The 57,671-nt window shown below is 39.2% G+C and carries 63 protein-coding genes and 6 pseudogenes (1 of these 69 running past the window's edge); 46 read left to right on the top strand and 23 right to left on the bottom strand.

Going from position 1 to position 57,671, the window contains the following annotated elements; genetic code table 11:
* Positions 1-232, top strand: partial view of a flavodoxin gene (locus tag BM213_RS04330; protein ID WP_004890548.1) — the 3' portion only. The gene continues 209 nt to the left of window position 1, outside the view; the window shows 232 of its 441 coding nt (coding positions 210-441); the start codon falls outside the window, past its left edge; the stop codon is at positions 230-232.
* Between the two features lie 78 nt (positions 233-310).
* Here the strand turns inward: BM213_RS04330 and BM213_RS04325 are convergent, their stop codons facing one another.
* Positions 311-1,618: an ATP-binding protein gene (locus BM213_RS04325; protein ID WP_091701305.1), complete on the bottom strand. Its 1,308-nt coding sequence runs from the start codon at positions 1,616-1,618 to the stop codon at positions 311-313.
* A gap of 194 nt (positions 1,619-1,812) precedes the next feature.
* On the opposite strand from BM213_RS04325, the gene BM213_RS04320 reads away from it, so the two are divergent.
* On the top strand, positions 1,813-2,619 hold the full coding sequence (locus BM213_RS04320; protein WP_091701302.1) for a uroporphyrinogen-III synthase: 807 nt from the start codon (positions 1,813-1,815) through the stop codon (positions 2,617-2,619).
* A gap of 21 nt (positions 2,620-2,640) precedes the next feature.
* On the opposite strand, the gene BM213_RS14890 is transcribed toward BM213_RS04320, so the two are convergent.
* The 3 genes from BM213_RS14890 to BM213_RS04310 form a co-directional block, all read right to left on the bottom strand.
* Positions 2,641-2,778, bottom strand: a complete 138-nt coding sequence (locus BM213_RS14890) for a hypothetical protein (RefSeq protein ID WP_244149187.1) — start codon at positions 2,776-2,778, stop codon at positions 2,641-2,643.
* A 4-nt stretch (positions 2,779-2,782) separates the two neighbouring features.
* A complete protein-coding gene (locus tag BM213_RS04315) occupies positions 2,783-3,274 on the bottom strand; it encodes a methyl-accepting chemotaxis protein (RefSeq protein WP_244149186.1) in 492 nt (163 codons plus the stop codon).
* A 91-nt stretch (positions 3,275-3,365) separates the two neighbouring features.
* Positions 3,366-4,469, bottom strand: coding sequence for an acyltransferase (locus BM213_RS04310; protein WP_091701300.1), 1,104 nt, complete (start codon positions 4,467-4,469; stop codon positions 3,366-3,368).
* Between the two features lie 165 nt (positions 4,470-4,634).
* On the opposite strand from BM213_RS04310, the gene BM213_RS04305 reads away from it, so the two are divergent.
* The 3 genes from BM213_RS04305 to BM213_RS14635 all read left to right on the top strand — a co-directional run bounded on the left by BM213_RS04305 (position 4,635) and on the right by BM213_RS14635 (position 5,871).
* Positions 4,635-5,135 carry a metal-dependent hydrolase gene (locus BM213_RS04305; protein WP_091701297.1) on the top strand — a complete coding sequence of 167 codons (501 nt, stop codon included), beginning with the start codon at positions 4,635-4,637 and terminating at the stop codon, positions 5,133-5,135.
* A gap of 65 nt (positions 5,136-5,200) precedes the next feature.
* Positions 5,201-5,677 (top strand): ribonuclease E activity regulator RraA, encoded by a 477-nt coding sequence (rraA, locus tag BM213_RS04300; protein ID WP_091701294.1) that lies wholly within the window; start codon positions 5,201-5,203, stop codon positions 5,675-5,677.
* 41 nt (positions 5,678-5,718) lie between these two features.
* Complete coding sequence (locus tag BM213_RS14635) at positions 5,719-5,871, top strand: hypothetical protein (protein WP_167357370.1); 153 nt, start codon at positions 5,719-5,721, stop codon at positions 5,869-5,871.
* A 206-nt stretch (positions 5,872-6,077) separates the two neighbouring features.
* On the opposite strand, the gene BM213_RS15290 is transcribed toward BM213_RS14635, so the two are convergent.
* Complete coding sequence (locus BM213_RS15290) at positions 6,078-6,200, bottom strand: hypothetical protein (protein ID WP_425265914.1); 123 nt, start codon at positions 6,198-6,200, stop codon at positions 6,078-6,080.
* A gap of 44 nt (positions 6,201-6,244) precedes the next feature.
* Positions 6,245-6,529 (bottom strand): annotated as a pseudogene (locus BM213_RS15285) (IS3 family transposase); the annotation flags it as partial.
* A gap of 60 nt (positions 6,530-6,589) precedes the next feature.
* Between BM213_RS15285 and pxpB the strand changes: the two are divergent.
* The 6 genes from pxpB (at position 6,590) to BM213_RS15275 (ending at position 10,835) form a co-directional block, all read left to right on the top strand.
* A complete protein-coding gene (pxpB, locus tag BM213_RS04290) occupies positions 6,590-7,312 on the top strand; it encodes a 5-oxoprolinase subunit PxpB (RefSeq protein WP_091701289.1) in 723 nt (240 codons plus the stop codon).
* Positions 7,296-8,306: a 5-oxoprolinase subunit C family protein gene (locus BM213_RS04285; protein WP_091701286.1), complete on the top strand. Its 1,011-nt coding sequence runs from the start codon at positions 7,296-7,298 to the stop codon at positions 8,304-8,306. The genes pxpB and BM213_RS04285 overlap by 17 nt, the downstream gene beginning before the upstream one ends.
* A 1-nt stretch (position 8,307) precedes the next feature.
* Positions 8,308-9,078 carry a 5-oxoprolinase subunit PxpA gene (gene pxpA / locus BM213_RS04280; protein ID WP_091701283.1) on the top strand — a complete coding sequence of 257 codons (771 nt, stop codon included), beginning with the start codon at positions 8,308-8,310 and terminating at the stop codon, positions 9,076-9,078.
* Between the two features lie 29 nt (positions 9,079-9,107).
* Positions 9,108-10,298 carry an NRAMP family divalent metal transporter gene (locus BM213_RS04275; protein ID WP_091701281.1) on the top strand — a complete coding sequence of 397 codons (1,191 nt, stop codon included), beginning with the start codon at positions 9,108-9,110 and terminating at the stop codon, positions 10,296-10,298.
* Positions 10,299-10,445: 147 nt separating this feature from the next.
* A complete protein-coding gene (locus BM213_RS15280; RefSeq protein ID WP_425265910.1) occupies positions 10,446-10,586 on the top strand; it encodes a hypothetical protein in 141 nt (46 codons plus the stop codon).
* A 36-nt stretch (positions 10,587-10,622) separates the two neighbouring features.
* Entirely contained in the window at positions 10,623-10,835 is a 213-nt protein-coding gene (locus BM213_RS15275; protein ID WP_425265913.1) for an IS3 family transposase, read from the top strand.
* A 153-nt stretch (positions 10,836-10,988) separates the two neighbouring features.
* On the opposite strand, the gene BM213_RS15140 is transcribed toward BM213_RS15275, so the two are convergent.
* The gene (locus BM213_RS15140) at positions 10,989-11,123 is read right to left on the bottom strand and encodes a hypothetical protein (protein ID WP_003397258.1); all 135 of its coding nucleotides are present in this window, start codon (positions 11,121-11,123) and stop codon (positions 10,989-10,991) included.
* 64 nt (positions 11,124-11,187) lie between these two features.
* Here BM213_RS15140 and BM213_RS04260 point away from each other — a divergent pair, with 64 nt between their 5' ends.
* Positions 11,188-11,862, top strand: coding sequence for a class I SAM-dependent methyltransferase (locus BM213_RS04260; RefSeq protein WP_208601862.1), 675 nt, complete (start codon positions 11,188-11,190; stop codon positions 11,860-11,862).
* 9 nt (positions 11,863-11,871) lie between these two features.
* Here the strand turns inward: BM213_RS04260 and BM213_RS04255 are convergent, their stop codons facing one another.
* Entirely contained in the window at positions 11,872-13,374 is a 1,503-nt protein-coding gene (locus BM213_RS04255) for an MDR family MFS transporter (RefSeq protein WP_091701272.1), read from the bottom strand.
* Between the two features lie 93 nt (positions 13,375-13,467).
* Positions 13,468-14,376: a homoserine O-acetyltransferase MetA gene (metA, locus tag BM213_RS04250; protein ID WP_091701270.1), complete on the bottom strand. Its 909-nt coding sequence runs from the start codon at positions 14,374-14,376 to the stop codon at positions 13,468-13,470.
* 145 nt (positions 14,377-14,521) lie between these two features.
* On the opposite strand from metA, the gene BM213_RS04245 reads away from it, so the two are divergent.
* The 4 genes from BM213_RS04245 (at position 14,522) to BM213_RS04230 (ending at position 17,336) form a co-directional block, all read left to right on the top strand.
* Positions 14,522-14,956: a BrxA/BrxB family bacilliredoxin gene (locus tag BM213_RS04245; RefSeq protein WP_003397253.1), complete on the top strand. Its 435-nt coding sequence runs from the start codon at positions 14,522-14,524 to the stop codon at positions 14,954-14,956.
* 41 nt (positions 14,957-14,997) lie between these two features.
* Entirely contained in the window at positions 14,998-15,774 is a 777-nt protein-coding gene (locus BM213_RS04240; protein ID WP_091701267.1) for a class I SAM-dependent methyltransferase, read from the top strand.
* A 34-nt stretch (positions 15,775-15,808) separates the two neighbouring features.
* Positions 15,809-15,940: a YuzL family protein gene (locus BM213_RS04235; protein ID WP_091701263.1), complete on the top strand. Its 132-nt coding sequence runs from the start codon at positions 15,809-15,811 to the stop codon at positions 15,938-15,940.
* Positions 15,941-16,115: 175 nt separating this feature from the next.
* Positions 16,116-17,336 carry a dicarboxylate/amino acid:cation symporter gene (locus tag BM213_RS04230; protein WP_091701327.1) on the top strand — a complete coding sequence of 407 codons (1,221 nt, stop codon included), beginning with the start codon at positions 16,116-16,118 and terminating at the stop codon, positions 17,334-17,336.
* 22 nt (positions 17,337-17,358) lie between these two features.
* Here the strand turns inward: BM213_RS04230 and BM213_RS04225 are convergent, their stop codons facing one another.
* Entirely contained in the window at positions 17,359-17,724 is a 366-nt protein-coding gene (locus BM213_RS04225) for a GIY-YIG nuclease family protein (protein ID WP_091701259.1), read from the bottom strand.
* Between the two features lie 89 nt (positions 17,725-17,813).
* On the opposite strand from BM213_RS04225, the gene BM213_RS04220 reads away from it, so the two are divergent.
* From BM213_RS04220 to BM213_RS04175, 10 genes are all read left to right on the top strand, one after another.
* A complete protein-coding gene (locus BM213_RS04220) occupies positions 17,814-18,008 on the top strand; it encodes a twin-arginine translocase TatA/TatE family subunit (protein WP_003397248.1) in 195 nt (64 codons plus the stop codon).
* An 88-nt stretch (positions 18,009-18,096) separates the two neighbouring features.
* On the top strand, positions 18,097-18,816 hold the full coding sequence (tatC, locus tag BM213_RS04215; RefSeq protein ID WP_208601864.1) for a twin-arginine translocase subunit TatC: 720 nt from the start codon (positions 18,097-18,099) through the stop codon (positions 18,814-18,816).
* A 209-nt stretch (positions 18,817-19,025) separates the two neighbouring features.
* Complete coding sequence (thyA, locus tag BM213_RS04210) at positions 19,026-19,820, top strand: thymidylate synthase (protein ID WP_003397232.1); 795 nt, start codon at positions 19,026-19,028, stop codon at positions 19,818-19,820.
* Between the two features lie 13 nt (positions 19,821-19,833).
* Entirely contained in the window at positions 19,834-20,328 is a 495-nt protein-coding gene (locus tag BM213_RS04205; RefSeq protein ID WP_091701251.1) for a dihydrofolate reductase, read from the top strand.
* Positions 20,329-20,451: 123 nt separating this feature from the next.
* Positions 20,452-21,720, top strand: coding sequence for a threonine ammonia-lyase IlvA (gene ilvA, locus BM213_RS04200; RefSeq protein ID WP_091701246.1), 1,269 nt, complete (start codon positions 20,452-20,454; stop codon positions 21,718-21,720).
* Positions 21,721-21,817: 97 nt separating this feature from the next.
* A complete protein-coding gene (locus tag BM213_RS04195; protein ID WP_091701241.1) occupies positions 21,818-22,069 on the top strand; it encodes a DUF2535 family protein in 252 nt (83 codons plus the stop codon).
* Between the two features lie 129 nt (positions 22,070-22,198).
* On the top strand, positions 22,199-23,041 hold the full coding sequence (locus BM213_RS04190; protein WP_091701234.1) for a DegV family protein: 843 nt from the start codon (positions 22,199-22,201) through the stop codon (positions 23,039-23,041).
* 13 nt (positions 23,042-23,054) lie between these two features.
* Positions 23,055-23,618, top strand: a complete 564-nt coding sequence (locus BM213_RS04185; protein WP_091701231.1) for an SCO family protein — start codon at positions 23,055-23,057, stop codon at positions 23,616-23,618.
* A 67-nt stretch (positions 23,619-23,685) separates the two neighbouring features.
* Positions 23,686-24,447 (top strand): SGNH/GDSL hydrolase family protein, encoded by a 762-nt coding sequence (locus tag BM213_RS04180; RefSeq protein WP_091701229.1) that lies wholly within the window; start codon positions 23,686-23,688, stop codon positions 24,445-24,447.
* Complete coding sequence (locus BM213_RS04175) at positions 24,447-25,022, top strand: YpmS family protein (protein ID WP_091701226.1); 576 nt, start codon at positions 24,447-24,449, stop codon at positions 25,020-25,022. The genes BM213_RS04180 and BM213_RS04175 overlap by 1 nt, the downstream gene beginning before the upstream one ends.
* A gap of 27 nt (positions 25,023-25,049) precedes the next feature.
* On the opposite strand, the gene BM213_RS04170 is transcribed toward BM213_RS04175, so the two are convergent.
* Both BM213_RS04170 and plsY read right to left on the bottom strand, forming a co-directional pair.
* A complete protein-coding gene (locus BM213_RS04170) occupies positions 25,050-26,414 on the bottom strand; it encodes an RsmF rRNA methyltransferase first C-terminal domain-containing protein (protein WP_091701224.1) in 1,365 nt (454 codons plus the stop codon).
* A gap of 1 nt (position 26,415) precedes the next feature.
* Positions 26,416-26,997 carry a glycerol-3-phosphate 1-O-acyltransferase PlsY gene (plsY, locus tag BM213_RS04165; protein WP_091701221.1) on the bottom strand — a complete coding sequence of 194 codons (582 nt, stop codon included), beginning with the start codon at positions 26,995-26,997 and terminating at the stop codon, positions 26,416-26,418.
* Between the two features lie 141 nt (positions 26,998-27,138).
* On the opposite strand from plsY, the gene BM213_RS04160 reads away from it, so the two are divergent.
* The 7 genes from BM213_RS04160 (at position 27,139) to treR (ending at position 36,504) form a co-directional block, all read left to right on the top strand.
* Positions 27,139-27,543, top strand: a complete 405-nt coding sequence (locus BM213_RS04160; RefSeq protein WP_091701218.1) for a CoA-binding protein — start codon at positions 27,139-27,141, stop codon at positions 27,541-27,543.
* Positions 27,544-27,696: 153 nt separating this feature from the next.
* Complete coding sequence (gene parE, locus BM213_RS04155) at positions 27,697-29,670, top strand: DNA topoisomerase IV subunit B (RefSeq protein ID WP_091701216.1); 1,974 nt, start codon at positions 27,697-27,699, stop codon at positions 29,668-29,670.
* A gap of 4 nt (positions 29,671-29,674) precedes the next feature.
* On the top strand, positions 29,675-32,071 hold the full coding sequence (gene parC, locus BM213_RS04150; RefSeq protein ID WP_091701214.1) for a DNA topoisomerase IV subunit A: 2,397 nt from the start codon (positions 29,675-29,677) through the stop codon (positions 32,069-32,071).
* 69 nt (positions 32,072-32,140) lie between these two features.
* Positions 32,141-32,527: a PilZ domain-containing protein gene (locus tag BM213_RS04145; protein ID WP_091701211.1), complete on the top strand. Its 387-nt coding sequence runs from the start codon at positions 32,141-32,143 to the stop codon at positions 32,525-32,527.
* Positions 32,528-32,684: 157 nt separating this feature from the next.
* Positions 32,685-34,088 (top strand): PTS system trehalose-specific EIIBC component, encoded by a 1,404-nt coding sequence (treP, locus tag BM213_RS04140; protein ID WP_091701209.1) that lies wholly within the window; start codon positions 32,685-32,687, stop codon positions 34,086-34,088.
* Position 34,089: 1 nt separating this feature from the next.
* A complete protein-coding gene (gene treC, locus BM213_RS04135; protein ID WP_091701207.1) occupies positions 34,090-35,754 on the top strand; it encodes an alpha,alpha-phosphotrehalase in 1,665 nt (554 codons plus the stop codon).
* Positions 35,755-35,781: 27 nt separating this feature from the next.
* Positions 35,782-36,504, top strand: coding sequence for a trehalose operon repressor (treR, locus tag BM213_RS04130; RefSeq protein WP_091701204.1), 723 nt, complete (start codon positions 35,782-35,784; stop codon positions 36,502-36,504).
* Positions 36,505-36,529: 25 nt separating this feature from the next.
* On the opposite strand, the pseudogene rpmG reads toward treR, so the two are convergent.
* From rpmG to speE, 3 genes and pseudogenes are all read right to left on the bottom strand, one after another.
* A pseudogene (rpmG, locus tag BM213_RS04125) lies at positions 36,530-36,610 on the bottom strand (50S ribosomal protein L33); the annotation flags it as partial.
* A pseudogene (locus tag BM213_RS04120) lies at positions 36,607-36,817 on the bottom strand (IS982 family transposase); the annotation flags it as partial. The pseudogenes rpmG and BM213_RS04120, both read right to left, overlap by 4 nt.
* Positions 36,818-36,864: 47 nt before the next feature.
* On the bottom strand, positions 36,865-37,713 hold the full coding sequence (speE, locus tag BM213_RS04115; RefSeq protein WP_091701199.1) for a polyamine aminopropyltransferase: 849 nt from the start codon (positions 37,711-37,713) through the stop codon (positions 36,865-36,867).
* A gap of 243 nt (positions 37,714-37,956) precedes the next feature.
* Here speE and BM213_RS04110 point away from each other — a divergent pair, with 243 nt between their 5' ends.
* From BM213_RS04110 to BM213_RS14625, 10 genes are all read left to right on the top strand, one after another.
* Positions 37,957-38,778 (top strand): formate/nitrite transporter family protein, encoded by an 822-nt coding sequence (locus BM213_RS04110; RefSeq protein ID WP_091701196.1) that lies wholly within the window; start codon positions 37,957-37,959, stop codon positions 38,776-38,778.
* An 85-nt stretch (positions 38,779-38,863) separates the two neighbouring features.
* Positions 38,864-39,763, top strand: coding sequence for a formyltetrahydrofolate deformylase (gene purU / locus BM213_RS04105; protein WP_091701194.1), 900 nt, complete (start codon positions 38,864-38,866; stop codon positions 39,761-39,763).
* A gap of 161 nt (positions 39,764-39,924) precedes the next feature.
* On the top strand, positions 39,925-40,299 hold the full coding sequence (locus tag BM213_RS04100) for a replication termination protein (protein WP_003397201.1): 375 nt from the start codon (positions 39,925-39,927) through the stop codon (positions 40,297-40,299).
* A gap of 63 nt (positions 40,300-40,362) precedes the next feature.
* The gene (locus tag BM213_RS04095; RefSeq protein ID WP_091701191.1) at positions 40,363-40,626 is read left to right on the top strand and encodes a metal-sensitive transcriptional regulator; all 264 of its coding nucleotides are present in this window, start codon (positions 40,363-40,365) and stop codon (positions 40,624-40,626) included.
* Positions 40,627-40,670: 44 nt separating this feature from the next.
* Positions 40,671-41,642, top strand: coding sequence for an AAA family ATPase (locus BM213_RS04090; RefSeq protein WP_425265909.1), 972 nt, complete (start codon positions 40,671-40,673; stop codon positions 41,640-41,642).
* Between the two features lie 10 nt (positions 41,643-41,652).
* Complete coding sequence (locus tag BM213_RS04085) at positions 41,653-43,557, top strand: vWA domain-containing protein (protein ID WP_091701186.1); 1,905 nt, start codon at positions 41,653-41,655, stop codon at positions 43,555-43,557.
* Positions 43,558-44,102: 545 nt separating this feature from the next.
* Entirely contained in the window at positions 44,103-44,996 is an 894-nt protein-coding gene (locus BM213_RS04075; RefSeq protein ID WP_091701180.1) for a hypothetical protein, read from the top strand.
* Positions 44,997-45,172: 176 nt separating this feature from the next.
* A complete protein-coding gene (gene mobV, locus BM213_RS04070; RefSeq protein WP_244149185.1) occupies positions 45,173-46,759 on the top strand; it encodes a MobV family relaxase in 1,587 nt (528 codons plus the stop codon).
* A gap of 320 nt (positions 46,760-47,079) precedes the next feature.
* Positions 47,080-48,075, top strand: coding sequence for a protein rep (locus BM213_RS04065; protein ID WP_425265912.1), 996 nt, complete (start codon positions 47,080-47,082; stop codon positions 48,073-48,075).
* 4 nt (positions 48,076-48,079) lie between these two features.
* Entirely contained in the window at positions 48,080-48,232 is a 153-nt protein-coding gene (locus tag BM213_RS14625) for a hypothetical protein (protein ID WP_167357368.1), read from the top strand.
* Positions 48,233-48,262: 30 nt separating this feature from the next.
* On the opposite strand, the gene BM213_RS04060 is transcribed toward BM213_RS14625, so the two are convergent.
* Positions 48,263-48,748, bottom strand: a complete 486-nt coding sequence (locus BM213_RS04060) for a DUF3967 domain-containing protein (protein WP_425265911.1) — start codon at positions 48,746-48,748, stop codon at positions 48,263-48,265.
* A gap of 121 nt (positions 48,749-48,869) precedes the next feature.
* On the opposite strand from BM213_RS04060, the gene BM213_RS04055 reads away from it, so the two are divergent.
* Positions 48,870-49,064: a hypothetical protein gene (locus BM213_RS04055; protein ID WP_003397195.1), complete on the top strand. Its 195-nt coding sequence runs from the start codon at positions 48,870-48,872 to the stop codon at positions 49,062-49,064.
* A gap of 245 nt (positions 49,065-49,309) precedes the next feature.
* On the opposite strand, the gene BM213_RS04050 is transcribed toward BM213_RS04055, so the two are convergent.
* The 4 genes and pseudogenes from BM213_RS04050 to csaA form a co-directional block, all read right to left on the bottom strand.
* Positions 49,310-49,792, bottom strand: a complete 483-nt coding sequence (locus tag BM213_RS04050) for a hypothetical protein (protein WP_032101746.1) — start codon at positions 49,790-49,792, stop codon at positions 49,310-49,312.
* A gap of 66 nt (positions 49,793-49,858) precedes the next feature.
* On the bottom strand, positions 49,859-51,049 hold the full coding sequence (locus BM213_RS04045; RefSeq protein WP_091701178.1) for a DNA polymerase IV: 1,191 nt from the start codon (positions 51,047-51,049) through the stop codon (positions 49,859-49,861).
* 13 nt (positions 51,050-51,062) lie between these two features.
* Positions 51,063-52,232 carry a chromate efflux transporter gene (gene chrA / locus BM213_RS04040; RefSeq protein WP_077428383.1) on the bottom strand — a complete coding sequence of 390 codons (1,170 nt, stop codon included), beginning with the start codon at positions 52,230-52,232 and terminating at the stop codon, positions 51,063-51,065.
* A 149-nt stretch (positions 52,233-52,381) separates the two neighbouring features.
* A pseudogene (gene csaA, locus BM213_RS04035) lies at positions 52,382-52,710 on the bottom strand (chaperone CsaA).
* Positions 52,711-52,839: 129 nt separating this feature from the next.
* Here csaA and BM213_RS04030 point away from each other — a divergent pair.
* Positions 52,840-54,924: a DNA topoisomerase III gene (locus BM213_RS04030; protein WP_091701175.1), complete on the top strand. Its 2,085-nt coding sequence runs from the start codon at positions 52,840-52,842 to the stop codon at positions 54,922-54,924.
* 23 nt (positions 54,925-54,947) lie between these two features.
* Here the strand turns inward: BM213_RS04030 and BM213_RS04025 are convergent.
* The 3 genes and pseudogenes from BM213_RS04025 to BM213_RS04015 form a co-directional block, all read right to left on the bottom strand.
* A pseudogene (locus BM213_RS04025) lies at positions 54,948-55,772 on the bottom strand (FAD-dependent oxidoreductase); the annotation flags it as partial.
* Between the two features lie 541 nt (positions 55,773-56,313).
* Complete coding sequence (locus BM213_RS04020) at positions 56,314-56,697, bottom strand: hypothetical protein (protein ID WP_032101750.1); 384 nt, start codon at positions 56,695-56,697, stop codon at positions 56,314-56,316.
* 99 nt (positions 56,698-56,796) lie between these two features.
* A complete protein-coding gene (locus BM213_RS04015) occupies positions 56,797-57,414 on the bottom strand; it encodes a phosphodiester glycosidase family protein (RefSeq protein ID WP_208601860.1) in 618 nt (205 codons plus the stop codon).
* Positions 57,415-57,507: 93 nt separating this feature from the next.
* Here BM213_RS04015 and BM213_RS14435 point away from each other — a divergent pair.
* A pseudogene (locus tag BM213_RS14435) lies at positions 57,508-57,671 on the top strand (IS701 family transposase); the annotation flags it as partial.

Here is a 57,671-nt window from a genome sequence, read left to right as displayed (position 1 = left end):
TTTTTACGATGAACTAGATGACGTTGATTTAACAGGTAAAAAAGCTGCTGTTTTCGGTTCGTGCGATTCGAGTTATGAGAAGTATGGTGCAGCTGTCGACATTTTAATTGAAAAATTACAGGAGCGCGGCGCAGAAGTCGTCCTCGAGGGACTGAAAGTAGAATTGACGCCGACAAAAGAAGAAAAGCAACTATGTATTGCGTTCGGTCGTAATTTTGCCAAACAGTTGTAAAAGGTCGTGTACGAAACGACCTTTTATTTAATTAAACTATGTTCTAAATAATCAAATTAAAATTAAAAAAAGAACAAGTTAACAACTAACTTGTTCAAGAGAGCGTTTGGATGATTTTTCGACATCTGATTTATAATATGAAGGAAAGTACATATATACGTCTGTTCCTTGACCGACTTCACTATGAATAAACAAATCGCCTTTCATTGTTTCAACAATGCGGTAAACAACCATCATTCCAAGGCCTGTCCCTTTCGTTCCTTTTGTTGTGAAGTAAGGTTCACCTAGACGTTCAATTTGTTCTTTTGTCATTCCAACTCCGGTATCACTAATATGAATCAACACATAATCTTTATCAATCGATACGTTAATGCGCAACGTTCCTCCGTTTGGCATGGCTTCAATGGCATTTTTCATTACGTTCAGTAAACATTGTTGAAATTTTTGACGCTCTCCTTTTACGGCAAATGGCAAAAGGAAAGCTTGAATTTCGATACTACTCATGTTTGCAAGAGGACGTAAAATATCAATGACTCGCTCAATTTCGGTTTTGACATTTAACCTTTCGACGTGTTCTGGCGCAGGTTTAGCAAATGTCAAATAATCTGTAATGATTGCTTCCGCGCGATCAATTTCCTCAATGGCAATTTGAATATATTGTCTATCCTTATAGTTTACTCGTTCACTTTGTAACAACAATTGCATAAATCCTCTAGATACGGTTAACGGGTTTCGTACTTCATGTGAAATGGAAGCAGCTAAATGTCCAACAACTTCTATTTTCTCAGCGCGAATGATGCGACGTCGAAGATCGCTATGTTTTTGAATCGCCTCGGTAATATAAGAACCTAAAAATGCTGTAAGTGGTTGAGCTGAAAAATATGTCGAAAGCATATGGATAAGCTGTTGCTCATCATTCATCCATATATGAGATAATGCGATCGTTAAAACAGCTGTTCCAACTGATAGAGCAGTGATGGTGGTAATTCGTTGTTTGGAAGATAAATGTGTTTGAAACTTTTTATAAAAAAATAAACAGACGATGATTTGAATGGTCGTAATGATTATTGTGACAATAATACCTTCCGTTCCGCCAATCATCATCCGATAAATTATAGTGATCATTGCAAGAAAAAGGGTAGAGAACGCCCCACCGTACAAGCCACCAATCCAAATCGCCACTTGCCGTAAATCAAAAACGAACCCATTTGTTGTTTGAATAGGAAACATCATACAAAAGACAATACATATGCCGATTGAAAACGTTTTTAAAATGGCCTTTGAGCGATCGGATATGCGACGTTCTTCAAGCCAAATAGGAGCAATTAGCAACGCCAATATAATAAAAAATAGGTTGAGCAATACTTCTTCAATTAGTAGGGGCATATAAGCCCGCTCCTTTCGACATTTATTTCAGAATAATAAGAATATTTATGTCGGATGATTTCTTTTACATTGTAAGCTAATGTAGTTACGTTGTGAACACAAAACAGTTCGATGTTTTATGTCAAGATTCAACAAATTTTGCACTACTTTTCACTTTTATATGGTATGATGGGAAGAAAAAGGGGGGACGACGTATGGAAAAGGCATTAGCAAACAAAAAGATTGTGCTATGTGCTTCACGAAAAATTGAAGAAATGAGCGCGCTTATTGTCAAACAAGGGGGGATTCCGATTTTGCGACCCGCCCAAGGAACGACATTTTTGAATGAAGAGTTAGAGCAACATCTTCATCACATCGTTCACGAACAAAATGATTGGTTTATTTTTACAACAGGGATTGGTGTAGAGGCATTGATCAAAAAGGCGAAGGAATATGGGATTGAACAATTACTGCTTCAGTCCATTCGTGGTGCACATGTAGCGGTGCGTGGTTATAAAACGATGAATGTATTACGTACATATGGAATTACCCCTCGCATATGTGCAGACGACGGAACAACAAAAGGTTTGATCCGCGCATTACAAGAAGTCGACTGGAAAAGTAAAAAAGTTGTTGTCCAGCTTTATGGAGATTCCATTCCATCATTACAACAATTTTTAGTGAAGCGAGGGGCTTTATATAAGGAAATATGGCCATATCGACATACTCCGCCTACATTCGATGTAATGAAGCAGCTTACTGATGATATTATTTCCCGTGCTGTGCAAGCGGTTTGTTTCACATCAGCGATTCAAGTTCGCTTTTTCTTCTCGTTTGTTCGTGAGCACGGATATGTCGAACAGATCAAGCAGGCTTTTGCTGAAGATATCGTAGCTGTTGCTGTTGGAAAAGTAACGAAAGAGGCGTTACAAGAGGAAGGAATTAATCGTGTGATCGCACCGACTCATGAAAGAATGGGAGCGATGGTCATCGAGTTAGTAAAGTACTATAGCATGATGTAGACGTGCACAAATATGGCACGTCTACATACGAAATGACTCAACTGTTGTGCGGAGTTGCTCGTCGAGTTCGGCAAGCGTTTGGGCACTAGAAGTGATTTGTTCGTTCATAGCTAATTGTTCTTCAACTGTTATTGTGCTTTCATTGCTTCTTTGCATCACTTGCTCAGAAAGTTGCTTCAGTTGACTCTTTGTTTGAGTTAGCTCGTTGGAAATGGCTGTTATTTGCCCGATAGCTGCCGAATGTGGTTTGCACTTTAGAAAACACTTGTTCCACAGACTCGTCAATTGCGCAAAATGAGCGTTCTGCAGTATCGTAATATGTCTCGCCATCAACGAGTTTTCTTGTACTATGTTCCATGGATTGTGATACTTTTCTTGTTTCCACTTTTATTCTATCTAGCATTGTTTCGATTTCTTTTGCCGCTTCTTTTGACTGCTCGGATAGTTTGCGGACTTCATCAGCGACCACAGCGAATCCTTTTCTGTGATCACCGGCCCGCGCGGCTTCAATAGTAGCATTTAAGGCAAGCAAATTAGTTTGTTCCATGATGGCAGTGATCGTATTTTTAATTTCCTCAATTTTCTCTAAGTCATTGCAACATTTTTTTGCTGTTTGTAAAAAGAGTTCACCAGTTTTTTTGTAGTTCAGTGACAACATGTGCGCGTTCTTGTTTATGAGCTGTGCGTAAAATATGTTTGAAATAAGAAGTGGTTTGTGTGAACAAAATAAAAAAGCATCCCAAATATTAACTTGGGACACTCTTTTTAGATTTCGATAGCGATAGGATAGAAATAGTCCGATGTTCGCGCGCTTGACCGATAAACAGCAGGCTAAGTGGTGTAGCATGTATAATATAGCAAACGCCAATGGAAACGATTGTTGTGATTGTAAATAATATAACAGCTTGCAACATCGAATACATCGTTGTCGGAATGATCGGTGCAAACACGTATAAGAAAAACATATGTGCAATATATGCCCCATACGTATATCGACTAATGAAACGTAACGCCGTATACAATCGAGATTTTGTTTGCACAATGGTAATCGATAAAGCGTATAGCAAGAAAATTTCTGATGTCACATACAACACCATCGAAGGCTTTAAATACGTAATCATCGTTAAATCGATAGAAAAGATGCCTTGTGATGTAAATAGCTCATAGCTAACAAAGATAAAAAGTGATAAAAACAAAAATGTGTTAAGTGGAATAACTCGAATGACGAATTTCCGCCATGTTGGGAGCGTGTACGCAACCATGCCGCCTAGGCCAAAATAAAAGAAATAAGCTAAAAACGTACGATCGATATAATGTATATATGACGTGCTTTGAACAATTGGAAAAATGAATGTAATAAAACCAATGTAAATCATGGCACTAATGATAATAAATAATTTCCAATACTTCTTTTGATCAATCCAATAAAAAAATGGAATGATGATGACAATAAGCAAATGAAATTGCATGATCATGATGACATACCATAAATGAGAGGCTGCCTCCCCAAGCAACAGTTGTTTCATCACATCGGTCACGTGTAGATGACTAGAAAACAATATAACATAAATAAACGACCACGTCACATATGGAACAACAAGTTCTTTCCATTTGTGTAATACGTATTGACGATAGTCGATGACAGTATGTTGAACAATATGAAATCCTACTAAAAACACGAACACAGGAGCAGAAAATTTGACGAAATGAAACAGCATGCCAATCATAATCGCTTCCTCTGGATGAGGGGAACGATAATTCATTACGTATAGTAACGCGCTTTGAAAAACAACAGCTAAAAATGCTAAACTTTTCATAACGGTTAATTCTGCGGGTGTACTCTTTTTCATTTTCCTCACCAGCTTTATTTGTCAGTTTGTTCATACATTAGTATAATGCTAATAGTTTCACAAAGTTGGCTGGAGCGGTGAACATTTATTGAAAAAATCGTCTCGAATTCATGAATATTAATAACGAATATTATATAAAACGTTTACAAAAGGAAGGGAAAAACGATGCGTTATCATACTCATATTGTTTCATCATTAGCGGTTGGAACCGGGATTGCTGCGTACACTCCTGTTTCATTTACAATCGCCTATGCGGCTGGGCTGACGCTCGGGAGTTTGCTTCCAGATATTGATGAGCCTAACTCATACATCGGTCGTCGCTCGTTTGGGGTTGCCAAGCAGGTGAATAAGGCGTTTGGTCATCGTGGGTTTACCCATTCATTATTAGCATGGGGGGCTATCACTGTCGTTTTATTATTGCAACATTTTTCTCCTTTTACGCTCGGGTTATGTCTTGGATATGCGTTTCATGTTTTAGCTGACTATTGTTCAAGTCAAGGTGTTCCGTTACTATGGCCATTTTCTAAAAAAAGATATCGGTTTGTGATAACGTATCGTACGTCTAGCTTTTTGGAAACACTCCTTTTTTATTGCTTTCTTGTTTTGTTCATTTATTTTTTAACAAATGGTGCGATTGAAGATAGTAGCTCGATCTTCTTATTTTAATTTATTGATTTTTTAGAATAGATTGACTATTATTGTGATGAGATTGACAAAAGTGGGGGATGAGGATGAAAACGGCAGATTTGTGTGATCAATATGGAGAAAGTGTCCGTGTTTGCTCTCTTTCGTTCCGAAGTTACGGTGGAAAAGCAACGTTTTATGGACGAATTGCAACCGTCGATGTATGTGATGATAACGTTCTTGTTCGGGAAGCGCTAGAAACGGCACCGGCAGGAAGCGTCGTCGTTGTGGATGGCAAAGGTTCAAACAAGTGCGCTCTTGTTGGAGATCGGCTTGCACAAATTGCGTGTGACCGTCAATTGGCTGGCATTATTGTACATGGGTGCATTCGTGATTCAAAAGAAATAGGAAATATGCCAATTGGCGTACTTGCGCTTGGGACATGCCCACGCAAAAGTAAAAAAGAAGGAAAAGGGATGCGAGATACAATTGTACATTTTGGCGATATTGAGTGGAAGCCGGGTGCATACGTATATGTTGATGAAGATGGAGTGGTTGTTTCAGATGATTCATTACATGAATAGCCATTTTTCGGTTATCCTATCGTCTAAAGGGGGAATAGACGATGGATAAAAAGCGAACGATGATAGAAGACGAGGTAGCATTTGTTGAACAAGAGATCAATCGATATTTCTACGAGCATCAACCTGAAGAAGTTGTCCCGTTTTATGTCGGCAACAATACACCTGCCATTCGCGTCAGTAAACAAGAAGAGTGAGTCGGGCTAATCGCCCGACTTCAGCTTGTCGACAAAGTCGACAAGCGGTTTTATGGTATTATGTCAAAAAATAGACACGTAAAATCGAGAAAAATTTTAAAACCCTACTACCGCACTTCGTTTGGTGGCCTCTTGATAAAGAGGACGGTTGGTAAACCCTTCTCCTTATCAAGAGGATTAAGAAACCGCTATATCGCGGCTTTTTTTCATTCAGAGAAGGATTGTTTTTTGCCTTGCTGATACATCTTCTCATATGCCACCGGAGATATGTACTCATTAGCGGAATAAATTTGCTCGGCATTATAAAGACACTCAATATATTCAAAAATCCGATGTTCGATCTCTTCCCTTGTTGCAAAGGTCTCGTGAAAAATAAGTTGGGATACATAGGCGAATGATGCTTCGAGTTTGTAGTTGCCTTATATTTTTTCTTTGTTTTTGAACGAATATCACCATCTTTCATGATTCTGGCGACCGTTTTTTGAGATACCTTAACCCCTTGTTTCTGAAGGATTTTTGTGATTTTTGGACTGCCATACGTTTCTCTTGACTCGATATGAATATTTTTGATTTGCTTTTTCAATGCTTCCTGTCTTTTCTTTTGTTGACTTTCTGGTCGTTTGGCCCATGCATAGTATCCACTTCTTGAAACGCCTAAAAATGTTAATATAAAAAGTAAGATTTTGCTTATTTTCGAAAATGGTTAGGAGTTGTAAAAATGGATTATCTTTTCCATTCATTGGGTGATAACGCAGTAATAATTGAACTGGGCGAAGATATTAATTTAGAGACTCATCAAAAGGTAAACATGGTTACAACCTTGTTTGATGAACAGCCATTCGAGTGGATGATCGAATATGTTCCTGCATTTACAACAGTAACTGTGTTTTATGATCCGTTAAAGATTTCGGATTTTAGCTCTTATACACTCCCGTATGATTACGTTTGTGGGCAATTGAAATCCTTATTGGAATCACTTAAGATCGGTGAATTTTCATCTGAAAGGATCGTGGAGATTCCAGTTTGTTACGAGGGAGAGCTAGGTCCTGATTTGGAATATGTTGCGGAATATAATGGTCTCACGCCTGAAGAAGTCATTCATATCCATTCCAGCGGTGATTATTTAGTGTATATGATCGGATTTGCCCCTGGATTTCCATACATAGGAGGCATGTCGGAGAAAATTGCCACACCGCGAAGAGAATCTCCGCGATTAAAAATTCCTGCCGGTTCTGTTGGCATTGCTGGTAAACAGACCGGTATTTATCCGATCGAAACGCCAGGGGGATGGCAGCTTATTGGGCGAACACCGATAAAGCTGTTTCGTCCTGATGACAAATCACCTAGCTTATTAAAGGCGGGGGATAAAATCCGATTTAAACCTATCACTATAGAAGAATACAAACAATGGAAGGAGAACGTCAGTGGTAAAAATCATTAAGCCGGGCCTCCTTACGACCATTCAAGATTTAGGAAGATACGGTTTTCAAAAATTTGGAGTGATTGTAAGCGGGGTAATGGATTCACTGTCACATAGAATTGCAAATCTATTAGTTGGTAACGAAGAAAATGCCCCTACTTTAGAAATAACAATGGTAGGTCCTGTTATTGAATTTGAAAGAGATACACTAATATCTATTTGCGGGGGAGATTTATCACCTTCTATTGATGGAAAATTTGTTCCGTTATGGCGGCCGGTTTTTGTAAAGAAAGGTAGTCAGCTTCGTTTTGGACAATGTAAAGCAGGCTGCCGAAGCTATCTAGCTGTTGCGGGAGGATTCGATGTTCCGCGTGTGATGGGGAGTGCTTCCACCTACCTTAGAGCGGGCATCGGCGGATTTAAAGGCCGTCCATTAAAGACCGGTGACGAGTTAAAATTATCTCCCCCTAATAATCGATCGGTCCAAATGATTCATGATTTTTCTACAAAAATAGGAGATCAAAAGTTTGTAGCGACGAAATGGTCGGTATCTACTGAATTTATTCCCATTTCTAATAAAATCCCTTCCATTCGGGTAATAAAGGGGAGACAATACCAACTATTTTCAAAAGAAAGTCAAAAAAGTTTTTTTCGTGAACCATTTGAAATTACAACCCAATCCGACCGGATGGGATATCGTTTGAAAGGTTCTGTTTTGTCTTTAACATCCACGGAAGAAATGATTTCGGAAGCTGTAAATTTTGGTACTATTCAAGTTCCGCCTGATGGAAATCCGATTGTACTTTTAGCTGACCGGCAAACGACAGGCGGTTATCCGAAAATCGGACAAGTTGCCACCGTGGATTTACCATACATCGCCCAATTAAAACCGGGTGACAAAATAAAGTTTGTTGAAGTTTCTCATGAAGAAGCACAAAGACTTTATTTAGAAAGGGAAAGAGAGATCCAACAACTGAAACGAGCATTATCAATAAAATGGAAAGGAGAAATGTAACATGCATGTTGTCGATTTGAACTGTGATATGGGAGAGAGCTTTGGCGCTTATAAAATGGGGAGAGACGAAGAAATTTTAGATTATGTTACATCAGCCAATATCGCTTGTGGTTTCCATGCGGGCGATCCTTCAACGATGAGGAAAACAGTCCGTTTAGCCCTTGAAAAAAACGTCGGAATTGGCGCTCATCCCGGATTTCAAGATTTATTGGGATTTGGTAGAAGAAACATTGATATTACTCCCCAGGAAGCTTACGACATTGTTGTGTATCAAATTGGCGCCTTATATGCATTTGTAAAATCTGAAGGTGGAAAGCTTCAGCATGTAAAGCCGCATGGAGCATTATATAATATTGCCGCTAAAAACGTTGCGATTGCTCAAGCCATTGCAGAAGCGGTTTATAGAGTAGATCCAGAATTAATCTTGTTAGGACTAGCGGGTGGAGAGCTTGTCAAAGCGGGAAAAAAAATCGGCCTTAAAACCGCTAGTGAAGTGTTCTCTGACCGCACTTACCAAGAGGATGGGACCTTAACATCAAGGCGGGAAGCGAATGCCCTCATCAAAGACCATGACGTAGCTTGCCGGCAAGTTATTCGTATGGTAAAAGAAGGGGAAGTTACATCTCTTCAAGGGAAAGATGTATCGATTCAAGCTGATACGATCTGCATACACGGAGATGGGGAACATGCACTAGACTTTGCAAAATACATACGTAAAGCGTTGAAGGAAGCCAATATTACAGTTACAAAACTTGGTGATTTTATAAAATAAAGATTCATAGGTTCTTAGGGGGATAGAAAATGCAACAAAAAAAGAATATAAGTGTACTTTTAGGTGCGGCGTTTTTGATGGCTACTTCAGCCGTCGGTCCTGGATTTTTGACACAAACGACGCACTTCACACAAGCGCTTGCAGCAAGCTTCGGATTTGTTATTTTAATGTCCATAATTATTGATATTGGAGCACAAATGAACATTTGGCGCATTATGGCGGTCGCAGAAAAAAGAGCTCAAGATATTGCTAACGAAGTATTGCCGGGATTGGGATATTTTCTTGCTGCACTTATTGTCGCCGGTGGTCTAGCTTTTAACATTGGAAACATTGCCGGTGCTGGATTAGGAACCAACGTATTATTCGGGATTTCTCCGGAAATGGGGGCATTATTAAGCGGAATCGTCGCGATCGCTATTTTTATCGTACGGGAAGCTGGAAAAATTATGGATCGCTTCGCTCAATTAATGGGTTTTGTCATGATTGCTCTAACGTTATATGTGATGTTTACGGCTAAGCCACCTATCGGAGAAGCAGTGGTAAAAACCTTTGTTCCAGATACGATCGATATTCTTGCTATTGTTACACTTGTTGGCGGAACGGTTGGAGGATATATTACGTTTGCGGGCGGGCACCGCTTATTGGATGCTGGAATAAAAGGAAAGGAAGCACTTCCTGAGGTGACCCGTAGTTCGATTTCAGGAATCGGTATTGCGTCTATTATGCGAATTTTCTTATTTTTGGCAGCTTTAGGTATTGTCGCGCAAGGGTTAACCCTTGATCCTTCTAACCCTCCGGCATCCGTATTTAAATTAGCTGCAGGCAATATTGGTTACAAAATATTCGGAGTGGTTATGTGGGCAGCAGCCATTACTTCCGTTGTAGGTGCCGCGTATACATCGGTTTCATTTATTCGTACCTTTCATCCAATTTTAGAAAAGTACCACAAGTGGATTATTATCGGATTCATTGCCATTTCAACGTTAGTTTTCGTTTTAGTCGGAAGACCAGTGAAAATCTTAATTTTAGTAGGCTCATTAAACGGTCTGATCTTACCAATTTCTCTAGGCGTGATGTTAGTGGCGGCATACAGAACAAAAATTGTCGGAGATTACAAACATCCATTATGGATGACCATTTTTGGCGTTATTATAGTTATCGCTATGGCTTATATGGGTGTTTACTCTTTAATTAATGGTATACCAAAACTATTTGAATAATTTTCTATGGGAAAAATACGAAAAAACTACGATGTCAAGTTTAAAAAGAAAGTTGTGGAAAGGCATGGGCTACAAAACAGTAGCTAGAAAATTAGGAATTGCTCATGCCATGGTACGTCGATGGGGAAACACTATGAACAGGAAGGCATGCAAGGTCTAGAAGAAAAACGAGGAAAGGCCAAAGGACCAGGCAAAGGAAGACCGAGAACTCGTCCAGAAGATCATGAAATGAAAATCAAACGCCTTGAGGCGGAAGTAGAGATGCTAAAAAAGCTCTTAAAGATGTGAAAGGGGGAATGGAAGCAACTACTCAAAAGATACAATATAAAGGCCAGTATGTCCAGGAAAGGAAACTGTTTAGACAATGCCTGCATGGAAAACTTCTTCAGTCATTTCAAGGAAGAGTGTTTCCATCTGTACTCTTTCCGTACAGCCGAAGAGGTAAAGGATGCCGTACACAAATATATCCGTTTTTATAACCACCAACGGTTTCAAAAAAACCTGAGTCCTTATGAATATAGAACTCAGGCTGCTTAAATGTGCTTTTTTATTCCTGTCTACTTGACAGGGGGTCACTTCACGAAGCACCGCCCCTTCTTTTCTTTTGCACGACTTCCCATCCTACCCACTCTTTTGAAAACATAGTCTATTTCGTCAACAGTCTGTAGTCGGGCTAATCGCCCGACTTTTTTAATGGTCGGTTTTATCGTTTTGACTTTTGTTTTGCTTCCGTCCTTTGCTATTGTCTCCGGTATGTCCGTGCAACTTCCCATGTTGTGTTGGGGCATTTTGATTTTCGCTTCCTTGATTCACTTTTTTTGTCATGTTTCTCTCTCCTTTCTGCTACAATAAACGTAACATGTTTATTTTTTCAAAAAGAGGTGGAGTTATGCGTACGTGGCATAAAGAGGCGGAGAAACAGTGGGATGAGCGCGCGGAGTGGTGGCATCAAAGTAGTGAGGACATGTGGGAGCAGGGAAGTCGAAAAACGATTATTCCTTTTGTTAAAACATACATGCCTAAAGAAGGATATGTTGCAGATATTGGTTGCGGTGACGGATATGGATCATACAAGTTGTGTAAAGAAGGGTACCGAGTGATCGGCTTAGATTTATCAAGCGAAATGATTGAATTAGCAAAAAAGAAAAGACATCATGAACATCTCCATTTTCAACAAGCAGATATTATGAATTTGCCTTTTCCAGATGAAACGTTTACAGGTGCGATGATTATTAACTGCTTTGAATGGACGGAACGTCCGCTTGCTGCGCTTGAGGAAGTGCGGCGTGTATTAAAAGCAAATGCATATGTTTGTGTAGGTATCCTTGGACCGACAGCTGCCCCGCGAGTAAATAGCTATCGCCGCTTATATGATGAGGCGGTGATCTGCAATACGATGATGCCATGGGAGTTTGAACGGCTAGCTACTGAAAATGGTTTTACAGTTGTTGATGGAGAAGGGGTGTATAAGCGCGAAATTGATAATTCTATTATCCGACATTTACCGACAGAGTTAAAACAGGCCGTTTCTTTTATGTGGTTATTTATGTTGCAAAAAAGGTAGGGAGACGCATCATTGCCCCCTACCTTTTTGTTGAACTTCTAATTTTTCGTTTCCCATGAAGAAAATAGCTATTGCACTAAGAGCGATCGGAATTAATGCAATAGAAAATGAAAATGTAATTGACGAAGCCATCGCATCGACAATTTTTTGCAGCACGTTCGGTGGTATTTGAGCCCGTGCTCCTGTTTCAAACAGCGCATGTGGATCTAGCGAAAATGTTGTCGTATTCGCACCGAATGATTCGCGTAATTCAGCAGCTAGCTTATTTGATTGAATCGTTCCGAAAATGGTTATACCAATTGTCATGCCGAGCGAACGAAAAAATGAATTTGTTGAATTCGCTGTCCCACGGAAACGGGGCTCTAAATTATGCATGGACGCCGATGGCAAAAGTGAAAAAGAAAATCCAACCCCAAATCCAGCTAGTGCTATATAAATGGTTAACCAAAGCTTTGACGTTTCTGGAGTCATAAAGCTAAGAAAAAGCATTCCACAAAAATAGGCGATAATTGAAACGAACATAATGTTTCGATATGATGTCTTCGTTTGGGAAATTCCAGCTGTTGAACTTCCTGCAACGGAACCGAGCATCATTGGCATTAAAATAAGCCCTGCGTTTTTGGCCGTTCCACCATATACCGCTTGTACGAATATAGGAATAAAGACAGTTAAAATAACGAATGTCGCCCCGTATAAAAAAGCTAATAGTTGTGCGATCGCAAATGTCCGCCGTTTAAATAAAACGAATGAGATAATCGGCTCTTTTGCTTTTGTCTCTATGTACAAAAAAGCGATAAAGAAAACGGTACTCACCGTAAACAAACAAATGATTGGAATAGAACTCCACTCGTAATGCTTTCCGCCTAGCTCTAATGCAAACATTAAACTAACGACGGCAATGACGAGTGTCAAAGCTCCGTACCAGTCAATGATTTGTTTAGCATGTTGTGTCGACTCTTTATAGTAGCGAGCGATCAAAATAATGGATACGAGACCGATCGGTACGTTGACATAAAATATCCAATGCCAACTTAAGTAGTCAGTAATATACGCACCGAGTAATGGGCCTAATACGCTCGATATACCAAATACCGCTCCGAGAAGTCCGGTCATTTTTCCACGTTTTTCTGGCGGAAACACATCAAATACGATCGTAAAGGCAATCGGCATTAATGCCCCGCCACCAACTCCTTGAATTGCACGAAAAATGCTGAGCTGGACGATGTTTTGAGCTAAACCACACAAAGCGGAGCCGATGAGAAAAACAATGAGTCCAAAAAGAAAAAATCGTTTTCTTCCATACATATCGGATAATTTTCCGAAAATAGGCATACCAGCCATAACCGTAACCATGTAAGCAGACGTGACCCATACAAATTGATCGACGCCCCCTAAGTCAGCGACGATTGTACCAATTGCTGTCGCCACAATCGTATTATCCATCGCCGCCATAAAGATAGCTAATAGCAACCCTAATACAATGAGAGAAATGTGTCGATCTTCAACAACCACCTTTCTTTCCTCCTTTCGTTTATGTATACAAAACATTATATTCTTTTTTTACATACTTACAAATAAAAAAGCCCTCGCCATAAAGCGAAAGGCTTACTCCCACACATACGGTGTCTCTTGATACACATAATAGTTGAGCCAGTTGACAAACAGTAAGTTAGCATGAGAACGCCATGTGTTATACGGTTGCTTATTCGGATCGTTATGTGGAAAATAATATTTTGGAATTTGTATATCCAACCCTTTAGCCACATCACGTTCATATTCTTCTTTTAGCGTTGTAGCATCATACTCTGGGTGCCCTGTTAAAAACACTTGTTTTCCGTCATTTGAAACGACAAGACAAACGCCTGCTTCTTCAGATGAAGATAGAATCGTCAACTCTGAGACAGCCTCGATATGTTCACGTTTAACGTCTGTATGGCGTGAATGCGGGATTTTGTGAATATCGTCAAATCCACGAGTTAACTTGACGTGCTTTTGTTCTAGTATATGGTCGAATACACCGAAACATTTTTGTGGTAAGTTATGCTTAGGGATTCCGTAATGATAGTACATACCTGCTTGTGCACCCCAACAAATATGTAACGTTGATGTAACGTTCGTCTTTGTCCATTCCATGATTTTAGTCAGCTCATCCCAATAATCAACTTGTTCAAATGGCAAGTGTTCTACAGGTGCCCCAGTAATGATCATACCATCATATTTTTTACGTTGAACATGTTGAAATGTCGTATAAAATTGATCAAGATGGTGTTTCGATGTTGTTTTTGCTTCATGCGTCTCTGGGCGTAAGAAAGTTACATGAACTTGCAACGGTGAGTTTCCGAGTAACCGCAACAGTTGTGTTTCCGCCTTTTCCTTTTGTGGCATTAAGTTTAGAATGATAATATTTAACGGCCGAATGTCTTGAGAATAGGCACGCTCCTCATCCATAACAAAAATATTTTCTTGTTCTAGTATTTCTTTTGCAGGAAGATCGCGTGGAATATTAATTGGCATGTCGTCAACCTCCATTTCACATCATATAAATACAATCATTATAAAAATTTTTAGAAAATTATTCAATGTTTTTTTATTTTATTGATTTTTCTATCGACATTGTTGTATTCTTGTAAAAGCAAGAATGATTTGGAGGGATATACGTATGTTTATGTCATATGAAGAATATATGCGTCAAGTAGTGCAACCGATGCGTGATGAATTAGTCAATGGTGGATTTACAGAGTTACGTACGAGTGAAGAAGTTGAACAATTTATGGAACAAGTGGAAGGAACGACGTTTGTTGTCATTAATTCCGTTTGTGGTTGTGCAGCGGGGCTTGCGCGCCCAGCAGCCATTCAGGCTGTACAAATGAGCGAAAAGAAACCAACTCATCTCGTGACCGTATTTGCAGGGCAAGATCGAGAAGCGACGGCTAAAATGCGGGAGTATTTTGTAGGCATTGAACCTTCTTCACCATCGATGGCATTGTTAAAGGGAAAAGAAGTCGTCCATTTTATTCCACGCCACGATATTGAAGCGAATTCAATTGAAAATATTATGCAAAATATTATGCAAGCGTTTGAAAAACATTGTTAAGGGTGTCCGATTGACATCCTTTTTTCTTTTGAGGTGAACGCATGATTGTGACGACAGCTGGCAGAACAAATGAACAGATGATTGAAAAAGCGAGGCAAATTGCGTTGGAATTACAAATTTCATATATACCACGTCGAAAACGATCCATTGCTTCGATTCAACAACAAATACACGAACCGATTCTTGTCGTTGGAAAAGAAAGGCTAGAAATTCATTTCCCACATGGACAAGAACCGTTATTTTTTCATCCAAACTCCGCTTCTTTTCGCGCAAAGCGTATTTTAAAAGGTGAAAGTGAACCATTTTTACAGGCGACGAAATTACAACGAGGGATGACGTTTTTAGACTGCACGCTCGGTTTAGCATCGGATAGTATGATTGCAAGCTTAGTGGTTGGAGAGGAAGGGAAAGTCGTAGGAATTGAAGGGAGTACATATATCGCTTACTTAACAAAACAAGGGTTACGTCATTGGAAAAGTGATATTTGTGAATTAAACGAGGCAATGCGACGCATTCACGTGCTCCATGATGACTTTAGCTCCTTTTTAGAGCAATGTGAGGATAAGTCATATGATGTCGTTTATTTAGATCCGATGTTTGAAGTGAGCATTGAGGAAGCTGATGGAGTAAAAGGATTAAAGCAAGCTGCGCTATATACAAACTTAACAGAACAACATATCGAACAAGCAAAACGAGTAGCCCGACAGCGTGTCGTATTAAAAGACCATTGGCAAAGCTCACGATTTGAACAGTTTGGTTTCTTTGTTTATCGAAGAAAAACGGCAAAATTTCATTTTGGGACGATTGAACTTTTATGAACGAGGCAGAATAAGACGGTAGGAGGTGAAAGAAGTGAGTAAACGAAAAAAAGATGCCTCAAAGACAGGATTAAGTTCACCAGAAGTAAAAGGACAAGGAACAACTGAGCAGGAAACAGGAAATATTGAGATGGATTCGAGTCGTAAACGAACAAAGCGGGTATAAAGCTACCACATCATTGTGGTAGCATTTTTTTGTAAAAAATAAATTATATTACTTTTCTGATAAATATAATTATTTTTCTTTACAATTTTAAAAGAAACATTTACAATTGAAGCGGCTCTTTTTTGTGAAAATACGTTTTAAAGTAAAAAAACAAAAAATTGACGGAGGTGTTCATATGTCGATGACGAAGAAGATTTTACTAGGAATGTTTGCCGGAATGATTGTTGGACTCGTTTTCAACTTAGCTCTTCCAATAGAATGGTTTGACATTGCAAAAACATATGTACTTCATCCGCTTGGAACGATATTTATTAACTTAATTAAACTTCTTGTCGTTCCGATCGTACTCGTTTCATTAATTTTAGGCGCGGCTGGTGTTGGTGATCCGAAAAAACTTGGCCGCATCGGTTTGAAAACAATCTCATTCTTTTTAATTACTACTTCTCTTGCACTTATTATTGCTTTAACATTAGGGGCTGTCATTCGCCCCGGAGAAGGGAATTTTAATTTAGAAGGGGCATCGTTTGAAAAGAAAGAAGCCCCACCTGTTGTAGATACATTGTTAAATATTGTTCCGACTAACCCATTCCAAGCGATGGTGGAAGGGAATATGTTGCAAGTTATTGTTTTTGCGATGCTTGTTGGCATGGCCATCGCTCGCCTTGGTGATCGAGTGAAACAAGTACGAGTTATTGTAGAGCAAGTCAACGATATTTTCATGTACTTAGTAGAGTGGGTCATGAAGCTTGCTCCGTATGGGGCTTTTGCATTAATTACTATCGCGATCGGTGGACAAGGATTAGATGCGATTACAGCGATGGGGAAATATATGTTTGTTGTGTTATTAGCGTTATTCATTCATCTCTTTGCGGTGTATAGTACAGCAGTATGGTTGCTTGGAAAAATGAACCCGATCGCGTTTATTAAAGGATTTTCTCCGGCAATGGTTGTTGCATTTAGTACATCAAGCAGTAATGCTACATTGCCAGTATCAATGGAAACAGCGCAAAAAAACTTAAATGTTCCAAAAAGCATTAGCGGTTTTGTGCAACCGCTCGGGGCGACAATTAACATGGATGGAACAGTCATTATGCAAGGTGTGGCAACGATGTTTATCGCGCAAGTATATGGTGTTGATTTGACATTCGGTGATTTATTGACAGTTGTTTTAACAGCAACGCTTGCAAGCATTGGCACAGCAGGAGTGCCGGGTGTTGGATTAATTATGCTTTCTATGGTGTTAACATCAGTTGGTCTACCTGTTGAAGGAATTGCGCTTATTTTAGGGGTTGATCGACTACTTGATATGACGAGAACGGTTGTAAATATTACTGGAGATGCTGCATGTGCAGTCATTGTTGCAAAATCAGAAGAAAAATATGAGAAAGCGAACTAAACGAGGGAGATCCCCCCTCGTTTTATTGTTTATAATAAATGAGATGGGAAGGACAGCGGCAGTCAGATGAACCAAATTTTTTCACGATCCATTGTCCATCATATTGTTGAAAAAGCTGTTGGGCACGTGCGCATTCACTCAGTTCAGAGGAATATGTTTGGATGTGTGTAATCTCACCATACGGTCGAATGTAATCGATGTGCCATCGCTTTCTTTTTTCTACCTGTATGTGACGTTGAATACGCGATTGCATATTTCGTTTAGCGCTCCCTACATAAATATAGTTTCCCTTTGGAAATAAAAACGTACCTAGTTTCCCGATCTCAACGATGGCGTTGTTATCGATTGTAAAGAAAATCGCATAAACGGTATGCTGCTTGTTGAACATTTTTTCCACCTCTCGAAATTTGTCATTGAAAAATGAAAATGTTAGCACTACAATAAAAGAAGCGTATGTATAAAAAAGGAGATGACGTTATGCTTTCGAACATAGGTTTACCTGGTTTAATTTTAATTCTTGTCATCGCTCTTGTCATTTTTGGACCGAAAAAATTGCCTGAGATCGGACGGGCTTTTGGTGAAACATTACGTGAATTTAAAAAATCTACAAAGGGATTGCGTGACGAAGTATTAGAGGAGCTCGACGAAAAGAAAGAAACGCGTAAATCATAAAGCGGCAACGATGTGTTGCCGTTTTTAACATGGAAAAAGGTTGGTGTTTACGCTCGTGGAAGAAAAGCAACGATATGAAGATAAAGAGATGACGTTAGTTGAACATTTAGAAGAACTGCGCAAGAGAATTTTTATTGTTGTTGGAGCACTTATTTTATTTTTTATTGTAGGATTTATTTTTGTTCAAGATTTATATCGCTGGCTTATTGCTGATTTAGATGTAAAGTTAACCATTTTAAGTCCTACCGATGTTTTATGGGTATATGTCATGTTGGCTGGCGTATTCGCGATTACAATGACGATTCCAGTACTTGTATGGCAAATATGGGTGTTTGTTAAACCTGCCCTTACTCCGAGAGAGCGGAAAGTTACATTATCGTATATTCCTGCCACGTTTCTGTTATTTGTGCTCGGGTTATGTTTTGGCTACTTTGTCGTATTTCCAATGGTGTTTCACTTTTTAATGAGTCTCGGGGAAGATTTGTTTGCGACTATGTTTACGACAGAAAAGTACTTTCGCTTTATGTTTAACATGACGCTTCCTTTTGCAGTACTGTTCGAATTACCAATTATTATTATGTTTTTAACAAGCATTGGTTTAATCAATCCATATGCGTTACAAAAGATGAGAAAATATGCATATTTTATATTAGTTATTATTGCAGTAACTATTACGCCACCAGATTTTATCTCTGACTTTTTAGTAACTATTCCGTTGTTGTTGTTATATGAGGTGAGTATATCTATCTCAAAATTTGTGTATAAACGAAAAGAAAAACAGATCGAGCAAGAAGCGTCTTCAGAATAGAAGGCGCTTTTTTTTTTTTAGCTATTTATTATAATAAAAACTATTTTCATGTCGCTAATATATTTAAGAACATTTTGTTACATTTATCCTATGGAAATGGTTCTTCACCACGAGTTGTTAGCTGTAGGATTGTCCTACGTTTTTTTCTTTCCTAGTTGTATGCTTTATGTCATAATAAATGACAGTATATAAAAGAAGGTGAGGGTGTTATGAAGCAATATTTACAATTACTTGAAGATATTTTACAAAACGGGGTGTATAAGGACGATCGCACAGGAACGGGGACGATTTCCGTATTCGGACGTCAATTACGATTCGATTTACGTGAAGGTTTTCCTTTGCTTACGACAAAAAAATTACATATTCGTTCGATCATCCACGAATTGCTTTGGTTTTTGAGTGGAGAGACAAATATTCGTTATTTAAAAGAAAATGGTGTAACGATTTGGGACGAATGGGCAGATGAAAACGGGGATTTAGGACCGGTATATGGCGCGCAATGGCGTTCATGGAAAGGGGCCGATGGTCGAACAATTGATCAAATTAGTGAAGTAATTGAACAAATAAAGACAAACCCGAATTCTCGCCGACTTTTAGTAAATGCATGGAATGTGGGGGAGTTGGATTACATGAAATTGCCTCCTTGTCACTATGCTTTTCAGTTTTATGTAGAAAACGGGACGTTATCATGTATGTGGCAACAGCGCTCCGTCGATACGTTTTTAGGTCTTCCGTTCAATATCGCAAGCTATGCATTACTTACACATATGGTTGCCCAACAATGCGATTTGGAGCCAAAAGAGCTTATTTTTACTGGCGGCGATGTCCATTTATATATGAACCATATTGAACAAGCGAAATTGCAACTAACGAGGGAACCGCGCCCGCTTCCAAAGCTGATCATCAAACGAAAACCTTCTTCCATTTTTGAGTATCGTTTTGAAGATTTTGAAATTGTTGATTATGACCCGCATCCGCATATTAAAGCGGACGTGTCTATATAAGGAAGTGAGTCGATTGATTTCTATTATCGTGGCCATGGATCGAAATCGAGTGATCGGTTATAACAATACGTTGCCTTGGCATTTACCAGCTGATTTAGCTTATTTTAAGCAAGTAACGATGGGACATCCGATTGTGATGGGAAGAAAAACATTTGAATCAATTGGTCGCCCCTTGCCAGGAAGAACGAATATCATACTTACACGCGACAAGTCCGTCTTGAACATCTCTTGTTGTCAAGTTATTCATTCGATTGATGACATAAAACAAGTCGAACAACAATACGGTCATGTATTCGTTATAGGGGGGGCACAAGTATTTGAACAAGCGATGCCGATAGCTGATCGATTGTACGTTACACATATTGATGCAACGTTTAATGGGGATACATTTTTTCCAAACATTGATGAACAGCAATGGGAGCTCTGCTCGGTACAGCCTGGCGTACAAGATGAAAAAAATCGCTATCCACATGCATTTTGCATATATGAACGAATAGCTCGCAAATAACAAGCGAGCTTTATTTTTTCGGATAATTTTTAGAAAATTTACTTTTCTTTATTCGAAAATATGATATATTTTAGAATAACATAATTTTGATAACGAAATTACAAACGGAAAGGAAACGAGAAAATGGAACAACAAGTAAAACGAAAACATGGCGTATACGTAGAAGATATTTTAATTGCTTATCAAACATTAAAAGACGTCGTATACCATACTCCTCTACAAAAAAATGAATTGCTTTCAGAGCGTTACGATTGCCACGTGTATTTTAAACGGGAAGATTTACAAGTCGTTCGATCGTTCAAAATTCGAGGAGCCTATTACCGAATGAAAAGTTTATGTGAAGAAGAAAAGAAAAATGGAGTTGTTTGTGCAAGTGCGGGCAATCATGCGCAAGGGGTAGCTTATTCGTGCCGAGTGCTTGGGGTGCATGGGAAAATTTATATGCCTTCTACAACTCCAAGACAAAAAGTATCACAAGTTCAATTTTTTGGAAGGGAGTTTGTTGATATTATTTTAGTTGGTGATACATTTGACGATTCTTACGAGCAAGCGCTTATTTGCGCCAAAAAAGAGCAGCGAACGTTTATCCATCCATTTGATGATGAAGCTGTTATCGCTGGTCAAGGAACGGTTGGAGTTGAAATGTTAAATGATTGTGAAGAAGCTATTGATTATGTGTTCGCGAGCATTGGTGGGGGAGGACTCATCTCTGGTGTAGGCACGTACATAAAAAGCATTTCTCCTGCCACAAAATTGATTGGAATTGAACCTGAAGGGGCACCATCAATGAAGAAATCATTTGAAGCAAACGAAGTGATTACTTTAAGTGAGATTGATCCGTTTGTAGATGGTGCAGCAGTCAAGCGCGTGGGTGAAAAGACATTTACGTTAGCGAAAGAGCTCGTTGACGATATTGTAGTCGTTCCTGAAGGAAAAGTGTGCACAACAATTTTGCAACTTTATAACGAGAATGCGATCGTTGTAGAACCTGCTGGAGCGTTGCCAGTTGCTGCACTTGACTTATATAAAGATCACATTCGTGGCAAAACGGTTGTTTGCATTATTAGTGGAGGAAACAATGATATTGGGCGAATGCAGGAAATTAAAGAACGATCTATGATTTATGAAGGACTTCAACATTATTTTATTGTGAATTTTCCGCAACGTGCTGGCGCTTTGCGTGAATTTCTCGATGAAGTATTAGGACCAACAGACGACATTACACTCTTTGAATATACGAAAAAAAATAATAAAGATAGCGGCCCTGCTCTCGTTGGCATTGAACTAAAGTGCCGTGAAGATTATGCTCTGCTTATTGAGCGAATGAAGAAAAAAGGATTTCCATTTATAGAAGTCAACAAAGACAGCAGTTTATTCCATTTACTCATTTGACAAAAATTTTTTATAAATGAGTGACGAAATGTGACATACTTCGGCATGAAAATCGTGTATAATATAAGTAAATCGGTCAAAAAAGAGGATTGATATTTTGTTATTCAAAAGCCTAGAGTTCAAAAACGTAGATGGGCAAAAAGTAAAAATTATCGAAATTCCGATACTGGAGGACGATAACCCTTATCAATTTATTGTAAAAGTCAGGTTGCAAACATTTATTGCTCAAGTGTATGTGAGTGAGAAGAAGAAAAAGATATATTCGTTCAAAGAGTATTTAAAACGCGTATTGAAGTGGTCGGTATATGAACAAATATTTAAATCTGAAATTTTAAAAAACAACGCATGAGCTGATTTGCCAAAGTGCAGATCCGCTCTTTTTTTGCAAAAAATTTTATGAAATCGACGACATATCATGGGGTTTTATTATATAATTTCACCGTATACAATTTTAGAATGAAATACAGGAAGTGAAAAAATGAGTAAAGTGAAGATTGTAACAGATTCAACGGTAGACTTACCGAAAGAAACGATTGAGGCATGGGGCATTCATGTTGTTCCATTATCTATCTCCATTGACGGAAAAACATACTTAGATGGCATTGACTTAACTCCTCAAAAATTTATTGAAGAAATGAAGCAAGCGAATGAGCTACCGAAAAGCTCACAACCGTCTGCAGGACAGTTTTTAGAAGTGTATGACAAGCTAGGAGAAGCAGGATATGACGTGATTTCGATTCACATGACCGCGGGAATGAGCGGAACAGTGCGTTCTGCGGAAAGTGCAGCAGCCATGACAAACGCCAACGTCACAGTCATCGATTCGCGTTTCATTTCTCTTGCGCTTAGCTTTCAAGTGTTAGAAGCGGCAAAAATGGCTGCTGAAGGAAAAACGGTGGCCGAAATCACTTCGCGTCTTGATGCGATTCGTGCGAATACACATTTGTTTGTCGTTGTCGATACGCTCGAAAACCTCGTGAAAGGTGGACGGATCGGACGAGGAAAAGCAATGATCGGTTCGCTACTAAACATTAAACCAATCGCTTCGTTAGAAGACGGTGTGTATACTCCTGTCACAAAAGTTCGTAGCCAATCTCAAATCGTCAAGTATTTAACAAATCAATTTGTAGAGCATACGAAAGGAAAAACAATTCGAGCAGTAGGGATTGCTCATGCAGACGCACTTGATTTGAGCGAACGATTAAAACAGTCGATCGCAGAAGTAACAGGATGGACGCAAACTGAGATTGTATACACTACCCCGATCATTTCAACGCATACAGGATCAGGGGCGATAGGATTCATGTATTATACGGAGTAGGAGGAAACAAAAGTTGAAACGTTTATGGCTGTTTGTTGTATTACTATCTGTTCTCGTTGCTTGCCAACAATCGATTCCAGATGCAAAAAACTGGCCAATTGAAGACTTTACGTTCACCGATCAAAATGGTCAAACATTCGGTCTAGCTGATTTAAAGGGAAAAGTGTGGATAGCTGATTTCATTTTTACACGATGCGCTGATGTTTGTCCACCGATGACGGCTAATATGGCGAAGCTACAAAAGATGGCGCAAGAAAAAGGGATTGATGTCCATTTTGTTTCATTTAGTGTAGATCCCGAAAACGATACGCCGGAAGCGTTAAAAACATATATCGAAAAGTTTCAAGCGGATGAGAGCAAATGGAGTTTACTTACAGGATACACGCAGGAAGAAATTGAGAGCTTTGCCCAAAAAAACTTTAAAGCGGTTGTAAAGAAACCGAAAGAAGGAGATCAAGTCATTCACGGTACTTACTTTTATCTTGTTGATCAAAACGGAACGATTGTGAAGTATTATAGTGGCTTAAATGACGTACCTTACGAAGAAATTTTAAAACATATTGACATGTTACAATAGAAGATACAGACAAAAATGATGGTCTAGTCATTTTTGTCTTTTCTTTTATGGAGAGGAGATGAAGCATATGAACAAGTTTCTCCTTTTGCTCTTTTGTTTCTGTTTGGCTGGATGCTCTTCTATACAGACAGTGAAAGAAGAAACTTTACAGTTGACAGAGGAAAGTGTCCAACAGCCGCTACCTCGTAATTTGCATATAGTGGCGTTAGGTGATTCATTGACAGAAGGGGTAGGCGATGATCAAGATGGATATGTCACGTTAATAAAGCGATATATGGAAGAACGAGAAGATATAAATGAAGTATTTGTGAACAACTTCGGGAAGCGAGGATTGCGTAGTACACAACTGGCAGATGTAATTATAAATAATGAACCATCTATCCAACAAGCGGATCTTATTTTTATTACGATTGGCGGAAATGATATCATGAAAGTTGCTCGCTCACATTTTTTAACTTTGACATATGATTTATTTGTAAAAGAGCAAGAGGCATTTGCTTCCCGACTTCATGAGCAATTGCAACTTCTTCGCCATATGAATGCAGATGCTTACATTGTGCTTATCGGATTATACAATCCGTTTTCCTCTGCATTTCCGAATATACCGGAAATGGATGACATCATACACATGTGGAATGAAGGGAGTAAACAAGTCGTTTCGCGCTATGATTATGCGTTATTCGTTCCTATCGCAGACTTGTTTGAAGGGCGCGACGACGTATTGCATGACGATCAGTTTCATCCAAACACGCGCGGTTATGAGCGAATGGCGCAACGTATATACACATATTTACAAAAACATGTTGAATGGCTAAAGGAGAATGAATAGTGAAGACTGTAAAAGTAAAATGGAAACACTTGTTTTTTTGCTTGTTAGGAATAAATGGTTTGCTCATCGCTTTGTTATTTTTTTATATGTTTCAGCCATCTTCTTCCCCAAGTATTCCAACCATTGAAGGGGAAGGTCCAACATTTACTGTTCAAACATCGAAACAACATCTTAATGCGTTAGTGAATGCATACATTCAGAAACATGAAAAAAAAGGCCAATTATCTTACGATGTTCAACTGGCTGATCGGCTATATATAAAAAGTGTACTCCCGGTATTTGGGAGGCCTGTAGATTTAACAATGGCATTTGATCCGGTTGTCGATGAGCATGGACATATTGTGCTTGCTCAGCCAATGATGACGTTTGGCCAACTTCGTTTACCTGTACCGTATGTTTTAGCGTATATAGATAAACATGCTTCTTTGCCGAATTGGGTGAAAGTGGATGCCAAACAAGAACGCATTTACATCGTCGTAAGCGACATTCAGATTAAAAAAGGGTTTGTGTTAAAAGCGAAAACGTTCGATTTGAGTAAAGATGATATTACTTTTACAGTTACGATTACAAAATAAAGGATGCCCCTCGTTAAAAGGGGCATCCTACTTGATTCGTAACCCTTTAGGATAAAAGTTTTTTGCAATTCCTTTTACTTCTTTTCCCCAACCGAGCGAGTACCCGTCAATAGTCATCAATACCCATCCACGGTCTTCGTTAGTTTGTAATGTTTCCCCCTTCATATATCGGATACTTTCTTCAAAAGTGAGAGAAACATGAGCTTGTACTTGTTGTGGTGTTAATGCCATAGCTAAAGCATGATTAGGTTCAAATCGGTTTTTTTTCCATTCACCAATATGAAGCCCAGGGCGAACGACTTTTAAACCATCTAATCGCGGGCAAAGATATGGAAGCGCAAATAAGTGTGTGCCAAACATGCACATCGTTCCTTTTATTGTTGTTTGTATCGTATTGTTGGAAAACGTCTCATAATCACGCCACATCGCTTTAGATACGTTAGGAGTAATAAATTTTCCGTTCCATCGTTTTGTTTCTCCGCGTTTGCGCATTTTTGCGACGAAATGTCCTTCTCCTTTTAAATGATGGGGCCATAACCTTGCTGTATGTGCTATTTGTTCATTGTTTGTGCTTGTCCAATCAACGACACCTGATTGGACACCGTGTTCTTTTTGAATCGGAATTAACTCCATATCATCATAAGTCGCTAAAAACCAATCAATCATTTGTTCATTTTCTTCTGGGGAAAATGTGCATGTCGAATAAACGAGTACGCCCCCTTCGTTTAACATGTGATAGGCGCATGATAAAATATGTCGTTGCGCTTGGGTACATTTTTGAACATGATCTAAGCTCCAAAATGAGATCGCTTCTTCATCTTTTCGAAACATTCCTTCTCCGGAACAAGGAGCATCAACTAAAATTTTATCGAAAAAACCTTCAAATGTTTCCGATAGTTTTTCAGGCGTTTCATTTGTCACGACAGTGTTTGTAATTCCGAGCCGTTCGATATTTTCTGATAGAGCTTTCACACGTTTCGGATGAATTTCATTCGCCAATAAAAATCCTTCGTTATTCATCATTGCTGCGATTTGTGTTGTTTTTCCTCCTGGAGCCGCGCATAAATCAAGAACTCGTTCTTCTGGGGATGGGGCAAGCACTTCCGCTACAAACATCGCACTCGGTTCTTGAATATAGTATAATCCAGCCGCATGGTACGGATGTTTCCCTGGCTGCGCATCATGATAATAAAATCCTGTTGAACAAAAAGGAATAGGCTCAAGGTTCCATGGACTGATATGTAAAAATGTCGATGGTGAAATTTTTAACGAATTGACGCGCAATCCATTTACTTTTTCTTCGTTGTATGTCGCAAAAAAACGCTCCGCTTCATCGTGAAGCAAAGCATTCATTTTTGTTACAAATTGTTTTGGTAAATGACATGTTGTCACGTTACAACCACTTCACTTTCGGTTCAGTTTTGTTTAAAATCCGTTTCACATTTGCTCGATGACGATAAAATACGAACAATGTTAATAATGTGACGACGATGCGCAAAGGCACATCATCTGTCCAAACAAATGCATATACGGTCGCATATACCCCTGTTAACATCGATGAAAGCGAGACGTATTTTGATACATATAGAACGAGGAAAAAGACGGCTAACATCGTCATGAAAAGCATGGGTGAGTAGAACAATAAGACCCCACCAGATGTAGCGACCGCTTTCCCACCACGAAATTGAGCAAATACGGGGTATGTATGACCAAATACAGCAAACATCCCTGTAATAAGGGGATGAATATCTACAGAAAACAGTACGGGTAAGCTTGCCGCTAACGCCCCTTTTAAAATGTCGGCAATTGTAACAATCAGTCCAGCTTTTACTCCGAGCACGCGAAATGTATTTGTCCCACCTAAATTTCCGCTCCCGTGCTCACGTATATCAATTCCATATCCAATTTTTCCGACAAGCAAGGCGAACGGAATCGATCCAAGTAAATAACCGATAATTATAAGCAAAATGGACATCGTATGCACCCTTTACTCCATAAATATTTCCTCTTCAAATCGAGGTTCTGCTTTTATTGTAACACGCTTTTTTGAAAAATGAAGGCAGGATTATTTTTTTACATGAAGAAATACTAGTTTATCATAAGGGAGGTTGAGCACATGAATCCAAGTCGTGAACAGATTAAACAAATATTAGATAAGGCAAAGCGAATTGCTGTAGTAGGATTATCGAATCGTCCAGAACGTACATCTTACATGGTTGCAAAAGCGATGAGAGAGGCAGGGTATGAAATCATCCCAGTCAATCCGCTCATTAAAGAATGGGAAGGTATCCCAGCTGTCGCTACGTTAACTGATATTGAAGGACATGTACATATTGTGAATGTATTTCGTCGGTCTGAACATTTGCGTGAAATTGCTGAGCAGTTTATACAAATTCATGCGGACGTGTTTTGGGGGCAATTAGGTGTATATGATGAAGAAGTGTATCGTTACTTGACAGAAAAAGGGTATACGGTTGTGATGGATCGCTGCATCAAAGTAGAACATGCGCTCACACGTTAAAAACGACCATTCTTTTTGTAATGGTCGTTCTTTTTCTTCATCATCTTCAGCTTGGAATGAGCGGGATGGGTTGGCATTGGACGTTTTACGAATGTATGTTAAAATAGAAAAAGTCGAAAAAACAGAAACAAATGTTCTTATTGTGAAAGGGGAATAAGTGTGACGGATAAGCAGCTTCTTACATATAACGAAGACACGATTCAAGTATTAGAAGGATTAGAAGCCGTTCGTAAGCGACCAGGCATGTATATCGGAAGCACAGATAGTCGCGGTTTACATCACCTTGTATATGAAATTGTCGATAATGCAGTTGACGAGGCGCTTGCCGGATATGGTAGACGCATTATTGTCACGATACATAATGATCAAAGTGTTAGCGTGCAAGATGAAGGACGTGGTATGCCTACCGGGATGCACAAGCTAGGAAAGCCTACTCCGGAAGTCATTTTAACTGTGCTACATGCAGGTGGGAAATTCGGACAAGGGGGATATAAAACAAGCGGTGGCTTACATGGTGTTGGCGCGTCCGTCGTTAACGCTCTGTCCGAGTGGTTGGAGGTAACGATTCAACGCGATGGCTTCGTGTATTACCAACGATTTGAGCACGGTGGAAAGCCGGTGACTACACTTGAGAAAATTGGCGTAACAAAACAGACAGGGACGAAAATTCAGTTTAAACCGGATCCAACGATTTTTAGTACGACGACGTTTCATTATGAAACGATTAGCGAGCGTTTACGTGAATCCGCATTTTTATTAAAAGGATTAAAAATCGAATTGTACGATGAGCGGACGGGTTCACACGATACGTTTTATTACGACAACGGAATCGAAGCATTTGTCCAATATTTAAATGAAGAAAAAGATGTATTGCATCCTGTCGTGTTTTTTAGCGGTGAGCAAAGTGGTATTGAAGTAGAGTTTGCCTTTCAATTTCATGACGGGTATGCGGAGCAAATGCTTTCGTTTGTTAATCATGTGCGTACGAAAGATGGTGGGACGCATGAAATCGGAGCTAAAGTGGCGATGACTCGCGTTTTTAATGAATACGCACGGAAGGTAGGTTTATTGAAGGAACGAGATAAAAATTTAGAGGGTACAGACATTCGTGAAGGGATATCTGCTATCATATCGGTTCGTATTCCAGAAGCCCTTTTGCAGTTTGAAGGACAAACGAAAGGGAAACTAGGAACGCCTGAAGCCCGTTCGGCAGTTGAATCCGTTGTTAGCGAGAAATTGACGTACTTTTTAAATGAAAATCCGGATATTGCGACGATGTTAATTAAAAAAGCAATTCGTGCATTTCAAGCGCGTGAAGCAGCGAGAAAGGCGCGGGAAGAGGCGCGATCTGGAAAAAAGAGAAAAGGAAAAGAACATGTATTAAGCGGAAAACTCACACCTGCCCAAACACGAAACCCACAAAAAAATGAATTGTATTTAGTTGAGGGAGATTCAGCTGGTGGATCTGCTAAGCAAGGGCGCGATCGCCGTTTTCAAGCTGTATTGCCTCTCCGTGGAAAAGTCATTAACACAGAAAAAGCGAAATTAACTGATATTTTTAAGAACGAAGAAATCAATACAATCATCCATGCGATTGGTGGTGGTGTCGGAGCAGATTTTTCGATTGATGATATTCATTACGACAAAGTGATCATCATGACCGACGCGGATACAGATGGAGCGCATATTCAAGTACTGTTGTTGACATTTTTTTATCGCTATATGCGACCGCTCATTGAAGCTGGTAAAGTGTTTATTGCACTCCCACCGCTTTATAAAGTAAGTAAAAAGGTTGGTAAAAAGGAAATTGTTGAATATGCATGGACAGATGAACAATTACAGCTTATTTTAAAGAAAATTGGAAAAGGCTACACTATTCAACGATATAAAGGGCTTGGCGAAATGAATGCCGATCAACTATGGGAGACGACGATGAATCCTGATACGCGTACACTTATTCGTGTACGTATTGATGACGCAGCACGTGCTGAACGCCGTGTAACGACGTTAATGGGGGATAAAGTAGAGCCGAGAAGAAAATGGATTGAATCGAATGTGCAATTTGGATTAGAGGAAGAGGTAAATATTTTAGAAAATGATCATGTGATGACAGCTGAGGGGGAATAAGAACATGGAACGCATATTAGATTTGCCGTTTGAAGATGTGTTAGGCGACCGATTTGGTCGTTATAGCAAATATATTATTCAAGAACGTGCGCTTCCCGACGCACGCGATGGATTAAAACCAGTACAACGCCGCATTTTATATGCGATGTATGTAGACGGAAACACATCTGATAAGCCGTTTCGTAAATCCGCGAAAACAGTTGGAAACGTCATTGGCAACTTTCACCCGCATGGTGATTCTTCTGTATATGAAGCAATGGTGCGCATGAGCCAAGAATGGAAAGTAAGAAACGTATTAATTGAAATGCATGGAAATAACGGGAGCATTGATGGTGATCCACCTGCAGCGATGCGTTATACAGAAGCGAGATTATCGCCAATTGCATCCGAATTGCTGCGCGACATTGATAAAGAAACAGTAGAGTTTGTACCGAACTTTGATGATACGAGTAAGGAGCCTGTCGTGTTGCCAGCGATGTTTCCGAATTTGCTTGTGAACGGTTCAACAGGTATTTCAGCAGGTTATGCTACAGAAATTCCCCCGCATCATTTAGGAGAAGTAATTGATGCGGTGATGATGCGGATTGATTATCCGAATTGTTCTGTGGATGATTTAATGAACGTATTGAAAGGTCCGGATTTTCCAACAGGGGGAATCATTCAAGGAAAAGAAGGAATTAAAGCTGCTTATGAAACGGGAAAGGGAAAAATCATTATTCGTGGCAAAGCAGCAATCGAACAAGGAAAAGGTGGTAAACAAGCGATCGTTATTACAGAAATTCCTTATGAAGTGAACAAGGCGAATTTAGTTAAAAAAATTGACGAATTGCGTCTTGAAAAAAAGTTGGATGGAATCATTGACGTGCGTGACGAGACGGACCGAACAGGGTTACGTATCGTCATTGAGGTGAAAAAAGATGGGAATGCACAAGGAATTTTAAATTATTTATATAAAAATACAGATTTGCAAACTACGTACAACTTTAATATGGTTGCTATTTATGACCGTCGTCCTAAACTATTAAACTTAACGCAACTGTTAGATGCATACATCGAACATCAAAAAGAAGTTGTTACGAACCGTTCCCGTTATGAATTGAGGAAAGCGAAAGAACGCGCTCATATTGTCGAGGGGCTAATAAAAGCTGTATCGATTTTAGATGATGTGATCGCAACGATTCGCGCTTCCCAAGATAAAAAGGATGCAAAAATGAACTTAATCAATCGTTATGGGTTTACAGAACCACAGGCAGAAGCGATTGTTACATTGCAGCTATATCGTCTAACAAATACAGATATTGATGATTTACGCGAAGAAGCAAGTGCGTTACATCGTAAAATCGAGGAATTAACAGCTATTTTAGATAGTGAAAAAAAACTTCTCTCTGTTATTAAAGCCGACTTAAGAAAAATGAAAAAAATGTACGCGGATGAGCGAAGAACGACAATTGAGGAGGAAATAAAAGAAATTAAAATCGAAATGAACGTAGTTGTTCCAGAAGAAGATGTGATCGTCACTGTCACAAAAGATGGATATATTAAACGGACAAGTTTCAGATCTTATAGCGCTTCAAATGGGCAAGATGTGGGGATGAAAGAGGGCGACAGGTTGCTCGGAATGTTTGAGATGAACACTACGCATACGTTACTATTGTTCACAAATAAAGGAAATTACTTATATTGTCCTGTCTACGAACTCCCGGATATTCGTTGGAAAGATCTCGGACAGCATATTTCTCATACCATTCCACTCGATCGTGATGAACAGATCGTTAGCGTCATTCCAATTGAAGATTTTTTAAACGGATATTTATTATTTATTACAAAACAAGGATTTGTGAAAAAAACAAGCCTCGTTCACTATAAGGCACAGCGTTATTCTAAACCGCTCGTAGCTGTGCGACTCAAAGAGGATGACGAAGTTGTGCGCGTGTATCGAACGGATGGATGTGGACATATATTCCTCGTCACACATTATGGGTATGGATTGCTATTCCAAGAAGAAGAAGTCGGAGAAGTTGGTGTTCGGGCAGCAGGAGTTAAAGGAATTCATCTAAAAGAAGGCGATTACGTCGTGTTTGGTCAACAGGCAACAGATGAAAATCTTGTTCTTGTGACAAAACGAGGGGCAATAAAAAAAATAGCGCGAACGGAAATCGAGCGATCCGCACGCGCAAAACGTGGGCAGCTGCTCGTTAAAGAAGTGAAGACGAATCCACATCGATTAGTAAGTTGTCATTTCCTCTCACACGGACATGTTGTTTTAAAAACGGAGAAAGGAATCATAGAAGAAGTCAATGTCGGTGAACTCCGGTTAAGCGATCGGTATAGTAATGTGACGTACGTGCTCGATTGTGATGAAGTTGGTCATGTTACAGATACATGGGCGAAATGGTCATAATTCCCTTGAATTCATTTGTCATTTCAACTATATTGAAGAAGGTACAGTTTTTCATATGGGGGATACATGATGAGATTTAAACGTCAAGAACCTTTTCGATATCAATTTGGTCAACCGCTTCCTTGTACGTTTCGTATTACACGTATTGGGGAACGACAAGTAGAAACGGATAAAGGAGCGGCTGAAATTCACGATATTAGCCCACGTGGCATTCGAATGGAGACGAGCTTAAATTTACCGATCGACTCCGCAAAAGGTGAAATTGAGGTGGAGTTGCAGTTTACGATCGTTGATCAACCGATGAACGTGCGTGGTGTCGTAATCTGGAAGAAAACGTATGTGAATGAATTTCAGTACGGTCTTTCGTTGGAGATTTCTAAGCAAGAAGAAATGCTGTTAATTGGCGAAATTAAAAGGCATGCAGCGATGTATGCAAGAAGAAAAGAAAGCAAATGATAGAGGAAAGATGTCCGCATGGGCATCTTTTTTCTATGAAATTTTTTTGAAAGTGGTTGACTTACTTGTATATACAAGTTACAATATAGATAAATAAACTTGTATATACAAGTTTATAAAAATCAATGTAAACGCTTCAAGTAAGGAGGAAGAAATGATGCGACAATCTGTTGAAAAAATTGTTCAAGCAGTCGGTGGAAAAGAAAACATTATTGCTGCCACACATTGTGTCACTCGTCTTCGTTTTGCGCTAAAAGATGAAGGGAAAGTAGATAAAGAGGCATTAGAAAACATTGATATCGTGAAAGGCTCGTTTTCTGTAAATGGACAGTTCCAAGTTGTCATCGGCCAAGGATTAGTGGAAAAAGTGTACAATGAAATGATTGAAATGACCGGCATTGGTCGAGCGACGAAACAAGAGATTAAAGATGCTGCGGAAAAAAAGTTGAACCCGTTACAACGTGCCATTAAAACGTTAGCAGACATTTTCATTCCGATTTTACCCGCCATCGTGACAGCAGGTTTACTAATGGGGATTAACAACATTTTAACAGGGTCAGGAATTTTTTATGAAGGAAAATCGCTTGTCGACGTGCATGAGCAATGGCGTGACTTCGCTGATATGATTAACTTAATTGCTAACACAGCGTTCGTCTTCTTACCGGGATTAATCGGTTGGTCAGCTGTAAAAAAATTTGGTGGAAGTGAATTGCTTGGAATTGTACTCGGACTAATGCTTGTTCATCCAGCTTTATTAAATGCTTGGGCGTATGCTTCAGCTGTCCAAGAAGGGACTGTGCCGTATTGGAATTTATTCGGTTTTGATATTCAAAAAATCGGCTATCAAGGTCAAGTGTTGCCTATTTTAATTTCATCATATGTATTGGCGAAGTTGGAAATATTTTTGAAAAAACGTATTCCAGAATCATTCCAATTGTTGCTTGTTGCTCCAATCGCGCTACTCGTGACAGGATTTATTTCTTTTATCGCAATTGGTCCTGTGACTTTTGGAATCGCAAGTGCTTTGACGGATGGTCTTGTCGCTTTGTTTGATCGTTTTGCGGCATTAGGTGGGCTCGTATATGGAGGACTATATGCAGTTCTCGTTGTTACAGGAATGCATCATACGTTCTTAGCAGTAGACTTGCAGCTCATCGGTAGCACGGGGGGAACATTTTTATGGCCGATGCTTGCACTATCGAACATTGCACAAGGTTCAGCAGCACTCGCTATGATGTTCGCGACAAAAGATGAAAAACTAAAAGGACTATCGTTTACATCTTCTGTATCTGCTTATTTAGGTATTACAGAGCCAGCGATGTTTGGTGTCAACTTGCGATATCGTTATCCATTTATTTCTGCTCTCATCGGTTCTGCCATTGCGGGAATTTTTATTACGATGAATAAAGTTCAAGCTTCTTCGATTGGTGTCGGGGGACTTCCTGGATTTTTATCCATTTTCCCTGACAAATGGGCACCATTTTTCATTGGTATGGCGATCGTTCTTATCGTTCCATTTACATTGACATACATCTTGGCAAAAACGAAAGGCGGTAAGTGATATGCATCCATGGTGGAAGACAGCAGTTGTATATCAAATTTATCCGAAAAGTTTTAAAGATACGAATGGCGACGGAATTGGCGATTTAAAAGGGGTAATTGAAAAGTTAGATTATTTGCAGACACTCGGGGTCGATGCCATTTGGCTCACTCCGATTTACGAATCTCCACAGCGTGACAACGGATATGACATAAGCGACTATTATCGGATTTATGCACCATACGGAACGATGGAAGATTTTGAACAACTTATTGAAGAAGCACATAAACGAAATATAAAAGTTGTTATGGACATTGTCGTTAATCATACGTCAACCGATCACGAATGGTTTCAACAATCGCGCTCATCTAAAAACAATCCGTACCGTCATTTTTATATTTGGCGAGATGAGCCAAACAATTGGCAATCAAAATTCGGTGGATCTGCTTGGGAGTATGATGAACAAACAGGGCAATATTATTTGCATTTGTTCGATGTTACACAAGCAGATTTAAACTGGGAAAACGAAGAAGTACGTCAACGTGTATATGACATGATGCATTTTTGGCTAAAAAAAGGAGTAGATGGCTTTCGTTTGGATGTGATTAATTTAATTTCAAAAGATCAACGTTTTTTAGATGATGATGGGGCTATGCCGCCTGGTGACGGAAGAAAATACTATACAGATGGTCCGCGTATTCATGAATTTTTACAAGAAATGAATCGAGAAGTATTTTCGAAGTACGATATGATGACGGTAGGAGAAATGTCGTCGACAACAATTGATCATTGTATTTTATATACAAATCCTGACCGTCATGAACTAAATATGACATTTAACTTTCATCATTTAAAAGTTGACTATCCAAATGGGGAGAAGTGGGCGGTTGCTGATTTCGACTTTTTACAACTAAAGAAGATTTTATCAGAGTGGCAAGTAGAAATGCATAAAGGTGGAGGATGGAACGCATTATTTTGGTGCAATCATGACCAACCGCGCATCGTTTCCCGTTACGGTGACGACGAACGATACCATAAAGAATCCGCAAAAATGTTGGCAACAACGATTCATATGATGCAAGGGACGCCTTATATTTATCAAGGTGAGGAAATCGGAATGACTGATCCGAAGTTTGAACGGATCGATGATTACCGAGATGTCGAATCGTTAAACATGTACCGGATATTAAAAGAACAAGGAAAAAGTGAACAAGATATATTGCATATTTTGCAACGGAAATCTCGTGACAATTCTCGAACGCCGATGCAATGGAGCGACGAGAAGCACGCAGGCTTTACAACAGGAACACCGTGGATTTCCGTGGCGCGCAACTATCAACAAATTAATGTTCAAAGGGCGTTACAAGATCCGACATCGGTTTTTTATCATTATCAAAAGCTTATTCAATTACGTAAACAGTACGACATTATTACAACAGGCGATTATGAGCTCATTTTAGAAGACCATCCTTCGATTTTTGCATATATTCGCAACGGAAAAAACGAAAAACTTGTTGTGATTAATAATTTTTACGGACGAGAAACGCTGTTTGAATGGCCAAAACATATCGATATAAACGAATATACAAGTCAAGTTTTATTGTCAAACTATGAAGACTCACCAAGCGACTTCAAAAAAATCACGTTACGTCCGTATGAATCCATTGTTTATTACTTGAAAAAATAATGGTAAAATAGTTTTCGGTGATAAACAATGAGTGAAAATAAATATTTATCTATTTACAATGACTTGTTATCAAAAATTGAAAAAGGAATATTTAAACCAGGGACGAAAATTCCTTCTGAAAATCAGCTCGTTGAACAATACGAAACGTCGCGGGAAACGATTCGAAAAGCGCTTAATTTACTTTCGGAACATGGGTATATTCAGAAAATTAAAGGAAAAGGTTCCATTGTATTGGACGTAAGAAAATTTGACTTCCCGATTTCTGGACTTATTAGCTTCAAGGAGTTAGCACAAAAGCTTGGAAAGTCATCACGAACAATTGTCGAGCAGCTTGAGATCGTTAAACCTGATGAAGCGTTAAAAAAACATCTTCACGTTACAGCAAGGGAAGACATTTGGAAAGTGGTGCGCGTGCGGGAGATTGAAGGTGAGCGTATTATTTTAGATAAAGACTTTTTTAATAAAAAGGTTGTTCCGTTTTTATCTAAAGATATATGCGAGCGTTCTATTTATGAATATCTTGAAAAAGAACTACAATTAAAAATTAGCTTTGCAAAAAAAGAATTTTTCGTTGAAGAGTGTACGGAAGAGGATCGTATGTACTTACATTTAAAACAATATACGCACGTTGTTGTTGTGCGAAATTACGTTTATTTAGACGATGCAAGTTTGTTTCAATATACGGAATCGCGCCATCGTCTTGACAAATTTCGTTTTGTTGATTTTGCAAGACGAATCCACTTACATTAAATAATCCGTGGCACATTGCCACGGATTATTTCGTTTCGCGATGTAACGTATGGCGTTTTAGGTGTGGGCAATATTTTTTTAGCTCAAGTCGTTCAGAATTGTTGCGGCATGGCACAACTCGATTGGCATGCTATCTACGACCGCATAGGCATGGTGTTGCCCACGTTTCGCTCGTTCATGACGAATCCATTTGATTGCAAAGCGCAGCGCTCGGCAACGGCGATTGTATCGAGAACGTTGTGAACAAGTTTCCAGTAACAAAGCGATGCCATGCACGTTCGGAAGAGAAGCCAAGTAACTTTCCTAACACCACGGGTAAAACAATATCTTTGTCAACAATCGTAGTCGGAGTCACTCCGACTACGATTGCAGATGTTCTTTCATAAATTGTGGGAGGCGGAAACATTGGTTTAATACATCACTATTTACGTATTTCGTTTGTTTTTCAAAGGTGTTAAGTCGCTCAAATGAAATCGGTTGTTTCGCTCCAAGAGTGAAACTCCATAGTCCACCTGGATATGTTGGGACAGTAGCAGTGTATACGTGTACGTGTGGGAATAGACGACGAATGTTTGTATATGTTTGTTTCAATACGTCCATATGAAAAATTGGAGATTGACTTTGACAAACCATTATTCCGTCTTCTTTTAAGGCTTCGTATACACTCTTGTAGAAGTTGTATTCAAATAATACTTGAGCCGGGCCGATCGGATCAGACGAATCAATAATAATGACATCGTACGTGTTTACACAATCTTTAACAAACTGTACTCCATCTTTATATACGTACTGCACGCGTGGATCGGAAAGGTTTCCGGATACTTCTGGTAAATGCTCTTTACATGCTCGAACGACTAATTCATCAATTTCAACAAGATGTATTTCTTCTACGTCCTCATGTTTCGCCACTTCACAGGCCGCGCCACAATCGCCCCCGCCAATAATTAAAACTTTCTTTGGCGATGGATGAAGAGAAAGAGGAACATGTGAAATCATCTCATTATAAATGTGACCATCAATGGAAGTTGTTTGCACAACACCATCAAGCACGAGCATTCTTCCGAAGTCGTACGAGTCCAAAATCATCACATGTTGAAATGGCGATTGTTCGGAGTAAATGACTTCTTTAATGCGATAACTAATTTTTAAATTTTCACGCTCATCTTCTGTTAACCATAATTGACCGTTTTCTTCTTTGATGTAGTTCATAGCTTCCTCCTCTAACCACGTATTTTGCACCCTTTTTATATTAATATATTCCTTCCTCTATTTGCAAAGGATGAGAACAACATATACAAAAATTGCAATGGTCATAAAAAAAACAAACGCTTTCAAAAAAGAAAGTGTTGACATTTATTTTAACATTTACACAAATACATTGAAAAACATGCGTGATCGGAGTAGGATAAATTGTGAAAAACATCACAAAACAGAAAGAGAAGTGGAGAGACAATGGAAGCTTTACAAGTATGTAAGGAGCTAGCATTAAAGAAGAGAACGATTTTACAAAATTCACCCGTCCAATATATGATTCGTGCTGCTCTCGCAAGTGTGTACATTGGTTTTGCTCTTGTTCTTTGTTTGCGTGTCGGCCAATTTTTTTATGAGACACATTCGCCCGCAACGTATATAGTAAGCGGAATTTTTTTCGGCATAGCACTTGTGCTCATTATGTACGGTGGAGCAGAGCTATTTACAGGAAATACGATGTATTTTACTATTAGTACGCTTCAAAGAGAAACAACCGTTGGAGATACAGTTCGTAACTGGGTGGCGTGTTATAGCGGTAATTTACTTGGAGCTATTTTCTTCGCTTTTTTAATCGCACAGTCAGGTATTTTTCATGATATCCCGATGGATCATTTGTTATTTGCCATGGCGTTGAAAAAGATGCATGCGACAACAATACAATTATTTGTAAAGGGAATTTTGTGTAACTGGCTTGTTTGTTTGGCCATCTTCATTCCGATGCAAATGAAAGAAGACGTAGCAAAAATGTTTGCTATGATTTTAATTGTTTTCGTCTTTTTTGCGTCAGGATATGAGCACTCTATTGCGAATTTTGTTATTTTTTCACTCGCCTTAGCTGTACCACATCCGTCCGGCATTGATGTGGCGGGTGTTGTTCATAACATTGTCCCTGTGACAATTGGGAATATTGTCGGCGGTTCTTTATTCATGGGAGCTTTATATACGTATCTTTCTTCGCCAGTAAAGCTCCCAGCACCTAAATGGAAAGGATCATTTGGATTGCGGAGAACATTGAATAAGTAAGAAAATAGTCGAGACATGTTCTCGACTATTTGTTATAATGAATGCTATTATTTATCATTTCTTTCGTTCAAAGGGGAGGTTTGTTATGTATTTTCAGCAGAAACATGTTCGTGATTTTGTAGATAAGTATAAGCACCGTGCCCGTTTACTTATATCATGTCCCGACCAACCAGGAATTGTTGCAGCAGTTACAACGTTTTTACATGAACAAGGGGCTAACATAGTGGAGTCGAACCAATATTCAACAGATCCTGAAGGCGGCATGTTTTTTTTACGAATTGAGTTTGATGCGCCAAACATACGTGACAGACAAGAAGAGATAGAGAAGAAATTCGCAACGATTGCACAACGTTTTGCAATGGACTGGAAATTCAGCCTACATACGCATATAAAAAAGGTAGCTATATTTGTTTCAAAAGAAGAACATTGTTTATTAGAATTGCTATGGGAGTGGCAAGCAGGTGAACTACTTGCGGATTTCACCCTTGTCATTAGTAACCATGAACAAATGAGAGAGACGGTTGAATCATTTGGTATTCCATACTATTATGTTCCTGTGACAAAAGAAACAAAACAAGAGGCAGAAGCGAAACAAATTGAGTTGTTAAAACAATATGATGTTGATGTCATTGTGCTCGCTCGTTATATGCAAATTTTATCACCGCGTTTCGTTTCCATGTTCCCGGCACGAATTATTAATATTCACCATTCATTTTTACCGGCATTTATTGGGGCGCGCCCGTATGAACAAGCTTATCGCCGTGGAGTGAAACTCATTGGTGCGACTTCTCATTATGTAACAGATGATTTAGACGAAGGGCCTATTATTGAACAAGATGTTGAACGGGTCGATCATAAGCATCATATAGAAGACTTAAAAAGGGTAGGGCGTATTATCGAGAAAACGGTACTAGTTCGTGCGTTAAAGTGGCACTTAGAAGATCGTGTTATCATTCACGAAAATAAGACGATTGTCTTTAAATAAAGAAGAGGGGAAGCCTTCTTCTTTTTTTTATAAAAATATTTGACATAATAAACTATGTTCTAAATAAAAATTGAATAAAAATAAAAATGTTCAATTATAATAAAAATAGGGAAGGATTTTTTCTTTATGTAAAGAATGTGTCATATGTGGGAGGAGAGAAAATGAGCGAAAAAAGAAAACCGAGTGGATTTTTGTTAAAACAACGGGCGTTTTTAAAACTATATTTGATTACTTTAACAGAACAAGAGCGATTGTATGGGCTTAAATTATTGGATGTGCTTCGTGAGGAATTTCAACCGTTTGGATATCGTCCAAATCATTCCGAGGTGTATAAAGCACTACACGACTTAATAGAAGATGGAATTTTAGAGCAAGTGAAAAAGAAAAAGGAAGGAATGAAATATCAGGAAGTTGTTTACTATCGCTTTACTGAAGAAGGTTATAAAAAGGCCCAGTTATATAAACGACAACTAAAAACAGAACTAGATCGTTGTGAAGCATTGATTCGGAAAGCCATTAAAGATAATTTTAGTTGACAAAGGAAGTATGTTTCATTTAATATACTTACAAGGGTATAGAAAAAAGGAGATGGAATAACCATGATTTACGATAACCAAGTGAAAAATCGTTTAAAACGAATTGAAGGACAAGTTCGTGGAGTCCTTAAAATGATGGATGAGCAAAAAGACTGCAAAGAAGTTGTCGCGCAGTTATCTGCGATCCGTAGTGCTGTAGACCGTGCAATTGCTGTCGTAGTAAGCGCAAATTTAGAACGTTGCATTCGCAAAGACATTGAAACCGGTTCGTTAGAAAGTGAAAAGCTTATTCAAGAAGCGGTCGAGCTACTCGTTAAAAGTCGATAATGCCGAGTGGCTCTTTTTTTAATATATGTTTACATAATATAATTATGATTAACAATCTCTTTATTTGTACAAATCCGTTTATTTTTTGTACAATACGTACGTATGACAACAAAGAAAGGATTGACAAGATGATTTGCACACAATTTCCTTCATTCCCAAAAGCAATTGAGACAATTGTAGAAGAGAGAAGAGAGATGTTCAAACATGAAGGAAGTGGACAGAGCGCAGATGTTGAGTATACGCCAGCTCATATGTCCATTTTATATGATGCGATTATTGCTTTAGCGCTAGGAAAAAACATATTGTTAAAAGGACCAACTGGTTCTGGAAAAACAAAGCTAGCTGAAACGTTGTCAGCTTTTTTTGGTCAACCGATGCATAGTATTAACTGTTCGGTTGATTTAGACGCTGAGGCTATGCTCGGATTTAAAACGATTCAACAAGCAAATGGACAAGCGACGATTGAATTTATCCCGGGTCCTGTCATTCAAGCGATGACGAAAGGTCATTTATTGTACATTGACGAAATTAATATGGCTAAGCCGGAAACGTTACCGATTTTAAACGGGGTGCTTGATTATCGAAAAACGATTACAAACCCATTTACCGCTGAAGTTGTGAAAGCTAAACCGACATTTGGTGTCATTGCATCTATCAACGAGGGATACGTCGGAACCGTCCCGCTTAACGAAGCGTTAAAAAATCGTTTTGTCGTTATTGATGTTCCATATGTTCAAGGAGAAACGTTGAAGCGTGTCTTACAGCAACAAACGAAGTTAACAGACGAAGACTTAATAGACCGGTTCGTTACATTGTCGGCTGATTTAATTGTCCAAGTAAAACAAGGGTATGTGTCCGAAGAAGCAGCATCTATTCGCGCATTAATTGATGCTTGTGATTTAGCTGTGTACATTCCGCCATTGCGGGCGATCGAACGAGCGATCGTCGAAAAATTAGAAGACGATCGTGAAAAAGCTGCAGTACGCAATGTAGCTGAAACGCTGTTTGACGAATGAGGGTGTCTAAATGAACCGTTTTATTATGTTTAACGATAAAAAAGTGGATTCTTCTTTATTTATAGAACTATCGGATTTAGCGAAAACTTTAGCAAACGATGAACAAATTGAGTTAGAATTTGGTTATCAGTCGTATCTTGATCGACAGCATAAGAAGGTTATTGTAAGTCATTTTTGGGACAACCGGCCGAAAGAACAGCACGTGTATGGATTGAAAAGCGATGTTTTTTTACGAACAATCGGAAATTTTCATCATACAAATGACGATGATATTATTTTTTTTCTTAAAGAAATAAAGACGTACTCCATCCCTAATTTTGCCAAACAACTGTTTGTGCTTCTTGAAGATATTCGACTGGAAGATATATGTCGGCGTGTGCGTAGTGGAACAAAAAAGGCATTTATAGTTCGAAAGGACGTGTATCGCCACTATTTTCAAACGCAATGGAATGTCAATAGCGTGAAAAGCATCCATACAGATGCGTTGTTCAACTATTTATATTTATTATTAACGGCAGAACATCCAGGGCAAGACGCCGTGCTTCCCGAGCATTTGCGATTGACGCTTCCGTTTATTGATCGTGAAGTACGTTATGTATATGATGCGAAATCGACTGCCGATATTGTTCGTATTGTGCTTACTATTGTTGATGTGTTGAATGAATTGTTAGATGCCGATATGTTAAACACATATTTTCATCTTCCAGAGTACATTTACGTTGATCGACGAGAGAATAGGGAAGACATTCGGCGAAAAGATCCGTTAAAAAATGATGACGTACTTGATGTAAAATCCGACGACGAAGAGATTTTTGAAGAGGTGATGCATACGTGGCATCGCGAAACAAGCGATATGACAAACAGTTTCTTGCAGTTTGACCTAGAACAAGGTTCGCAGACAGATTTGCTTGGAGAAGGAGTTCGTCAAGGGGAAGCGGGGGATCAAGCACTCGGCATTGTACAAGGTTCATCACAAAAGACGACGCATAGCGATTATACACATTTAGAACAACAAACGGATCGTCAGGAGCTCAGTGGGCGTTCAGAGTATGAGTATGGAAAAGAAAATCGCTATGCTAAACCGATATTTATTTATCCTTCTTCACCGACAGTTGAACAAATGAGACAGTACGAGCGCGATCGTGAAGCAATTGGACCATATCAAAAAAAATTGACACGGACGATTGAGAAAGTGCTCGAACATAAAAAAATTCATCCACGCACGGATTTGCACGCAGGACGTTTAAACAAAAAGCTATTACGTTTTTTTATGGATGAACATCCACGTTTATTTTACAAAAAACACGAGATTTCTCCAGTACTAGATGCTGTTTTCGTACTACTTGTTGACTGTTCAGCGTCAATGTATGACAAAATGGAAGAGACAAAGAAAGGAATTGTTTTGTTCCATGAATCGCTTAAAACGCTCCGTGTTCCACACAAAATCGTTGGTTTCTGGGAAGATACGAATGAGGCCACACAGCTCTATCAGCCGAATTATTTTCAAACGGTTATTGATTTTAATGTTTCTTTAAAAAAGGGACGTGGGGCGGAAATTATGCAATTAGAGCCGAAGGAAGATAATCGTGACGGCTTGGCCATTCGTTTAATGACGCAAGAGTTGAAAAAAAGAGTTGAAAAACAAAAGTTTTTACTTGTTTTTTCTGATGGGGAACCAGCTGCTTTCGGATATGATCAAAATGGAATTGTTGATACACACGAAGCAGTTATGGAGGCAAAAAGATTAGGAATCGAAGTAGTAAATGTGTTTTTAGCGAATGGTATGATTACCGAAAGTCAACAAAAAACGATTGAAAACATATACGGACATTATAGTGTTCTTGTCCCAAACGTCGAATATTTGCCGACGTTCTTAGCTCCATTACTGAGAAAATTATTACTGTACAAATTATAAAGCACCCGTGAAGACTCGGGTGCTTTATAATTTATGTTAATCACAAAAAATGTTAACAATAAATTTTTTTATAAAAAGATTTAGTTTAAACCCTTACGTAACCGCTTTCTTACTAGCGGTGCTTTTTGATGGTGTTACACGAATTGTCAGTTTCTCTGAAGTCTGGGAGCTCTCTCAGGATTGTTTTATTTACAAAAATCATGAAAAAAGTTTACAATGTTGTAACAGGTTCGATATTCATTATAATACAGGTTTACATTATAATAATGAGTGAAATGGATATAAGGAATTATGGAAGGAGGGATATCTTGAAATATATAAGTCTTTTTTTATTGTTATTTTTTATTGTCGCATTCATTGTCTATATCGTTTCTTTGATTGCACCTAATTTATTAATGATTATGGTTTATGCAGCTATAGTGTTACTTATATTTATTATCATCTATCTGATCAGGGTATATTTCTTTAAAAAATAAAGGGATTATCAGGAAAGCCTTGAATATAGTGCTTGAAGGGACAAATATTTTGAAGTGGAGGTTTTATCTTTGTTTAAGAAAATGTTTGTATTAGTACCGTTGCTTTTGTTGTTTGGGTTATTTAATTCAGCTTCTTTGTCTTTTGCGGAAGAAGTAGACAAAGAGGACAATGTTGTAAAGGCCAAAAATTATATTGAAAATAACGTAACTGAATTGAATGATATTCTATCATCATTGGAAAAGAGACAAGGTGATTTGGATTTGCAAGAAATTCAGGCTGTTATTGATAATTATTATTCAAAAAACCCTGTGCCTAAAGAGTTAGTAGATGATAAGACTTTAACAATTGATGATGTTTTTCCAGTAGAAAAGAATGAGAATTCTGTTCAACAAGAAGAAGCTGTTTTGGATTTTGAAGAATTGATTACTGAAGCTAAAGAAGATTTGGCTGAAGGAGATTCCATTTATGAGTTTTCCAATGAAAATGGGGTAGTAACAGTATACGTTTCAAAAACTGGTGAAGTTATGCTTTTAGATCGTATTGCTGTTCCTACTTTAAATCTAGAAAAAAATAATCAAGTGATGGCTGCAGCTGCTTGGAAAACAACAAGAACTGAAAGAACCACGGGAATTGCTTATAATGCCTTTGGATTTAAAATGTTTACAATTTGGGCGGAAGGAAATTTTGAATACAATGGAACTAGTGCAAGACATGCCAATGCTGATGGGAATGTACAAAGACATTTTTGGGGTTCTACTTTAGTAATGGAAAATAGAGCTATTGGAAAAAAACGAACTGTAACAGTAGGAAGCTATAAATATCCGGAAGTATATACACGTGTTTATTTTGAAGCTTCGTTTGGTATAAGATGGGCAGGCGTTACAATGACATCAGCTACAGTTGAGGCATATGTTGGTGGATCTCAAACTGGAAGCGTGTACGGTGGAACTAAAAAACTATAAAAAAAAGAGTAGCACTTGCTACTCTTTTTTGTTCTCTCCATATCCCAATTTTCAGGGTATGGAATTTATGCATGGCGGTTGTCAATGTCTTGGAGCGGTAGCGGAGCGAGGGCGGTTTTCCCGAGTGAGCATAAGGAGCGGAAAGGCGTTGACAACCTCACTGCACCCGAACCCTCTTGGCACTGAAACAAACCCACGTTTGTTTCTGCCTACCGGCGAGGGAGCCCCCTCAAAAAAGTGAGGGGGTTGGGGGAGTTTTTTTGAAGGGGTCAAGGGGGAATTTCTCCCTTGTGGGTTTGGGCAAAGCCCAAGGTCTTTTCTTTTCGGGTCGCTCAAGCGAGCAGTCGGCGCAAGCCGAAAAGCTCTCGGCAGAGACCGCACCAAAAGTATTTTGGTATAGCGGGTTATACCAGATTTGTTCTGGCTCGCTCGCCATGTTATCCTTTAAGCAAGAAATGAGGTGCTGCCACGTGGCTCACGTGAAAAAATTTACGAGAGAAAATATGAAAGGCTTATCCATACATTTAGATCGAAAAACAGAAAATCACAGCAATAAAGAAATTGATATTGAGCGTTCACATTTGAATTATGATTTGTGTGAAAAAGAAGGGGATACACTTTCGAGATTGCAAAACCGACTGGACGAAGTGTATTGCATGAAACGAAAAGATGTAAAAGCATGTTGTGAATGGGTTGTTACATTGCCAAAGGAGCTAGAAGAAAAAAGTCCTGAAGAACAACGGCAATTTTTTGAGAAAACGTATGCATTTTTAGCTGCACGTTATGGTAAAGAAAATGTCGTGTCAGCGAATGTCCATGTAGACGAAACGACTCCGCATATACACTTTGATTTTGTGCCAGTCGTTTGGGACGAAAAAAAACAACGTGAGAAAGTTTCAGCGAAAGAAGTTTTGACACGTAATGAATTAAAAAGTTTTCATCAAGACTTAGATAATTTTTTAAAAAAGGAAATTCCCGAAATTTATCAAGAAGGCATTTTAAATGGCCAAACGATTGGCATTGAAGATATTAAAGATTTTAAAAAATATGCAGATGACATAAAGCAACAAAAAAATGACATGACGGTGGAGCTTGAAGAAGTGGAACAAGCATTGCGTACGGCTAAAATAAATATCAGGGAATTAGAAAATAAAAAAGAGCTGCTGAAGCTGAATGTTTCTTCTAAAAAGGACGAGATGAGAAAATTAAGCGAAATTGTCCCGGATGAATTAAAAATTAAAGCAAAGAAAGAAAAGAAAACGGTAGTTGAAGATAAACTCGTAACGTTTGGTAAACCGAAAACGATAGAAAAAGAAACAGGGAATTTAGTTATTACTCGTGAGGAATATCAAAAAATGCGTCAGATTGTGAATGCTGCAAGCACAATAAAAAAAGATTATGACCGATTGCAACGTACAGATTTGGTTCAAGAAAATAAAGCTTTGCGCCAGCAAGTTAATCGAGTAAATCATGAAAAGAATGAGTTACAACGAGATAATGACCATTTTCGTACTCAATTGCGGACTGCAAGTTTTGAAATCAGTAATCTTGAAGGGCGTATACTCGATTTAAAGGACGAGATAGCCAATATCTATCAGAGTACCAAGGCGTTCCTAAAAGAGCATACAGGAAGCGTACAAGCGTTTAAAAGCACGTTAAAGGAGTTTGTAAGCAAAGTGAAGGATCGACTTCCTGGGGGCGAATTTGAGAAGGCTCACAGGCGAGAAATGAATAAAGAGCGCAATCGAGGATTGGAGCGATAAAAAAAGACACCTGAGAAGGTGTCTTTGCTTTTGGTTTTAGGTTTTGAACTTTGGGGTTGAGCGTAGCGAAAACCCCTTATTTTTCGGAACGAAAAATACGTTCTTTCTTATCTTGATACTTATAGAAATAACGTCATTTTTATTTTAATACTTATAGAAATAACGTCATTTTTATTTTACGTTAGAATTTGTGCCTTGAACCCTTGATAGTACTGGGTTTTTGGTGTGAAAAAAATGTTGGAAATGGTTGAATAAAAAAACCCCGTCTGTTAAAGTTGTAGTTACGACACAAACAACATATCAGAAGGGGAGTTTTGCTATTGCATTTGTACAATGATAATAACATAGACCATAATCAAGAATCAATACTTATCGACAAAACAAAAAAGGGGAATGAACGCCCATGGCGAGAAAAGAAGTTGGCCAATGTCGAGTATTATGAGTTGCTGCACATCTTAGATTTTAAAAAAACGGAGCGAGTGAAAGCTTGTGCGGAAGTTTTAGAATATAAAGTGGACAAGCAAACCTTAGAGAAAAATTTGTTTAAAGTGTGGTTTTGTAAATCACCCCTTTGTCCAATGTGCAACTGGAGGAAAACAATGAAACATGGCATTCAGTCGCAAAAAATTATTGCAGAAGTGATGAAACAAAAACCAAAATGTCGTTGGTTATTTCTCACGCTGTCTGTAAAAAATGTGTATGACGGTGCAGATTTAGACCAGAGCTTAAAAGATATGGCGCAAGGTTTTCGTAGATTAATGCAGTACAAAAAAATTAAGCAAAATCTCATTGGTTTTATGCGGGCAACCGAAGTGACGGTAAATGATACCGATAATTCGTACAATCAGCATATGCACGTTTTATTATGCGTTGAGCCAATGTATTTCAAAAACACTGAAAATTATGTCACACAAAAACAATGGATTGCCTTTTGGAAGAAAGCGATGAAATTAGATTACGATCCAGTGGCGCATATTCAAATTGTGCGACCGAAAAATAAACATAAGTCTGATATTGAATCAGCAGTTGCAGAAACGGTAAAGTATCCTGTCAAAGATACCGATTACCGTACCAGTGACCGAGAGAAAAATTTGCAGCGTGTGGCAGATTTAGAACAAGGTTTATATAAAAAGCGCTTAATTTCCTACGGCGGATTGCTGAAAGAAATTCATAAAGAATTAAATTTGGATAATGTCGAAGATGGCGACTTGGTACACGTTGATGATGAGGAAAAAGAAATTAACGAAAATGCGTATAGCGTTGTCGCATATTGGAATTGGGAACGTGCAAATTATTTCGTAAAAAATCAGGGGTGACAGTATGAAAGCAGTTATTGATTATAAAGAACTTGAAAGCTTTTTAGCGTATCTGGAAGATAAAACAGAGGACGTTTATGAGCGCGAAGTCCACCAAGCGATTGAACGATTTTTGAAAGAACAAGTGACAAGGATTAGCGGTGACATAATCAAATAAAAAAGGGGTGGCGATTGCTACCCTTTTTTACTACTCCCAAAACTTCCACCACTTTTTTTGTTGAGTGGCTGCAATTTGTTTTTTTACTTCTTGTGATTCTCTTAAAGCAATCATCAAGTTTTCGTCTCTTTGGGCTTGTCTTTTTTCTTGTGCTTCAAGTCGTTCTAATATTTGCTGATTAAATTCGTGTTGAGCTTTTATAAACTCTAATAAAATGTTCTCACCTTGTAGCGAAATATCGGGTTGCGATATGGATAAACTTGAACGATATAAAGTTGCTACGTGTTTAACGGATTCATCGAGAGATTTCCCCATTGTTTTCATGTTGCATAGATATTCTAAAAATCTAACATCATCTTTTCTATAATGTCTCCAACCTTTTTCATCTTTGTTAAAAGAATATCCTTCTACTTCAAGCATTTGAGAGTATTTTCTAACGGTGACAGGTTCTATTAAAAGTCGCTTTGCAACATCTTTACTGGAATATGTTTTTGTATCGCTATTCAAATCGATCACCTCGATGAAAATATTCGCTATGATTCTCAAAAATGCCTTCTTGAATGATTATCGAAACTATTATTCAATGTAAATAGGTGGTACAGTTTGTCCAAAATTAATTTCATTTAGGAGGTTCTATATGAAACAGTATATTTTTACTTTTAGCACACATCACCAACAACCAATTGTTTGGGAAGAAGCAATTATTGCTAACGGAATGATGGATGCGTGTGTAAAAGCAAAGAAGCTATGTCGTCAATATGAGCACGAAAAACAAATTCCAATCCGCGTTCAATACAAAGGTGTCCGCTATTATAGCGAAGATATTGCCTAGTTGCTATGAATGAAGTGAGAAAGGACGGATTGTGTGGTGTATAGCATAATTATAAAACGCAGCTGCTTGTATTTTATAACGGATCAACAGCTGCGTTTTATATTTTTTCTGTCTCAAAATAAAAAGTTTACTTATATATTGAGATTAAAATTATTTTACTTCCTATAATTTATGTTATGTAAACTAATAATAAAAACGAAAAACAAGGCAGTCGCTATTTATTACTGCCCTCTTAGGTTTTTTAGTTACACAATCTCGCTTATAACACATCCGGCAAGCTTATTCGCTATTTTACTGTTGCGAAATAACCAGTTTATTAAATGAGGCTCAGTGTTAAAAATTTCAACACTTACCTTCCCCTCAACAAATAGTAGAGCAAAGCGGACGCCAATTTTAATTAAAGAACCGTCAGAACCTTCAACGAAAAGAACGGTTTCGGAATAATGATAATCATCTAGATTACTTCCGAATTTCTTTTCATAATAATCAATGTTTTCACTTCGGTTCGGTCCAGCAATTTCCTTTAGAATTTGGTAGAAATCTTTAATGTTTTCCTTGAAAATTTCTGGATAAAGCGATCCATAAATTTTATTTCCATGGATAGTTAGTTGGAACAAACTTAAATCTAATCGTTTTGTTAAAAGCTGTTCCCATTCAGCTTGAGTTAAAGTCTTTTCTGATTCAGCCACAAATTCACTAATAATCCCTAAGCTATAATATGTACCCACAAATGCCTCCCATTTTTATTATTTTGCAATCGATTGTTTGAAAGTTAGTTTATTACTATAGATGTCTTAATTTTGTTGCTCCCCCTTTTTTTCTACCAAGGCGGCACCTTTTTGAATTGCTGTGCCACCGAATTTTTTTCGGAGTTTCTCTACCGTTTTCCATAACGCTTCGGTTTTTGCTTCTTCTTCATAATGGAACAAATCAAGCTGTTTGACCGCTTCTTTGCGATCAAACACGTCTAATGCGGTAATGCCAAGCAAGCGGATAGGCTCGCCGTTCCAATGTTTTTTCAATAAATACGCCGCATAGCGAAAAATCTCTTCCGCTTCTTGAAATGGGTTGTCCCACGTTTTGCTGCGGGTGATCGTTTGGAAGTCGTGGTAGCGAATCGTCAACTGAACGGTTGCCGACACCACCCGCTTTTGTTTCATTCGTCGGCCGACAGACTCGGCTAATTGACGAAGGATATCCAAAAGAACCCGCTGCTCTGTGACATCGTACGGAAGAGTGATCGAATTGCCAATCGATTTCCGCTTTTCCCCTTCTTCTGGGTTGACAGAGCGATGATCGATCCCGTTTGCCCATTCTTTTAAACGAGAGCCATAAATTCCGAGAGTTTGTTGCAGAGCTATTTCGTTCGCTTTTGCTAAATCGCCAATCGTGGCAATCCCCATTGCATTCAGCTTTTTGGCGGTTTTCTCTCCTACTCCGTGCATCGTTTCTACCGTCAACGGCCATAGTACGTTCGGAACATCCCGTTTGCGTAAAACCGTGATGCCGAGCGGCTTTTTCATTTCACTTGCCATTTTCGCTAAAAATTTGTTCGGTGCAATACCGATACTGACAGGAATTTGAACCGTTTCAAGTAAATCTCGTTGGATATGTTCAGCCAATATAAGTGGATGTACCGATGCCATTTCTGTAACATCTAAATAGCCTTCATCGATAGAGGCTCGCTCAAGTAGCGGAGAAACGCGCTGTAAACGTTCAAACACTTGTTGACTGATTGCGCGGTAAAGCGAAAAGTTCGGTTTTCGCACAATAAGAGACGGGCACTTTTTCTTCGCTTCCCATAGCGGCATTGTCGTATAAATGCCAAGCTGCTTTGCGAGATAATTTGCTGCTAGCACAATCCCCCTTCGTTCTTTCGGATCGCCTGCAACAACAACAGGCTTCCCTTTTAACGACGGGTTATACGCCTCTTCGCAGCTAGCAAAAAACGAATTACAGTCGATATGAAAAATAATGCGTCCCATTTCGATTCCCCTTCTAGATAAACGCGCCAATGATAGCGGAGACGATAACAACAAGCAAAGGCGGACATTTCCAAATCGCTAGTAAACAAAACGCCGCTAATGCAAGGCAAAAATCCGCCGGGGTTTGAATGGCTTTTGTCCATACTGGATGATACAGCGCCGCAAGCAAAATGCCTACCACCGCCGCGTGAATGCCATGGAATGCCGCTTGAAACCGTGCATGCTGACGAATCCATTCCCAAAACGGAAGCGTCCCGATGACTAATAGAAAAGACGGGAGAAAAATCGCAATCGTTGCGACAATTGCCCCTTTCCATCCGAAGCTTACCATCCCTAAATATGTAGCAAACGTAAACAACGGTCCCGGTACTGCCTGCGCCATTCCGTATCCCGTTAAAAATTGTTCGTTTGTTACCCATCCTTTCGTCACTACTTGCGCTTGTAATAAAGGAAGTACTACATGTCCTCCACCAAAAACAAGCGCCCCTGCGCGATAAAAGCTGTCAAAAAGCGCGACAAGCGGAGAACTCGTCAATTGTGCGACAAGCGGAAGCAGCCCAAGCAGTATAAAAAATATAAGCAAAAAGCTCACTTTTTTTCCTGAAGAAATAGAAATCGACGAAACCGCTGTGGGCGAATGGCTCCGATACAAAAGGCTTCCTAACATCCCAGCAACAATAATGATAACAACTTGTCCTCCAGCGTTTGGAAACAAAAAAGACAAAATAGCCGCCGCAACAGCAATCGTCGCACGCGAACGATCGAAAGCAAACGCCCTTGCCATTCCCCATACGGCATGAGCAACCACCGCTACCGCTACGACGAGCAATCCATGCAGCCAATCGATAGCAATCCCTTTGGAAAAATAGGCAAACAATAAAAGAATCAATGCCGACGGAAGCGTAAATCCTATCCATGCCGCAATCGCCCCGAGCATCCCTGCTTGCAAAAATCCAATGCCAATCCCGACTTGACTGCTCGCCGGTCCAGGAAGTAGCTGACATAACGCAACTAAATCAGCATATGTTTTCTCATCCATCCATTGTTTCCTTTTCACATACTCTTCACGAAAATACCCTAAGTGAGCGACAGGCCCACCGAAAGAAACCAATCCTAACCGCGCCGCTGTTTTCCATACTTCCCAAATCGGGTGTTTCTGGACGATGTATTTTTCAGGATTCAAACTAGCCCCCCCCTTCTTAATAAACCTCAACAACTTTTAATAAATCGTTCCGACCACATTCCCTAACTATACAGCCCCCCTGTTTTTTGTACATAAAGATAATTACGAAGGTTGTCTCCTTCTTCTCGATGTTCTTGCTGGTGTAATAATTACCCCACCACCGTTCCGTTTTTCACAGGTGCGTCCGGTTGTAAAAGCATGACATCGTCTTCTTCCGGAATGCCGCCGAGGACCAATACTTCGGAGGACAAGCCGGCGATGCGCCGCGGCGGAAAATTGACGACGGCGACGACTTGCCGCCCGATTAACTGTTCCGGTTCGTAGCGCCGCGTAATTTGTGCGGAGGAGCGTTTCACGCCAAGTTCGCCAAAATCAATTTCTAATTTGATTGCCGGTTTGCGCGCTTCCGGAAACGGTTCTGCTTTTACAACTGTACCGATGCGAATCTCTAGTTTAAAAAATCTTCAATCGTTGCCATATACATCCCCACTTCATCCTATTTTTCCTATTTTATCACACTTCTTAACTCGTTTGAAATATGAAAGGTGCAAAACTCCCCCCTTTCCGCTATACTGAACAAGTAGTCTTGTGGCTAGGAGGAAAACGAATGAAATCACTAGTTCTTGCCGAAAAGCCGAGTGTGGCACGAGAAATTGCCCGCGTACTTGGCTGTCGGGAACAACATAAACATTACTTGGAAGGACCGAACTATATTGTCACATGGGCGCTTGGGCATTTAATTGAATTGAAGATGCCAGAGCATTATAACCCAGCATATAAAACGTGGCGGCTAGAAGATTTGCCGATTATTCCGGAAAAAACGGGACTGAACGTCATTCGACAAACGAGCCATCAGTTTCGCGCTATCGAAACACTAGCAAAACGCCCAGACATTAAAAACTGCATCATCGCCACCGACGCCGGACGGGAAGGCGAACTCGTTGCACGGTGGATTTTGCAAAAAATTCGTTGGAAAAAACCGTTCCTTCGCCTTTGGATTTCGTCCCAAACCGACCAAGCGATTCGCGATGGGTTTCAACATTTAAAACCGGGGAAACAGTTTGATCGGTTATATGAATCGGCGGTGTGCCGGGCAGAAGCGGATTGGTTGATTGGATTAAATGTGACGAGAGCGTTAACGACCAAATACAATGAACCGCTTTCCGCAGGCCGCGTCCAAACACCGACGCTTGCGATGATCATCGAGCGGGAAAAAGAAATTCAGTCGTTTCAACCGGTGCCATATTGGACGATTCATGCCAACGTCGGGTCTGTTCCTGCTGTTTGGGAGCGTAACGGGGAAAAACGAATTTTTTCGAAAGAACTAGCGGAACAGCTATATGAAACACTAAAAAACAAGCAAGCAACGGTTATTTCTGTTGAACGAAAAACAAAAAAAGAGCCGCAGCCGCTCCCTTACGACTTAACGGAACTGCAGCGGGACGCAAACAAACGATTTGGCTTTTCTGCGAAAAAAACGTTAAGCGTGCTACAACGGCTATATGAACAGCATAAACTCGTCACGTATCCGCGCACCGACTCGCGCTACTTAACGACCGATATGGAAAACACGATGCTTGAGCGGCTAGAGGCGATGAAATCTGGATACGGAGACGAAATGGCTTCGCTTTTAAAACATAAAGGGAAAGCGATGGCTCAGCGGGTATTTGATAATAAAAAAGTAACCGATCATCACGCGATTATCCCGACGGAAGAGCGGCTGGATGTCGGCAAGCTTTCTGCCGATGAACGAAAACTATATGATTTAATCGCTCGTCGCTTTTTAGCACTTTTCTATCCAGCGTGCGAATATGAAACCGTTCAAGCTGTTTTTGAAATCGACGGCGAAACGTTTATCGCACGCGAAACGCGAGTAGTGAACGCCGGGTTTCGATGCATTCTAGAAAAGCAAGAAGAGAAAATGACTTTCCCTATTTTTAAGAAAGGCCAAACGGTTTCTGTTAGGCTAGAGAAAAAAGAAACGCTAACAGAACCGCCTCTTCGCTGTTCCGAAGCCGACTTGTTGTCACAAATGGAAAAATACGGACTCGGTACGCCAGCGACGCGGGCTGACATTATTGAACGCCTTATCGAAACGGAAACGGTCGAGCGAAAAAACGGGCGGTTTTATCCGACACCGAAAGGAAAACAATTAATTGAACTCGTGAACGAGGAATTAAAATCGCCACAGTTGACCGCAAAGTGGGAAAAAGAATTAGAAGCAATTGCCCGCGGGAATGGTGATCCGAAAACGTTCCTCCAAAACATCCGCAAGCAAACAGATCGTCTAGTCGCAGAAATAAAACAGAGCGAGCGAACGTACCGCCCCCATAATTTAACTGGCTCGATGTGCCCAGAATGCGGGTCGTTTTTAAAAGAACGGGCAACAAAAGAAGGACGTCTGCTTGTATGCGCGAATATGGCCTGCCGATTCCGAAAACGAAAAGATCCAAAACTTTCGCATCGTCGCTGCCCACAATGCAAAAAACGGATGGAAATTCATGAAGGAAAAGCAGGTATCTACTTTCAATGCCGCCCTTGCAATGTTATTGAAAAAGCAGAAGAACAGAAAAAAGCAAAACTTGGCCAAAAAGAACGGGCACTACTGAGAAAATATAGTGCCGAGAATGATTCGTTTAGTACAAGCTTAGGAGATTTGTTAAAACAAGCGTTAGATAAGAAAAAAAACTAGAGCCGCTTCTGCATGGAAGTGGCTCATCCTGCGCAACAAGATAATTTTTCGACATCTTGGTCGAACGTTAACGCCGCTAGTTTTAATCCTTCTGCCATCGTTAAGTACGGCGCGAGCGTTTCGCGAAGGTCGTCTATCGTTAAGCCGAGTTTGACCGCGAGTGTCGCTGCATAAATGACTTCTCCCGCATGTTCTGCTACAATGTGGACTCCTAGCAATTTCCCTGTTTTTGCATCTGCCACTAGTTTAAAGACACCGATCGTTTCGTGATTGACAATTGCTCTCGGGACAGCTTCTAACGGCAAAACAGATGTTTTTACTTCGTATCCTTTTTCTTTTGCTTGCTGTTCCGTTAGTCCAACCGTTGCGACCGCCGGAGAACTAAATGTAACCGCTGGGATGGTGTCAAGCTGAGCTTTTTTATTTTGGGCACCAACGGCGTTTGCTGCGGCAATCGTTCCTTCGTATGCGGCGACATAAACAAATTGTGGGCCGAGTGTGACATCTCCCGCTGCGTAAATGCGCGGATTTGTCGTTTGTAAATAGTCATTAACAATAATTTCGCCACGCGAACCCGTTTTCACCCCAGCCGCTTCTAAACGTAACGCTGCAGTATTCGGTGTTCTCCCAGTGGCAATCAGCAATTCGTCCGCTTCGATCACCTGTTTTTTTCCATCGACTTCTATATATATTTTTTTGACGTTTCCGTCTTGTTCGACGCGTTCAAAGGACGCTCCTGTGAGGAGGTGGATGCCTTGAGTCGTGAGCGCTTTTGTCATCGCCTCTGAAACTTCTGGCTCATATGTTTTTAATAGTCGTTGGCTCCGTTGCATCAATGTGACTTCAGAACGGGGTCCTACCAACAAAAAGCGCAAAACATACGCTAAGCAAATTTCGACATAAAAAAAGCCGATTGTTCCTACGCTAAGGAATCATCGGCTTTATTACAGACTGAGGCAATATAATCTTTTTCAATAAGAGATCCTACCGACAAAACACAAATATTATACATTAAGGAATTTATTGAGACGAAAAATAGAGTAAAAAGTCACTTTTTGAATACTTGATAACGAGAAGGCATTAAAATTAATTAATCTTATTTGAATAACCTATGCCTTTTAATTCATTAGAACGCCTTAAGGCGTTCTTGTTGCATTCATGGCAACGATCTGTTGTAGAATTCGTGTAGGGAGACTCGATTTTAAGAATAATACGTTGTTCACATGTCCTTAATGTAAAAACCTTATCAAATCAAGGTTTTTTTAGTCCTAAGTATAGATAAATGCCGTTTGTCGGCAGGACCCTAGTTTTTTCCTAAAAAATCTGAACGTTTTTATAAAACAAAAAAGGACAACTCTAATCGGTCATCCTTCTCTGATATATATTTTGTTAAACACTTTTAGAATTCGACTGAAACAAAGATAGAACTGCAAATAGTGGGAAAATTAGATACAAAGACTTTAATTCAAAATTTTTTAATACCCAAATATCAACGCAACCTATTAAAATTAAACCTACAATATTAAATAAAACAAATGATATTAATTTATTATCAATTTTCTTAGTTATATAAATATTAATAGGTACTACAAAAGCAATAGTAAATAAATAGATTGTTAAAAAGATCATTGTAAACATCATTAGATTTTCAAACATCGTAAAGTGAAGTAACTCCGATTTCAAAGTTCCCTCAATGAATTGAACGCTTAACGTAGTAACTAAAGCTACTATTATCGGCAATAAAAGTATCATTACTTTATAACTTTTTTTCATTTAAGCTACCTCGATTAGTTTTTATAAACCAGTCTAGACTGGTTTATAAAAATAATTATAGAAAAAATTATATAAAATCTCAACCTTATACCCTTTCTATTAACCGAAATGGTCACTTCCATAGACACGAATCATATTTCCGATATAACGATTTTCAGTGTCGCAGCCATAATATTTAACAACTCCACCAACTGGAACACGCATTTTACTCGAACAAGAACCATCCAACACAATTGAATTTACAGGGTTAAATCCCATCTGTGTCATATGATTTTTAAGTACAGGAATATTTACATTTCTGTCATGGGTAACAATCATATAAGCTTTCCCTTTCGCATTATCCCACGCTAAAACAGTACGATTCAAAGCAACATAATAAGCTGTAGAACCCCAACTATCTAAATTATAATCATTCCCACCTATTACAGCTTTAACATAACCTGCTGGATAATTACCCAAAGCTTCATTTAAATTTTTTACATATCGATAGTCAGCTCTATATCGCCCATCCTGCCAATAAGAAATAAATGTTTTACGAGAAATCTGATTTGATGAAGTCCCATTGTATTGATATTGTTTTGTATCACCCTTCCAAAAGCTAATAGATTTCAATGATGTTGGAGGACTAGTGTAACTACCTTCAAAGAAACCACCATTAATACCAATATGCGGTACATCAATAAGTCGTTTACTGTAGATGAGCAAATTTACTAACATAAATTTACAACCAAACAAAAAAGAAGACATGAACCCGATTCCTTGGTTAGAATAGATGTGCCAACAAACCATTCACAAGGAGGTTCATGTCTCATGAATAGATTAGCACATCATCAAGGAATTCACAAGTTTTTCACGATGTTGGGGTTGGCCCTTTATTTCTCGAAACCTGTGATGAAGCATCTCGTTCATATCGTGGATGCGATGATTACAAAGGGCTTTTCGGGAACGCTGACCGATCTACATCATGGGAGTTT

Source organism: Anoxybacillus pushchinoensis (genome assembly GCF_900111795.1).
GTDB lineage: Bacteria > Bacillota > Bacilli > Bacillales > Anoxybacillaceae > Anoxybacillus > Anoxybacillus pushchinoensis.
The sequence above is the reverse complement of the archived record's forward strand: the minus strand, read 5'-3'. Positions and strand labels throughout refer to the sequence as shown.

Excerpts from the sequence above, each read along its gene's own strand:
- BM213_RS04325 (WP_091701305.1), bottom strand. The coding sequence starts at position 1,618 with ATGCCCCTACTAATTGAAGAAGTATTGCTCAACCTATTTTTTATTATA.
- BM213_RS04320 (WP_091701302.1), top strand. The coding sequence starts at position 1,813 with ATGGAAAAGGCATTAGCAAACAAAAAGATTGTGCTATGTGCTTCACGA.
- BM213_RS04310 (WP_091701300.1), bottom strand. The coding sequence starts at position 4,469 with ATGAAAAAGAGTACACCCGCAGAATTAACCGTTATGAAAAGTTTAGCA.
- BM213_RS04305 (WP_091701297.1), top strand. The coding sequence starts at position 4,635 with ATGCGTTATCATACTCATATTGTTTCATCATTAGCGGTTGGAACCGGG.
- rraA (WP_091701294.1), top strand. The coding sequence starts at position 5,201 with ATGAAAACGGCAGATTTGTGTGATCAATATGGAGAAAGTGTCCGTGTT.
- BM213_RS14635 (WP_167357370.1), top strand. The coding sequence starts at position 5,719 with ATGGATAAAAAGCGAACGATGATAGAAGACGAGGTAGCATTTGTTGAA.
- pxpB (WP_091701289.1), top strand. The coding sequence starts at position 6,590 with ATGGATTATCTTTTCCATTCATTGGGTGATAACGCAGTAATAATTGAA.
- pxpA (WP_091701283.1), top strand. The coding sequence starts at position 8,308 with ATGCATGTTGTCGATTTGAACTGTGATATGGGAGAGAGCTTTGGCGCT.
- BM213_RS04275 (WP_091701281.1), top strand. The coding sequence starts at position 9,108 with ATGCAACAAAAAAAGAATATAAGTGTACTTTTAGGTGCGGCGTTTTTG.
- BM213_RS15280 (WP_425265910.1), top strand. The coding sequence starts at position 10,446 with ATGCAAGGTCTAGAAGAAAAACGAGGAAAGGCCAAAGGACCAGGCAAA.
- BM213_RS15140 (WP_003397258.1), bottom strand. The coding sequence starts at position 11,123 with ATGACAAAAAAAGTGAATCAAGGAAGCGAAAATCAAAATGCCCCAACA.
- BM213_RS04260 (WP_208601862.1), top strand. The coding sequence starts at position 11,188 with ATGCGTACGTGGCATAAAGAGGCGGAGAAACAGTGGGATGAGCGCGCG.
- metA (WP_091701270.1), bottom strand. The coding sequence starts at position 14,376 with ATGCCAATTAATATTCCACGCGATCTTCCTGCAAAAGAAATACTAGAA.
- BM213_RS04245 (WP_003397253.1), top strand. The coding sequence starts at position 14,522 with ATGTTTATGTCATATGAAGAATATATGCGTCAAGTAGTGCAACCGATG.
- BM213_RS04240 (WP_091701267.1), top strand. The coding sequence starts at position 14,998 with ATGATTGTGACGACAGCTGGCAGAACAAATGAACAGATGATTGAAAAA.
- BM213_RS04230 (WP_091701327.1), top strand. The coding sequence starts at position 16,116 with ATGTCGATGACGAAGAAGATTTTACTAGGAATGTTTGCCGGAATGATT.
- BM213_RS04225 (WP_091701259.1), bottom strand. The coding sequence starts at position 17,724 with ATGTTCAACAAGCAGCATACCGTTTATGCGATTTTCTTTACAATCGAT.
- BM213_RS04220 (WP_003397248.1), top strand. The coding sequence starts at position 17,814 with ATGCTTTCGAACATAGGTTTACCTGGTTTAATTTTAATTCTTGTCATC.
- tatC (WP_208601864.1), top strand. The coding sequence starts at position 18,097 with ATGACGTTAGTTGAACATTTAGAAGAACTGCGCAAGAGAATTTTTATT.
- thyA (WP_003397232.1), top strand. The coding sequence starts at position 19,026 with ATGAAGCAATATTTACAATTACTTGAAGATATTTTACAAAACGGGGTG.
- ilvA (WP_091701246.1), top strand. The coding sequence starts at position 20,452 with ATGGAACAACAAGTAAAACGAAAACATGGCGTATACGTAGAAGATATT.
- BM213_RS04190 (WP_091701234.1), top strand. The coding sequence starts at position 22,199 with ATGAGTAAAGTGAAGATTGTAACAGATTCAACGGTAGACTTACCGAAA.
- BM213_RS04180 (WP_091701229.1), top strand. The coding sequence starts at position 23,686 with ATGAACAAGTTTCTCCTTTTGCTCTTTTGTTTCTGTTTGGCTGGATGC.
- plsY (WP_091701221.1), bottom strand. The coding sequence starts at position 26,997 with ATGTCCATTTTGCTTATAATTATCGGTTATTTACTTGGATCGATTCCG.
- BM213_RS04160 (WP_091701218.1), top strand. The coding sequence starts at position 27,139 with ATGAATCCAAGTCGTGAACAGATTAAACAAATATTAGATAAGGCAAAG.
- parC (WP_091701214.1), top strand. The coding sequence starts at position 29,675 with ATGGAACGCATATTAGATTTGCCGTTTGAAGATGTGTTAGGCGACCGA.
- BM213_RS04145 (WP_091701211.1), top strand. The coding sequence starts at position 32,141 with ATGAGATTTAAACGTCAAGAACCTTTTCGATATCAATTTGGTCAACCG.
- treP (WP_091701209.1), top strand. The coding sequence starts at position 32,685 with ATGCGACAATCTGTTGAAAAAATTGTTCAAGCAGTCGGTGGAAAAGAA.
- treC (WP_091701207.1), top strand. The coding sequence starts at position 34,090 with ATGCATCCATGGTGGAAGACAGCAGTTGTATATCAAATTTATCCGAAA.
- treR (WP_091701204.1), top strand. The coding sequence starts at position 35,782 with ATGAGTGAAAATAAATATTTATCTATTTACAATGACTTGTTATCAAAA.
- speE (WP_091701199.1), bottom strand. The coding sequence starts at position 37,713 with ATGAACTACATCAAAGAAGAAAACGGTCAATTATGGTTAACAGAAGAT.
- BM213_RS04110 (WP_091701196.1), top strand. The coding sequence starts at position 37,957 with ATGGAAGCTTTACAAGTATGTAAGGAGCTAGCATTAAAGAAGAGAACG.
- purU (WP_091701194.1), top strand. The coding sequence starts at position 38,864 with ATGTATTTTCAGCAGAAACATGTTCGTGATTTTGTAGATAAGTATAAG.
- BM213_RS04100 (WP_003397201.1), top strand. The coding sequence starts at position 39,925 with ATGAGCGAAAAAAGAAAACCGAGTGGATTTTTGTTAAAACAACGGGCG.
- BM213_RS04095 (WP_091701191.1), top strand. The coding sequence starts at position 40,363 with ATGATTTACGATAACCAAGTGAAAAATCGTTTAAAACGAATTGAAGGA.
- BM213_RS04090 (WP_425265909.1), top strand. The coding sequence starts at position 40,671 with ATGATTAACAATCTCTTTATTTGTACAAATCCGTTTATTTTTTGTACA.
- BM213_RS04085 (WP_091701186.1), top strand. The coding sequence starts at position 41,653 with ATGAACCGTTTTATTATGTTTAACGATAAAAAAGTGGATTCTTCTTTA.
- BM213_RS14625 (WP_167357368.1), top strand. The coding sequence starts at position 48,080 with ATGAAAGCAGTTATTGATTATAAAGAACTTGAAAGCTTTTTAGCGTAT.
- BM213_RS04055 (WP_003397195.1), top strand. The coding sequence starts at position 48,870 with ATGAAACAGTATATTTTTACTTTTAGCACACATCACCAACAACCAATT.
- BM213_RS04045 (WP_091701178.1), bottom strand. The coding sequence starts at position 51,049 with ATGGGACGCATTATTTTTCATATCGACTGTAATTCGTTTTTTGCTAGC.
- BM213_RS04030 (WP_091701175.1), top strand. The coding sequence starts at position 52,840 with ATGAAATCACTAGTTCTTGCCGAAAAGCCGAGTGTGGCACGAGAAATT.
- BM213_RS04020 (WP_032101750.1), bottom strand. The coding sequence starts at position 56,697 with ATGAAAAAAAGTTATAAAGTAATGATACTTTTATTGCCGATAATAGTA.
- BM213_RS04015 (WP_208601860.1), bottom strand. The coding sequence starts at position 57,414 with ATGTTAGTAAATTTGCTCATCTACAGTAAACGACTTATTGATGTACCG.